Source organism: Pseudomonas fluorescens (assembly GCF_000802965.1).
Lineage (GTDB): Bacteria > Pseudomonadota > Gammaproteobacteria > Pseudomonadales > Pseudomonadaceae > Aquipseudomonas > Aquipseudomonas fluorescens_A.
Genome location: NZ_JSAK01000008.1, coordinates 449,692 through 497,501 on the forward strand (window position 1 = coordinate 449,692; position 47,810 = coordinate 497,501).

Consider the following 47,810-nt stretch of genomic DNA (forward strand, 5'->3'; position numbering starts at 1 on the left):
CCGCCGGACGACCTGGCCTGGGAAGGCAACGACGACACCCCGACCGAAGTCAAAGCCGTTCGCGGCAATAGCGCATTGGCGGATATACGCGCGATGTTAAAGCGTTAGAATTGAGCACTTTTTAATCAAAGCATTTTCAAACAAACAACTTTTGACAAGCTAGGCGTATTTCGCGCCAGTAGAGGAAAGCTTCATGGAAGCACTGCACCAGAAAATCCGCGAACAAGGCATCGTGCTTTCCGACCAGGTCCTGAAGGTCGACGCCTTTCTGAACCACCAGATCGACCCGGCCCTGATGAAGCTGATCGGTGACGAATTCGCCGCGCTGTTCAAGGACTCGGGCATCACCAAGATCGTCACCATCGAAGCCTCGGGCATCGCCCCGGCGATCATGACCGGTCTGAACCTCGGCGTTCCGGTGATCTTCGCCCGCAAGCAACAGTCCCTGACCCTGACTGAAAACCTGCTGTCGGCGACCGTTTACTCGTTCACCAAGAAGACCGAAAGCACCGTGGCGATCTCCCCACGCCACCTGACCAGCAGCGACCGCGTGCTGATCATTGATGACTTTTTGGCCAACGGTAAGGCGTCCCAGGCGCTGATTTCGATCATCAAGCAGGCCGGCGCGACCGTGGCCGGTTTGGGGATCGTGATCGAGAAGTCGTTCCAGGGTGGTCGTGCGGAACTGGATTCGCAGGGGTATCGCGTTGAATCGCTGGCGCGTGTGCAGTCGCTGAAGGATGGCGTTGTAACCTTCATCGAATAACGCTGTGATCCCTGTAGGAGCTGGCTTGCCAGCGATGACGGTGTAACTGCCAACATACATGTTGAATGTTATGGCCTCATCGCTGGCAAGCCAGCTCCTACAGGGGATCATCGTTCCTGGTTATTGCGCAGTGGCCTTGAGGCCGGTGAGCAGCAAACGCTGATACAGATCTTCTTTCAGCCCTTGAGGGCTCGTCAGCCGCACGCGCTCCAGATGCTCAGGAAAGGCCGAAGGTTCCGGCGCATCCAGCGCAGCCTTCCCCAGTTCCAGCACTTCACTCAGCTTGAACTTGCTCTTGAGCCAGTTCAGCGCCCGTAACACATCCCGCTCCACTTCAGTGAAATCACAGCCTAACGGATACTCTGCAAACAACTGCGCATGCCGTGCCTGAATCGCCTGCAAACGCTCAGGATGGTTATCGGTGAAACGCGGATCGAGGCGGAATTCCTTCGGTAACTTGCCAACCTTCTGTGCTTGCTCAATCAGCCCCGCCTGGAAGCGCGAATCACTGATATTCAGCAACGCCTCGATCACCGCCGCATCGGTCTTGCCGCGCAAATCGGCGATGCCGTATTCGGTGACCACGATGTCCCGCAGGTGTCGCGGGATCGTGCAGTGCCCGTACTCCCAGACGATGTTGGAACTGACCTCTCCGCCCGATTCCCGCCAACTGCGCAGCAGCAACACTGACCGCGCACCTTGCAGCGCATGACCCTGGGCAACGAAGTTGTATTGCCCGCCCACACCGCTAAGCACGCGCCCGTCTTCCAGCTGATCGGCCACGCCAGCGCCGAGCAACGTCATGGTGAACGCGGTATTGATGAACCGCGCATCAATCCGCTGCAAGCGTTTCAGCTCTTCCTGCCCGTAAAGCTCGTTGATGTAGCTGATGCGAGTCATGTTGAATTCGAGCCGCTTGCTTTGCGGCAACTCGCGCAAGCGTTCGTAGAAGCTGCGCGGCCCGAGGAAAAAGCCGCCATGCACCGAAATGCCGTCGGTTTGCGCGGCTTCGTCGAGGATGCCGGCATTGGCCTGCTGTTGAGTCGGTACATCCGGGTAGACCTTGCGCCGCACGATCCCGGCATCGGCCAGTACCAGCAAGCCGTTGACGAACATTTCGCTGCAACCGTACAGGCCTTTGGCGAACGGTTCGATGCCGCCTTCGCGCTCGATCAGTTGCGCCCATTGGCTGAGATCCACGTCAGCCAGCAAGGCCTTGTAAGCGTCACTGTCGGCCTGACGCGCCAACAACGCAGCAGTCAACGCATCGCCCATGGCACCGATGCCGATCTGCAAGGTGCCGCCATCGCGCACCAGCGTACTGGCGTGCAAACCGATGAAGTGATCCTGGAAACCCACCGGCATGTTAGGCGTGGAAAACAGCGTGGCGCTGTCCTTCTCGTCGATCAGCAGGTCGAAGGTGTCGATCCCGACTTCGGCATCACCAGGCATGTAGGGCAAATCGTCATGCACCTGGCCGAGCATCAGGATCGTCTCCCCGGCAGCCCGACGCTTGGCGATCATCGGCAACAGGTCGAGGGTGATGTCCGGGTTGCAGCTCAGGCTCAAGCGGTCTGGATGCTCGGGATGACTGGCCACCAATTGCGCCACCAGGTTCAACCCGGCGGCATTGATGTCCCGAGCGGCGTGGCTGTAGTTGCTGCTGACGTAGTCCTGCTGAGCCGATGCGCTGTCAAGCAGGCTGCCCGGCAGCATGAAAAACTGCTGGATGTGAATGTTGGCTGGCAGGTTGTCACGCTGCAGGCCGGCGAGGAAATCCAGCTCCGGATAATCACCAAAAACCCGTTCTACAAAGGGCTCGAGAAAGCGCTTTTGCAGCCCGTCACCCAACGCAGGACGGCCGAGGCAAAGGGCGGTGTAGATCGTCAGCTGACGGTCGGGCAATTGCGCGATGCGTTGATACAACGCGTTGACGAAGTGGTTGGGTTTGCCCAAGCCCAGGGGCAGGCCCATGTGAATATGCGCCGGCAATCGCGCCAACACATCATCAACCGCTTGCTCGATAGAACACAACTGCACCATCCGAACCTCCCTTCCATTCCATGACGTGGGGTTGGACCGAGCTTGCCGGGTCTTTGCTGCATTGAACAGCCTCTGAAGATCACCCTGACCTGTAGGCGCTGCCGAAGGCTGCGATCTTTTGATCTTGTTTTTATCAATCAAGATCAAAAGATCGCAGCCTGCGGCAGCTCCTACAGGGAACCACCAGGCACAAAAAAGCCGCTCGAAAGCGGCTTTTTCGCGAAAGAGACGGGCGTGTTACAGGCCGGACATCTCTTTGATGGCGCCCTTCAGCTCGTCATCGGAGCAGTCAGCGCAGGTGCCTTTAGGCGGCATCGCGTTGATACCGGTAATGGCTTTGGCCAGGATGCCGTCGAGACCGCCCTGGTGATCGGCACGTTCTTTCCAGGCGGCCTTGTCGCCGATTTTCGGCGCGCCGAGCAGGCCCGTACCATGGCAAGCGTTGCAATGTTTTGCAATAACGTCTTTAGGTGCTTTGGCACCGCCACCGCCGCCAGTAGCAGCGGCGACTTCCATGCCCTTGCACTCTTGACCCGTCACACAGACCTGGCCAACTGGCTCCAGGCGCTTGGCAATTTCGTCGTTCGTCGCAGCTTGAGCGCTGACAGCCCACAGGGCCAATACGGTTGCTGGTACGGCCAGCATTTTCATAATTAGGTTCACGCGTTCACCCTCAATGGTGGCTAGTCACGCCTACGGCCACGGTTCGCAGGCGGGCGCAAGTATAGCGGTTAGCCCGCGACACTGAAACAACCCCAAAGTCGAAGGGGTCTTGTTGCGCAACGGTAAAACAGCTCGGGTTCCTCGGCCATGCTGGCAGGGCGCCTCTTTTGTTAAAAGTTTGCCGGTGTTGCTGCGCTGATTAGTCGCGCCGGCGCATCGAACGGATTACGGAAACGATGCGGCTTGGTACTTTCAAAGTAGTAGCTATCGCCGGCTTCGAGCACAAATGTTTCAAGCCCGACCACCAGTTCCAGCCGCCCTTCCACCAAAATGCCGGTTTCCTCGCCCTCATGGGTGAGCATCTCGTCACCGGTGTCGGCGCCTGGCGGATAGATTTCATTGAGGAATGCGATAGCCCGGCTCGGGTGTGCCCGGCCGACCAGTTTCATGGTCACTGCGCCATCGGAAATATCGATCAGTTCGTTAGCCTTGTAGACGATCTGAGTCGGTTTTTCCTGCAGGATTTCTTCGGAAAAGAACTCGACCATGGACATGGGAATCCCGCCCAACACCTTCCTCAGCGAACTGATCGAGGGGCTGACGCTATTTTTCTCGATCATCGAAATCGTGCTGTTGGTGACGCCCGCCCGTTTGGCGAGTTCACGCTGGGAAAGACCTTTGAGCTTGCGGATCGATTGCAGTCGTTCACCGACGTCCAATGCAGGAGCCTCCAGGGATTCAGGTTGTTGGAATATTGAGCGTTATCATGGCGACAGCGTTCAGTATTTACAACACTTTGACCTGAATCCCGCTTGGCGAGGCGACTTCGGGCGCGGGTGGTTTGGCGTCAGCTCCCGGAATAGAGCATTGGCACCCGGCGCAGGTTGCAGAAGATCTGGTAAGGAATTGTGCCGGCGGCGATGGCCACGTCGCTGGCGAGGATGTTTTTACCCCACAACTCGACGGTCGAACCGAGGCCGGCTTGCGGCACATCGGTCAGGTCGATGCAAAGCATGTCCATCGACACTCGGCCGATCAACTGGCTGCGCTGTCCGGCGACCATTACTGGCGTGCCGGTCGGTGCCAGACGCGGGTAACCATCGGCGTACCCCATGGCCACCACGCCAACACGCATCGGCTTCGGGGTGATGAATTTCGCGCCGTAGCCGATCGGCTCGCCGGCCGGCAGCTCGCGCACACTGATCACTTTTGATTCTAGGGTCATCACCGGTTGCAGGCGCGAGGCCACGGCGTTGGCCTCTTCGAAAGGCGTGGCGCCATAGAGCATGATGCCCGGACGTACCCAATCGCTCGGCACCTGTGGCCAACCGAGCACCGCCGGCGAGTTGCGCAAGCTGACCTCGGCGGACAAACCTTGACGCGCCGCTTCGAACACCGCGACCTGTTCGGCACTGGCTTGACTGTGCAGTTCATCGGCGCGGGCGAAGTGGCTCATCAGCACGATTTTCGCCACGTTGCCGCTGGCCAGCAGCCGTTGATAACCCGCCTGATAATCCTTCGGATGCAGACCGACCCGGTGCATGCCCGAGTCGAGCTTGAGCCAGACCACAATCGGTTTGCTCAATGCAGCTTTCTCGATCGCTTCGAGTTGCCACAGCGAATGCACCACGCACCAGAAATCATGCTCGACGATCAGCGACAGCTCATCGGCTTCGAAAAAGCCTTCCAGCAGCAATACCGGCGCACGAATGCCCGCCGCTCGCAGCTCCAGGGCCTCTTCAATGCAAGCGACGGCAAACCCGTCCGCCTCGGCTTCCAGCGCCTGGGCGCAACGCACCGCACCATGGCCATAGGCATCAGCCTTGATCACCGCGAGGGCTTTGGCCCCCGTGACTTCACGGGCAATCCGGTAGTTGTGACGCAGGGCTTGAAGGTCGATCAGGGCACGGGCAGGACGCATGGCGGCAGACTTCTGGTCGTCGATGGGAAGAAAAACCGGCGCTGGTTGTCGGCGTGAACCGCCAGCAGCACCGGAAGAGGGATCTTGCAGAATTGCTTATGGAAGAGCGGCTACAACCGACAGCTCGACCAGGATTTGCGGTTCGCACAACTTCGCTTCAACGGTGGCACGGGCCGGTGCGACGCCTTTTGGCAACCACTGGTCCCACACAGCGTTCATACCTTCGAAGTGCGCATCGATGTCTTTCAGGTAAATCGTCACCGACAGCAGACGGCTTTTGTCGGTCCCGGCCAGGTCGAGCAAGCGCTCGATGTTGGCGAGGGTTTCACGGGTCTGCTGTTCAATCCCGGCGTTCATGTCGTCGCCAACCTGTCCGGCCAGATACACCGTGCCGTTATGGATGACGATCTGACTCATGCGCTCATTGGTGAGCTGGCGCTGGACTGACATGTTTTTCAGACTCCTGGGATTTGCTGCCATAACGGGAAATATCGAGGCCTTCGGCGCTGATCTGCGGCTTTCTCTTGGCCATCAGGTCAGCCAGCAAACGGCCGGAACCGCAGGCCATGGTCCAGCCGAGTGTGCCGTGACCGGTGTTCAGGAACAGGTTCTTGAATGGCGTGGCCCCCACAATCGGGGTGCCGTCCGGCGTGGTCGGACGCAGGCCGGTCCAGAAGCTGGCCTCAGCCAGATTGCCGCCCTGAGGATAAAGGTCGTTGACGATCATCTCCAGGGTTTCGCGCCGACGCGGGTTCAGCGACAGGTCAAAACCGGCGATCTCGGCCATGCCGCCAACGCGGATGCGGTTGTCGAAACGGGTGATTGCGACTTTGTAAGTCTCGTCGAGAATGGTCGAAGTCGGGGCCATTGCCGGGTTGGTGATCGGCACAGTCAGGGAGTAACCCTTGAGCGGATACACCGGCGCCTTGATCCCCAGCGGCTTGAGCAGTTGCGGCGAATAGCTGCCGAGCGCCAGCACGTAGCGATCGGCGGTTTCGAGCTTGCCGTCGATCCATACGCCGTTGATGCGATCACCGGCGAAGTCGAGGCGCTGGATGTCCTGGCCAAAACGGAATTGCACCCCGAGGTTCGCGGCCATTTCTGCAAGCTTGGTGGTGAACATCTGGCAGTCGCCAGTCTGGTCGTTCGGCAGTCGCAAGGCACCGGCGAGGATGTCGGTGACGCTGGCGAGTGCCGGCTCAACGCGGGCAATGCCTTCGCGGTCGAGCAGTTCGAACGGTACGCCGGACTCTTTCAGCACCGCGATGTCTTTCGCGGCGCCATCGAGCTGAGCCTGGGTGCGGAACAGCTGTGTAGTACCGAGGCTGCGGCCTTCGTAGGCAATACCGGTTTCGGCGCGCAGTTCGTCGAGGCAGTCACGGCTGTACTCGGACAAACGGACCATGCGCTCCTTGTTCACCGCATAACGGCTGGCGGTGCAGTTGCGCAGCATCTGCGCCATCCACAGGTATTGGTTGATGTCGCCGGTGGCTTTGATCGCAAGCGGTGCGTGACGCTCCAGCAGCCACTTGATGGCCTTGAGCGGCACGCCCGGCGCGGCCCACGGCGAGGCATAACCCGGCGACACCTGGCCGGCGTTGGCGAAACTGGTCTCCATAGCGGCAGCCGGCTGCCGGTCCACCACCACTACTTCAAACCCGGCACGCGCCAGATAATAAGCACTGGTGGTACCGATGACGCCGCTACCCAAGACCATAACGCGCATTTTCATATCCCTCATCGCGGCTAACCGCTGACGTTTGTTGTTCAGAGCTTCAGATGTGCGCAGTGTAAAAAAGATTAGCCAGTGATTTTCACTATATAAGCGCCTATATTTGGCGACAATTCTCGGCAAAAACCCTTTTCACGGAGGCGCATCCCCTATGCGTACCAACACTCAAACCAAACGGGAACTGGACAAGATCGACCGCAACATCCTGCGGATCCTGCAAGCGGACGGACGAATTTCCTTCACTGAACTGGGGGAAAAGGTCGGGCTCTCGACCACGCCTTGCACTGAGCGGGTCCGGCGCCTGGAGCGTGAAGGGATCATCATGGGCTACAACGCACGGCTCAATCCGCAGCACCTCAAGGGCAGTCTTCTGGTGTTCGTCGAGATCAGCCTCGACTACAAATCCGGCGACACTTTCGAAGAGTTCCGACGTGCGGTGCTAAAGCTGCCCCACGTGCTCGAGTGCCATTTGGTGTCAGGGGATTTCGACTATCTGGTGAAGGCGCGGATTTCCGAGATGGCCTCGTACCGCAAATTGCTGGGCGACATCCTGCTCAAGCTGCCGCATGTGCGGGAATCCAAGAGCTATATCGTGATGGAAGAGGTGAAAGAGAGCTTAAGCCTGCCGATTCCAGATTGAAGATCAAAAGATCGCAGCCTTCGGCAGCTCCTACAGGGAAACGCGATCCCATGTAGGAGCTGCCGAAGGCTGCGATCTTTTAAACCAGCACCTGCCGGGTGCTGGCCATGTATTCGTGAATCTGCTTCTCAACCCGCGGATGAATCAACTCAACCGGACGCCTGCCATTAGGGCACGGTAGGGTTTTGGTCGTGCCGAATAGCCGGCAAATCAGCGGCCGCTCGTCATACACCGTGCAGCCGTTTGGCCCGAGATGCACACAGTTGAGCTCATCCATGGCCGCATCCTGCTCGGCGCGGGTCTTGCGCGGCAGGCGCGACATTTCTTCCGGCGAGGTGGTCACCGGGCCACAGCAGTCATGGCAGCCGGGCACGCACTCGAACGAGGGAATCTGCTGGCGCAGTGTGCGAATTTTCTGACTGTTGCAACTCATCGAAACGGTGACCGATAGCGGATAGAGCGCGATTCTGACGCAAAAGCCCGGATCCAGACAGCAGCAACCGACCAATGTTGCCCGCCCGGGAACGTCCGGCTTATGCTCCGTCAAATTTTCTAAACACACGAACCAGGATCACGCACATGACCGTCCGTGCCCAACAGCCTGCCCCGAACCATCAGCACACCGCCTCTTACTACGCGGCCAGCAGCCTGCCGCAGCCGGAATACCCTGCGCTGCAAGGCGAAGTGATGGCCGACGTGTGCGTGGTCGGCGGCGGGTTTTCGGGACTGAACACGGCGCTGGAACTGGCGGAACGTGGTTTGAGTGTGGTGCTGCTCGAAGCCCACAAGATCGGTTGGGGCGCCAGCGGCCGCAATGGCGGGCAGTTGATTCGCGGCGTAGGCCACGGCCTTGATCAGTTTGCCAACGTCATCGGTGTGGACGGCGTGCGTCAGATGAAACTCATGGGCCTGGAAGCGGTGGAAATCGTCCGACAGCGAGTCGAGCGTTTTCAGATCCCCTGCGACCTGACCTGGGGCTATTGCGACCTGGCCAACAAGCCCCGCGATCTGCAAGGTTTCGCCGAAGACGCCGAAGAACTACGCAGCCTCGGCTACCGCTACGAAACCCGATTGTTGCAACCCGATGAAATGCGCAGCGTGGTCGGCTCCGACCGCTACGTCGGTGGCCTGATCGACATGGGCTCCGGGCATCTGCACCCGCTGAACCTGGCGCTGGGCGAAGCCGCCGCCGCGCAACAACTGGGCGTGAAGCTGTACGAGCAGTCTGCCGTCACACGCATCGATTACGGTCCCGAGGTCAAGGTGCATACCGCCCAAGGCTCGGTCCGTGCCAAGACGCTGGTGCTGGGCTGCAACGCCTACCTCAATGAGCTCAACCCCGAACTCAGCGGCAAAGTGTTGCCCGCCGGCAGTTACATCATCGCCACAGTGCCTTTGAGCGAAGAGCTGGCCCACGCCCTACTGCCGCAGAACATGGCGGTTTGCGATCAACGGGTGGCGCTGGATTACTACCGGCTCTCGGCAGATCGGCGTCTGCTGTTCGGCGGCGCATGCCACTATTCGGGGCGCGATCCGAAAGACATCGCCGCCTACATGCGACCGAAGATGCTGGATGTCTTCCCGCAGCTGGATAGTGTGAAGATCGATTATCAGTGGGGCGGCATGATCGGCATCGGCGCTAATCGCTTGCCGCAGATCGGCCGGCTCAAGGACCAACCAAATGTGTATTACGCCCAGGCCTATTCCGGACACGGGGTGAATGCCACGCATCTGGCCGGCAAGCTGCTGGCCGAAGCAATCAGCGGACAACACAGTGGTGGCTTCGATCTGTTCGCCCAGGTGCCACACATCACCTTCCCCGGCGGCAAGCATTTGCGCTCGCCGTTGTTGGCATTGGGGATGTTGTGGCATCGACTTAAAGAGCTGATCTGATCATAAATCCCTGTAGGAGCTGCCGAAGGCTGCGATCTTTTGACTTTGATTTTTAAAAAACAAAATCAAAAGATCGCAGCCTGCGGCAGCTCCTACAGGGGAAAGTGTTTCGTCTTACAGATGCCAGAAAGGCTTGAGCCCCTCCTCCCGCGCCTGTTCACGCGTCAGTCCGATGTCCTTGAGCTGGTCCGGTGTCAGCTCCAGCAACGCCTTGCGTGTGTGCAGACGACGCCAGAACAGATCCCAGCGATTCAGGCCGGACGATGCAGGGCGCATGTCCGCAGCGCGTGCGCCGTTTTGTTGCCCTGCCGCCAGTTCCTGACTGTGTAACGTCAACCGCACATCGCTCAAGCCGTTCATTTTGATCGCTCCTGTTTACTTGGGTAGCCAGAGATTCCATGATGCGCGGGCAAGAAAAAGCATTACAGATTCAACGCGACTGTATTATTTCCATACAGATTTGCCGTTCGAGGCTCTGAATTGTCATTTTTTGTCACATCTGTACTGGTCAACCCAATCACCCGCGCCGAGGCAGTGCCATGACCCTTTATGTGAACCTTGCCGAATTACTCGGCACACGTATCGAACAGGGCTTCTATCGCCCGGGTGATAGGCTACCGTCGGTGCGGGCGCTGAGCGTCGAACACGGCGTCAGTCTGAGCACGGTGCAGCAGGCCTACCGCATGCTTGAAGACAACGGACTGGCCATGCCAAAACCCAAGTCCGGCTATTTCGTACCGGTCAGTCGCGACCTGCCGGATTTGCCGGCCATCAGCCGCCCGGCCCAGCGTCCGGTGGAGATTTCGCAATGGGAGCAGGTGCTTGAGCTCATTCGCGCCGTGCCGCGCAAGGATGTGGTGCAACTGGGCCGCGGCATGCCGGACATCACCACCCCGACCCTCAAACCGCTGCTGCGCGGTCTGGCGCAATTGAGCCGACGGCAAGACATGCCCGGCCTGTATTACGACAACATCCACGGCAACCTCGGACTGCGCGAACAAATCGCCCGCCTCATGCTCGATTCCGGCTGCCAACTGAGCCCCGGCGATCTGGTGGTGACGACCGGCTGCCATGAAGCGCTGTCCACCAGCATCCGTTCAATCTGCGAGCCGGGAGACATCGTCGCGGTGGACTCGCCAAGCTTTCACGGCGCCATGCAGACGCTCAAGGGCCTGGGCATGAAAGCCCTGGAAATCCCCACCGACCCACTCACCGGGATCAGTCTGGATGCATTGGAAATGGCTTTGGAACAGTGGCCAATCAAGGCCATACAGTTGACGCCGAACTGCAACAACCCGCTGGGCTACATCATGCCGGAGTCGCGCAAACGCGCGTTGTTGACGCTCGCACAGCGCTTCGACGTGGCGATCATTGAGGACGATGTGTATGGCGAACTGTCCTACAGCTATCCACGCCCGCGCACGATCAAGTCCTTCGACGAAGACGGCCGCGTCCTGCTCTGCAGTTCATTTTCCAAGACCCTGGCCCCCGGCCTGCGCATCGGCTGGGTCGCACCGGGCCGCTATCTTGAACGCGTGCTGCACATGAAATACATCAGCACCGGCTCTACTGCGCCGCAACCGCAGATTGCCATCGCGGAATTCCTCAAGGGCGGCCACTTCGAACCCCATTTGCGGCGGATGCGCACCCAATACCAGCGTAATCGCGACTTGATGATCGATTGGGTCAGCCGCTACTTCCCGGCGGGCACCCGCGCCAGCCGCCCGCAAGGCAGCTTCATGTTGTGGGTTGAACTGCCGGAAAGTTTCGACACCCTGAAACTGAATCGTGCCCTGCACGACCAGGGCGTACAGATTGCCGTCGGCAGCATCTTTTCCCCCTCGGGCAAATACCGCAATTGCCTGCGCATGAACTACGCTGCCAAACCGACAGCACAGATCGAAGACGCTGTGCGCAAGGTCGGTGCCGAAGCCATCAGACTGTTGGCGGAAAACGATCAACTTAGTGACTGACCTTTCTCGGGATCCCAGCGTCCATATGCCAACGCCTGCCGCCAATCGGAACGATCCTACGTGAGAGTCAGACAGCCCCTGCTTGCTCTTGTGATACTTGCCTCGCTCCTGAGTGGATGCGCCAATTTCGATTTGCAGCGCGGATCGAGCCAGGCCTTGCCAGCGAGTGATTCGGCGTTCGGCCGCTCGGTACAAGCCCAGGCTGCACCGCACCAGGGGCAATCCGGTTTTCGCCTGCTGTCCGACAGCACCGAAGCGTTCACCGCACGCGCCGAGCTGATCCGCAACGCCCAAAGCAGCCTCGACTTGCAGTACTACATCGTGCATGACGGCGTCAGCACGCGGATGCTGGTGCAGGAGCTGCTCAAGGCCGCCGACCGTGGCGTACGCGTACGCATTTTGCTCGATGACACCACCAGCGACGGCCTGGACCAAACCATCGCCACCCTGGCGGCGCATCCGCAGATCCAGATTCGCGTGTTCAACCCCTTGAACCTGGGCCGTAGCACTGGCGTGACGCGCACCCTGGGGCGCTTATTCAACTTGTCGCAGCAACATCGGCGCATGCACAACAAGCTGTGGCTGGCCGACAGCAGCATGGCCATCGTCGGTGGGCGCAATCTGGGGGATGAGTATTTCGATGCCAAGCCCAACCTCAATTTCACCGACATCGACATGCTCGGCGTCGGCCCGGTCGCCGAGCAGTTGGGCCACAGTTTCGATCAGTATTGGAACAGCGCCCTGAGCAAGCCGATCGATGAATTCGTATCCAGCAAACCGACGGCCGAGGATCTGCAAAACACCCGAACCCGGCTGGAACAATCCCTGGAAGAATCCCGCAAACAGAACCACGCGCTCTATCAGCAGCTGATGACTTTCGCCACGCAACCGCGCCTGGATATCTGGCGCAGTGAGCTGATCTGGGCCTGGAGCCAGGCGCTGTGGGACGCGCCGAGCAAGGTGTTGGCCGACGGTGAGCCTGACCCACAGTTGCTGCTGACGACTCAGTTGGCGCCCGCACTCAATGGCGTCAACAAAGAGCTGGTGTTGATCTCGGCCTATTTCATTCCCGGCCCGCCGGGGCTGGTGTACCTGACCGGGCGCGCTGACGCCGGTGTGTCTGTCCGGTTGCTGACCAATGCCCTGGAAGCCACAGACGTACCAGCGGTGCATGGTGGCTATGCACCGTATCGCAAGGCGCTGCTGGAGCACGGCGTGCAACTCTTCGAGCTGCGCCGTCAGCCCGGCGACAGCAGCGGTAGCGGACCTCGGCTGTTTTCCAGCAAGTCGTATGGGGATTCCGATTCCAGCCTGCACAGCAAGGCCATCGTTTTCGACCAACAGAAATCCTTCATCGGCTCATTCAACTTCGACCCGCGCTCAGTGCTGTGGAACACCGAAGTCGGGGTGCTGGTCGACAGCCCGGAACTCGCCGCCCGCGTCCGCGAACTGGCGCTGCAGGGCATGGCGCCGCCCCTGAGTTATCAGGTGAAACTGGAAAATGAACAGATCGTCTGGGTCACCGAGGACGACGGCAAGATGCACACCCTGACCAAGGAGCCGGGCAGTTGGTGGCGGCGCTTCAATGCGTGGCTGAGCAATACCGTCGGATTGGAGCGGATGCTTTAAAAGATCGCAGCCTACGATCCCTGTAGGAGCTGCCGAAGGCTGCGATCTTTTGATCTTTGGACGGCCTATGCCGGCTGAACGCTGCCAAACGCCCCCTGCCGCGAAACAACGATCAGCACCCCCAACGCCCCCGCCGCCATCAACCACGGCAACGCATGCCCGCTCACCCACTGACTCCCGGCACCGGCAAGCAACGGCCCGACGAGACACCCAATCCCCCACAATTGCGCGATATGCGCATTGGCCCGGACCAGCGCGTCATCGCGATACCGCTCGCCGATCAGAATCAGCGACAAGGTAAACAATCCGCCAGCACTGGCGCCGAACAATACCCACAACGGCCAGATCAGCAGCGTGTCGATCAAAATCGGAATCGCCAGGCTCGACACCAGCAGCACCACCGCACAACCGGTGAACAACGATCGCCGCGACAGGCGATCCGCCAGCGCACCGATCGGCAATTGCAGCACTGCATCTCCGACCACCACCGTACTGACCATGGCCAGGGCGATTTCCGTGGTGAAGCCCTGGCGCAGGCAGTACACCGGCAGCAATGTCAGGATCATCGCTTCAAACGCAGCAAACAGCGACACCGCCCAGGCAATCGCAGGCAGGCCACGGCAGAACTCGAGCAGATCCCTGAAGGTCACGCTGCTGGCCTCGCTGCTCGGCGCACCGCTGCGGCCCAGCAACAGGAACGGCGCAGCCATCAGCAAGCCGACGCCGACCCAAAAGCCGTAATCGTGCTCGGTGCCAATGAAACCCAGCAACACCGGCCCGGCCAGTTGACTCAGGGCATAGCTGCTGCCGTACAGCGCCACCAGGCGTCCGCGCCATTCCTCGACCACCAGTTGATTGATCCAGCTTTCACCAATGATGAAGACGAGGGTCAGGATCACCCCGATCATCAAGCGCAGCACCAGCCAGATCGGATAACTCGGCAACAGCGCCAGCAATCCGATGGACACCGCCCCGGCCCACAGGCACAGGCGCATCAGATTGGCCGTGCCGAGACGCGCCGCCAGATGACTGGAAATCTTCGCCCCCAGCAGCACGCCAATGGCCGGCATCGCCGCCATCACACCGATGGCAAACGAGCCGTAGCCCCAACTCTCCAGGCGAAACGACACCAGCGGCATGCTGACGCCCAGGGCCAGGCCAACACTCAAGACAGACGCCAACACGGCGAAATACGTCGCCCAACGCATGTTCCACGCTCCTGTGGATTGTTATTTTTTCAGGACACTCAAAACAATGTGGGAGCAAGCTTGCTCGCGATAGCGGTGCAACATTCAACATTGAAGTCGACTGTTACACCGCTATCGCGAGCAAGCTCGCTCCCACAGGGATCGGTGTCGTTCGGGAGGCCTGCTACTCCTCCCTTACTGACTTACAACTTGATCCAGGTCGCCTTCAGCTCGGTGTATTTGTCGAACGCGTGCAGCGACTTGTCGCGACCGTTGCCGGATTGCTTGAAGCCACCGAACGGTGCGGTCATGTCGCCACCGTCATACTGGTTGACCCACACGCTACCGGCACGCAGGGCGCGGGCAGTGAGGTGAGCCTTGGAGATGTCGGCAGTCCACACCGCAGCGGCCAGGCCGTAAGGCGTGTCGTTGGCAATTGCGACGGCTTCTTCGGCGCTGTCGAAGGTGATAACCGACAGCACTGGCCCGAAGATTTCTTCCTGGGCAATTTTCATCGCGTTGCTCACACCGTCGAAAATCGTCGGCTCAACGTAAGTGCCACCGGTTTCCTGCAGGATGCGCTTGCCGCCCGCGACCAGTTTGGCGCCGTCGCTGTGACCCGACTCTATGTAGGACAGCACGGTGTTCATCTGCTGGGTATCCACCAGCGCGCCGACGTTGGTCGCCGGATCCAGCGGGTTGCCCGGCTTCCAGGTTTTCAGCGCCTCGATCACCAGCGGCAGGAATTTGTCCTTGATCGAACGCTCCACCAGCAGGCGCGAACCGGCGGTGCAGACTTCGCCCTGGTTGAAAGCGATGGCACCGGCAGCGGCTTCGGCAGCCTCTTGCAGGTTCGGTGCATCGGCGAACACGATGTTCGGGCTCTTGCCGCCGGCTTCAAGCCAGACGCGTTTCATGTTCGATTCGCCGGAGTAGATCAGCAGTTGCTTGGCGATCTTGGTCGAACCGGTGAACACCAGGGTGTCGACATCGTTATGCAGGGCCAGGGCCTTGCCAACGGTGTGACCGTAACCCGGCAGCACGTTCAACACGCCTTTCGGGATGCCGGCTTCAACGGCCAGGGCCGCGATGCGGATGGCGGTCAGTGGCGATTTTTCCGACGGCTTGAGGATCACCGAGTTACCGGTGGACAGCGCCGGGCCGAGTTTCCAGCACGCCATCATCAGCGGGAAGTTCCACGGCACGATGGCGCCAACCACACCTACCGGCTCGCGAGTGACCAGGCCCAGTTGATCGTGCGGGGTAGCGGCCACTTCGTCGTAGATCTTGTCGATGGCTTCGCCGCTCCAGCTCAGGGCTTGCGCCGCGCCGGGAACGTCGATGTACAGGGAATCGCTGATCGGCTTACCCATGTCCAGGGTTTCAAGCAGGGCCAGCTCTTCGGCGTGCTGTTTGAGCAGGCCGGCGAAACGGATCATGGTGGCTTTGCGCTTGGTCGGCGCCAGGCGCGACCAGACGCCGGAATTGAAGGTGGCGCGAGCGTTTTCAACAGCGCGCTGGGCGTCGGCGGCGTCACAGCTGGCGATCTTGCCCAGCAGACGGCCATCGACCGGGCTGATGCACTCGAAGGTCTCGGCGGAGACTGCGTCGGTGTATTCGCCATTGATGTAGGCGCGGCCTTCGACCTTCAGGTCCTTGGCGCGTTGTTCCCAGTCGGCACGGGTCAGGGTGGTCATGCGAGTGTCCTCCTCTTATTGAATACGACACCCGCGATCTTCGCGGGCGCTGTCAGGAATTCTGCCCGGCCAGCCTGCTTTTCGGCCCAAGGCATCCGCCACCCTAAACCAGCCGCCCCTCATGTTTCAATATATTTGACATAAGGCCGGCAAACGGCCTTGCGATGTTCAATTTAATAAACATAGACTTCGCTCAAATCAACCACTCGTACCGCAATGACGGGGGAATACAACAATGAGCATCCAGAACATCGTCGACTTCAGCCAGGCCACCACCGCCGCCGAGCGTTATCGACCAGACCCGGCCAAAGTCCTCAAGGGCGACCCCGAGCAAGTGGTGTACAACCACTTCAACAGCCCATGCGGCCAGTTGAATGCGGGCGTGTGGGAAGGCGCCATCGGCCAGTGGCTGGTGAACTTCACCGAGCATGAATACTGCGAAATCGTTCAGGGTGTTTCCGTACTGCGCGACAACGACGGCAACAGCAAAACCGTGCGCGCAGGTGATCGCTTCGTGATTCCGGCCGGTTTCCGCGGCACTTGGGAAGTGCTAGAGCCGTGCCGCAAGATTTACGTGGCATTCGAACAAAAGGCCTGACCACGATAAATAATTACCGCACTGCGTAGCCTGCGCTGGCAGATCATTGGCGGGCGCTTCGATCGAAGAAGCGCCTCGTCAAGAACTCATCGCAAGGAAGCAACATGGCTAACGCAACCACCTATACCGACGAACAGGTCCTCGAACTGATCAAATCTGTTGTCGGCTCGCCGTACTCCGAAGCACTGCGCCAACAGGTCGAAGACACGACCGGCCGCCCTACTCGCCCGTGGGGCAACTACGTCGCCACCTACGACTCACGCGCAGAACGCATTAACCTGAACGTCAACGAAAGCGACATCATCATTTCCGTCTACTTCGGTTGATTTGACACGTTTGCAATCCCTTCACAAGGAAGTGAAACCATGAAGACATTACTCGGCACTGGCCTACTGGCTGGTCTCATCTTTGCGTTGCCAGCGTACGCTGAAGAGCCGCCACCGCGATGTTATGCGCAGCGGGCAGACTTCCTCATCGGCCAGCGCCTGACACGGGAAGTCAGGGAGCAAGCTCGCGTGGAGGCGCGTGCGACCACGGTTACCGTCAACTCGCTCAGCCAGGAATATGAACCCGAGCGCCTCCGAATCACTACCGATTGGGATAACGTGATCACTCGAATGAACTGCGGTTGACGACCAGGCATACTCAATCATCTGGCAACAAAAAAGGCCCGTATCTCGCGATACGGGCCTTTTTCGTAAGAGGGAAAAATCAATTACTTGATTTTGCCTTCTTTGTAGATCACGTGCTTGCGAACAACCGGATCAAATTTCTTGATCTCGATTTTGTCCGGAGTAGTACGCTTGTTCTTGTCGGTAGTGTAGAAGTGACCAGTACCGGCGCTCGAAATCAAACGAATCAATTCACGCATGATTAGCTCCCTTAGATCTTGCCGGCTTTGCGGATTTCGGCCAGCACGGCAGTGATGCCACGCTTGTCGATGATACGCATGCCTTTGGCAGATACGCGCAGACGCACGAAACGTTTCTCTTCTTCAACCCAGAAGCGGTGATGCTGCAGGTTCGGCAGGAAACGACGACGGGTTTTGTTGTTTGCGTGGGAAATGTTATTCCCAGTTACCGGACCCTTACCGGTAACTTGACATACTCTAGACATGCCTCAGCCCTCTAAAACCACATGCCCAACCCGGCATGGGTTGGCCGCTTAATCTCTCAGTCATTTGGCGCCAGGCGCCGCGTTTCTTTAGAGGTCTTACCGGCTACACCTACAGTGAAGGAACCGGGCCCCTAGAAAAGAGCGCTGCTTTATACCAGAAAGACTGGAGAGCAACAACATTCGCTGTGCCTTGAATGGATAAAAACCCCACTTTTCGCGCGCCAGGCGCTTTGGATAAAGGCTGTCGTCGATTCCGACCGCTCGTCGCAGAGAAACGTCCGACACGCTAATCCCAAGGTTTTCTCAGCCAAGGCTCACTCAAATCAGGCGCCTATAGTCCCCTCAAAATGAAAAAGGGGATAGTCATTTGCAAAAGAGCCCACTAGGGTAGGCCTTTTCCAGACTGCACTTGCAGATGGGCCTTCGATCTGTAAAGGAATCCGACCATGCGCCTCGCTGCCCTACCGCTGTTGCTTGCCCCTCTGTTGCTGAGCCCACTGGCCCAGGCCGCCGCCCTGAGCGTCTGCACCGAGGCCAGCCCCGAAGGGTTCGACGTGGTGCAATACAATTCGCTGACCACCACCAACGCCTCGGCCGATGTGCTGATGAACCGCCTGGTAGAATTCGACACCGCCAGCGGCAAAGTGGTCGCCAGCCTCGCGGACAGTTGGGAAGTCAGCCCCGATGGCCTGATTTACGTCTTCAAGCTGCACCCGCAGGTGAAATTCCACCGCACCGATTATTTCAGCCCGACCCGGGAGTTGACCGCCGAAGACGTCAAATTCAGCTTCGACCGCATGCTCGATCCGGCCAACCCGTGGCACAAAGTCGCCCAGAGCGGCTTCCCGCATGCGCAATCGATGCAATTGCCGGCGCTGATTAAGAAGATCGACGCCCTCGACCCGCTGACCGTGCGCTTCAGCCTGGACCACCCGGATTCGACCTTCCTCGCGACCCTGAGCATGGGGTTCGCTTCGGTTTATTCGGCTGAATACGCCGATAAATTGCTCAAGGCGGGCACCCCGGAGAAGCTCAACAGCCAGCCAATCGGTACGGGGCCGTTCGTTTTCACCCGATTCCAGAAAGACGCCTCGGTTCGCTACAAGGCCAACCCGGATTACTTCGGGGGCAAGCCATCGGTGGACCCACTGATCTTCGCCATCACCCCGGACGCCAACGTGCGCCTGCAGAAGTTGCGCCGCAACGAATGCCAGATTGCCCTGTCGCCAAAGCCCCTGGACGTACAGGCCGCGCTGAAAGAGCCGACCCTGAAAGTGGAAAAGACTGACGCCTTCATGACCGCGTTCGTGGGCATCAACAGTCAGCATCCACCTCTGGACAAGCCAGAAGTGCGACAGGCGATCAACCTCGCCTTCGACAAGGCCAACTACGTCAAAGCCGTGTTCGAGGACACCGCCGAAGCGGCCAACGGTCCTTATCCGCCTAACACCTGGAGCTACGCGAAAAACCTGCCGGGCTATCCGCATGACATCGAGAAGGCCAAGGCTTTGATGGCCAAGGCTGGGCTCAAGGACGGTTTCCAGACCACCATCTGGACCCGTCCGTCAGGTAGCTTGCTGAACCCGAACCCAAGCCTCGGCGCGCAACTGCTGCAATCCGATCTCGCGGAAATCGGCATTCAGGCCGAAATTCGCGTAATCGAGTGGGGTGAATTGATTCGCCGCGCCAAGGCTGGTGAACACGACCTGCTGTTCATGGGCTGGGCTGGCGATAACGGCGACCCGGACAACTTCCTCACGCCGCAGTTTTCCTGCGCCGCGGTCAAATCCGGCACCAACTTCGCCCGCTACTGCAATCAGGATCTGGACAAGCTGATCAGCGCCGGCAAAACCACCGGCGAACAAGGTGTGCGCACCAAGCTTTATGAGCAGGCACAAGCGCAGATTCAGCAGCAAGCGTTGTGGCTGCCGCTTGCTCATCCGACCGCTTTCGCCCTGACACGCAAAGACGTTGAAGGTTATTCGGTCAGCCCGTTTGGCCGGCAGGACTACTCGAAGGTCAACCTCAAATAAACCACTGCAGGAATGCTTTTCTGTGGCGAGGGAGCTTGCTCCCGCTGGGCTGCGCAGCGGCCCTTAAGATCTTGTGAGCGCTGCGCACTCAAGCGGGAGCAAGCTTCCTCGCCACTGAAGCCTGCTCCCAGCCCTACATCCACCCATACTCGGCCATCGACAACGGATCGCCGTCGCCGATGATGAAATGGTCGAGCACCCGCACATCGATCAGCTCCAGTGCCTTTTGCAGACGCTTGGTCAGCACCCTGTCAGCTTGACTGGGATCGGTGTTGCCCGACGGGTGGTTATGGCAGAGGATCAGCGCCGCCGCGTTATGCGCCAGCGCACGCTTGACCACCTCCCGTGGATGCACGCTGGTGTTGTCGATAGAGCCACGAAACAGCGCCTCGAAAGTCAGCACCTGATGCCTGGAGTCCAGAAACAGGCAGCCGAACACCTCATGAGGCTCGTGGCGCAGCATCGATTTCAGGTACTCACGAACCGCGTGCGGGTTTTCCAATGTCGGTTTTTGGCGAGCCCGCTCCGCCAAATGCCGACGACTCATTTCCTGCGCCGCCTGCAATTGCGCGAATTTCGCGGGCCCAAGCCCCAAATGCCCGCTGAAGGTGGCCTGATCAGCCTCGAGTAATGAGCGCAGGCTGCCAAACTGGCTCAGCAGATGACGCGCCAGATCCACTGCGCTTTTGCCGGATACGCCGGTTCGTAAAAAAATCGCCAGTAACTCGGCGTCCGAAAGACTCGCCGCCCCCAGCGTCAGTAACCTCTCCCGCGGCCGCTCCGCCGCCGGCCAATCGCGAATACTCATAGCACCTCCCTGTCTGTGGGCGCCGCTGTTCCGTAGCGGTCGCTGTGATATCGTAGCCCATCTTTTTTGCGAGCGATTTCACTCCTGGGGAGGGGGTTTCGCACGCAGTCATCAACGAATTGAAAGGCAGGCCTATGCAGCGGCTGTATCGGAAACGCATTGTTCTGGGCGTCGGCGGCGGCATTGCTGCCTACAAGAGCGCCGACCTGGTTCGCCGCCTGATGGACCAGGGCGCCGAAGTACGCGTGGTCATGACCCGTGGCGGCGCCGAGTTCATCACCCCGCTGACCATGCAGGCCCTGTCCGGGCACCCTGTGCACCTGGATTTGCTGGACCCGGCGGCCGAAGCCGCGATGGGCCACATCGAACTGGCGAAATGGGCCGATCTGGTACTGATCGCCCCCGCCACCGCGGACCTGATCGCCCGCCTGGCCCAAGGCATCGCCGATGACCTGCTGACCACGCTGGTGCTGGCCACTGATGCGGTGGTCGCTGTCGCCCCGGCAATGAACCAGGCCATGTGGCGCGACCCTGCGACCCAGGCCAACCTGCAGACCCTCGAAAGCCGTGAGATCAAGGTCTTCGGCCCGGCCTCCGGCAGCCAGGCCTGCGGCGATGTGGGCCTTGGGCGCATGCTCGAAGCCACGGACCTCGCACTGCTCGCCGCCGACTGCTTCCAGCGTCAGGCGCTGACCGGCAAACACGTGGTGATTACCGCAGGCCCAACCCAGGAAAACATCGACCCGGTGCGCTACATCACCAACCACAGCTCCGGCAAAATGGGCTTCGCCCTGGCCGAGGCCGCGGTAGAAGCCGGCGCCCGGGTCACCCTGATCAGTGGCCCCGTGCACCTGCCGACGCCGGATCGGGTCACGCGCATCGACGTGGTCAGCGCCCGCGACATGCTCGCCGCTTGTGAAGCCGCGATTCCGTGTGACATTTTCATCGCCTCGGCTGCGGTCGCGGATTACCGCCCGGAAGTTGTCGCCCCACAAAAACTCAAGAAAGACCCTACAAGCGGCGACGGTTTTGTCCTGCAAATGGTGCGCAACCCGGACATTCTGGCCAGCATCGCCACCCGTCCCGACCGTCCGTTCAGTGTCGGCTTCGCCGCCGAAACCGAACACCTGCTCGATTACGCTGCCCGCAAATTGAAAGACAAGAACCTCGATTTGATCGTCGCCAACGACGTCGCCAACCCGACCATTGGCTTCAACAGCGAAGAAAACGCCTGCAGCGTGATCGACCGTGAGCTTCACGCCACACTTTTCGCCCAGACCAGCAAGAGCAAGATTGCTCGCCAGCTGATCACTTTTATCGCCGAACGTCTGAACCAGGTTTAATTTACATGCACGCTTTGCAAGCCAAGATCCTCGACCCCCGCATCGGTACCGAATTTCCGCTGCCGCAATACGCCACGCCAGGCTCCGCCGGCCTCGACCTGCGCGCCATGCTGGAGCAGGACACCGTGATCAAGCCGGGTGAAACCGTGCTGATCCCTACCGGCCTGTCGGTCTACATTGGCGACCCGAACCTCGCTGCGCTGATCCTGCCGCGCTCGGGCATGGGCCATAAGCACGGCATCGTTCTCGGCAACCTCGTTGGCCTGATCGACTCCGATTACCAGGGGCCATTGATGGTCTCCTGCTGGAACCGCGGCCAGACCGAATTCACCATGCCGGTCGGCGAGCGCCTGGCGCAACTGGTGCTGGTGCCAGTGGTGCAGGCTCACTTCGAAATGGTTGAAGAGTTTGTGGAAACCGAGCGCGGCACGGGCGGTTTCGGCCATACCGGTACTCGATGATCCGATGGAGATTCAATGTGGCGAGGGAGCTTGCTCCCGCTGGGCTGTGAAGCGGCCCCAATAATTTTGTGAGCGCTTCGCGCTCAAGCGGGAGCAAGCTCCCTCGCCACAAAATCGAGGCATTGACCGGTGAGAATGCCGCTGACATTGCTGGGATGGCCTTTTCGCACCACGAACTCTCTGCGGAAAACGCCGTCATACCCTTCAGTTTGAGCCTGCCGAGTCACTCGCAGGCAGGTCCAGCCACATTCGAGATGGAGTATTCCCCCAGATGAGCACCCCGGCCAAAATTGCCCCCAAGTTCCCCGACAGCATTTTCCGCGCCTACGACATTCGCGGCACCGTCCCGGAATTTCTGAACGCAGAAACGGCCTACTGGCTCGGTCGCGCCATTGGTGCCCAAAGTCTGGCCCAGGATGAGCCGAACGTCTCCGTTGGCCGTGACGGGCGCCTGTCCGGCCCGGAGCTGGTGGAACAACTGATTCAGGGCCTGGCCGACAGCGGCTGCCACGTCAGCGACGTTGGCCTGGTGCCGACTCCTGCGCTGTATTACGCCGCCAACATCCTGGCCGGCAAATCCGGCGTGATGCTGACCGGCAGCCACAACCCGTCGAACTACAACGGTTTCAAAATTGTGATCGCCGGCGACACCCTGGCCAACGAACAGATCCAGGCCCTGCATGACCGCCTCAAGACCAACAACCTGAGCCGCGGCGAAGGCAGCATCACCAAAGTCGAAATCCTCGACCGCTACAGCACCGAAATCGTCCAGGACATCAAGCTGGCCCGACGCCTGAAAGTGGTCGTGGACTGCGGCAACGGCGCGGCCGGCGTCATCGCCCCGCAACTGATCGAAGCGCTGAACTGCGAAGTCATCCCGCTGTTCTGCGAAGTCGACGGCAATTTCCCGAACCACCACCCGGATCCGGGCAAGCCTGAAAACCTTGTAGACCTGATCGCCAAGGTCAAGGAAACCAACGCGGATATCGGCCTGGCCTTCGACGGCGACGGCGATCGCGTGGGCGTGGTGACCAACACCGGCAGCATCGTCTTCCCGGACCGTCTGCTGATGCTGTTCGCCCGCGATGTCGTGGCGCGCAACCCGAATGCGGAAATCATCTTCGACGTCAAATGCACCCGCCGCCTGATCCCGCTGATCAAGGAATACGGTGGTCGTCCGCTAATGTGGAAGACTGGTCATTCGTTGATCAAAAAGAAGATGAAACAATCCGGCGCCCTGTTGGCCGGCGAAATGAGCGGGCACATCTTCTTCAAGGAACGCTGGTTCGGTTTCGACGACGGCATTTACAGCGCCGCGCGGTTACTGGAGATCCTCAGCAAGGAAAAATCCTCGGCCGAAGAGCTGTTCGCGACCTTCCCGAACGATATTTCTACGCCGGAAATCAATATCCATGTGACCGAAGAGAGCAAATTCAGCATCATTGATGCACTGCACGACGCGAAATGGGGCGAAGGCGCTGACCTGACCACCATCGACGGCGTGCGAGTCGACTATGCCAAAGGCTGGGGCCTGGTTCGCGCCTCCAACACCACACCGGTGCTGGTACTGCGTTTCGAGGCCGATGACGAGGCTGAATTGCAGCGCATCAAGGACGTTTTCCACGCCCAGTTGAAGCGTGTTGCACCTGATCTCCAACTACCGTTTTGATTCATTGAAGCACCGGAGCCCTGAATGACCCTCGAACGCGAAGCCGCCGCCAACACCGCCAAGGTCCTGTCCGAAGCGCTGCCTTACATTCGCCGCTATGTCGGCAAGACGCTGGTGATCAAATACGGCGGCAACGCGATGGAAAGCGAGGAGCTGAAAACCGGCTTCGCCCGCGACATCGTGCTAATGAAAGCCGTGGGCATCAACCCGGTGGTCGTTCACGGCGGCGGCCCGCAGATCGGTGACCTGCTCAAGCGCCTGTCGATCGAGAGCCATTTTGTCGACGGCATGCGCGTTACTGACGCCGCGACCATGGACGTGGTGGAAATGGTCCTCGGTGGCCAGGTCAACAAGGACATCGTCAACCTGATCAACCGTCACGGTGGCAGCGCCATCGGCCTGACCGGTAAAGACGCCGAGTTGATTCGTGCGAAGAAGCTCACCGTTACCCGTCAGACCCCGGAGATGACGCAACCGGAAATCATCGACATCGGTCACGTCGGCGAAGTGGTCGGCATTAACACCGACCTGCTGAACCTGCTGGTCAAAGGCGATTTCATTCCGGTAATCGCACCCATCGGCGTCGGCGCCAACGGCGAGTCGTACAACATCAACGCTGACCTGGTGGCCGGTAAAGTCGCCGAAGCGCTGAAAGCCGAAAAGCTGATGCTGCTGACCAACATCGCCGGCCTGATGGACAAGTCGGGCACAGTCCTGACCGGGTTGACCACCCAACAGGTAGACGATCTGATCGCTGACGGCACCATCTACGGCGGCATGCTGCCGAAGATCCGCTGCGCGCTGGAAGCGGTCCAGGGCGGTGTTGGCAGCTCGTTGATCATCGATGGTCGCGTTCCGAACGCGATCCTGCTGGAGATCTTCACCGATACCGGCGTGGGCACCTTGATCAGCAATCGCAAGCGTCACTAAGCGATAGCGCAAACAAAAAAGACCCCGCTCGGCCAGGCTGAGCGGGGTCTTTTTTTGCCTGCAATCCCTGTAGGAGCTGCCGCAAGCTGCAATCTTTTGACTTTGGTTTTTCAAGAACAAGATCAAAAGATCGCAGCCTCCGGCAGCTCCTACAACAGCAGAATTTCGGATGTGAGAAAGATCTGTAGGAGCTGACGAAGCCGGCGATCTTTTTTATGCGCGCAGGAAATGTCTGACTTGTTGTAGCGAAACGTCCGACATCCCGCCAGCATAAGTCCGCATAGGATCTTCCCCTGTATCCACAGGAGAATGACCTCATGCAAAAAAACTACGTTCCTTACGGCAGCGATGTTTCCTCAGGTACCTTTGAATGCGTGGACTGCGGACATCAGTATTCGAACCAGGCAAAAACCTCGATCCCGCCGTGCCCTCAGTTTCAAAATTCGACCCACACACGTAAAGGCTGGAAGGTTCTGACCGGTCAGGGCGACGCGGTGATTGATCCATATCCGGAAAAAAACGCCCCCGCAGGGATCAAGCAAGTCGAAACCTCCAGTCATGCGATCAAAAAATAGCCACGGAGGCACTGAGCCATGCAGATCTCGTTCACGATCGACGCCCAGGCTTTCGAGCAGGAACAGAAAGAACCGGTCAAAAAGACCCTGAAGATTTCCGACATGGAAATTGCTCATGCCTTACAGCGAATCGCCAAGGCGAGCCTGACCGAATATTTGAAAATGCTGGTTGAAGGCGGCATGCCGAGCCGAGCGGATGAAGCGAAACAGGACCGCTTGCTGTACCTGATTCAAAGCTACTTCGGGCAGACGCTGCCGACCGAATCGCAGATATCGACGATTTTCCAACTGACCCAGAGCCAAAGCAAAACCCTGCTGAAAAACACGGTTTCACGCTTTCGCAATCAATTGGACGAGATCCTGCAGCACAGCATGCGAACCGTGATCGAGTCTGCGGAACACGCGCAGACCGTGTACCTGGTGGTGATCAGTTCGGATGTCATCCGCGATGAACTGAACATGCTGATCACCCAGAACCAGCCGACGTTCAAACCCATTACCAAACGCAAAGGCAGTGCCGGGCAGTTCGAAATCAGCGAGGATTCCCACGCGCTGCTGTGCCAGACACTGGGTCTGAATGCCGTTCAGTGACATTGTCGCGGTCAGTGGCTTGCTGCTGACCCTGACCACCTTCATGTTCAACCTGGCATGGCCCAAGCTGGTTGAAGCGCTGGCGCTGGATGAAAAACAACCCGGTCCATTGGCCAGAAAACGTAGCCGAGAGCTGGTTTCAGGCACTTTTTTCGGTTGCGCCCTACCCCTGACATGCGCCTTCGCAGTACTTTTTTACGTCAACCTGCCGTCCGCCGTTCGAATCATGCGTAGCAGCAGCCTCGATCTGTGGGAATTCGATGTGGATCAGACGCTGTACGTGTGCGTCGTCCTGGCATTGCTGGTGTTCGCGCTGTTCAATCTGCGATTGGCGCTAAAACTGATCGGAAAATGGCGGAGACTGCACTGAAGGCAAACCACGCCCCCCCTGTAGGAGCTGCCGCAGGCTGCGATCTTTTGATCTTGATCTTCAAAAACCAAAGTCAAAAGATCGCAGCCTTCGGCAGCTCCTACAGGGGGGCTGTGTTTAGACGCCGAACTGGGCGCGGTAGGCTTCTACGGCCGGCAGGTGTTGCTTGAGCTGCGGGTCATCCGCCAGGAATTCCAGCACCTGGTTCAGCGAAACAATGCTGATCACCGGAATGCCGAAATCGCGCTCCACTTCCTGGATCGCTGACAACTCGCCATTGCCGCGTTCCTGGCGGTTCAGGGCGATCAGCACGCCGGCGGCCTTGGCGCCGTCCTGGGAAGCGATGATCTGCATCACTTCGCGGATTGCGGTGCCGGCGGTGATCACGTCGTCGATAATCAGCACTTCCCCGGTCAGCGGTGCGCCAACCAGACTCCCGCCTTCGCCGTGGGCCTTGGCTTCCTTGCGGTTGAAACACCATGGCAGGTCACGGTTGTGGTGCTCGGCCAATGCCACGGCAGTGGTTGCCGCCAAAGGGATGCCCTTGTAGGCCGGACCGAACAAAACGTCGAAGGAAATCCCGCTTTCGGCAATGGCAGCGGCGTAGAAACGACCCAGCTGCGCCAGGGCGGAACCCGAGTTGAACAGGCCCGCATTGAAGAAGTAAGGACTGGTGCGCCCGGACTTCAGGGTGAACTCACCGAAGCGCAAAACGCCGCGATCGATGGCAAAACGAATGAAATCGCGCTGATACGCTTGCATGAAAAAAACCCCAAATACCACGGATTTAGCTAATTAGCTTGACGCCGTGTATCATACACGCACGCGATTTTTGGGGCCATTTATGCGGATCATCAGTGTGAACGTCAATGGTATTCAGGCTGCAGTCGAGCGAGGTTTGCTTAGTTGGCTGCAGGCACAGAATGCCGACGTCATCTGCCTGCAGGACACCCGTGCCTCCGCCTTTGAACTGGACGATCCAGCCTTCCAACTGGATGGATACTTCCTTTATGCCTGCGACGCCGAAGTCCCCGCCCAAGGTGGTGTGGCTTTGTATTCGCGGTTGCAACCGAAGGCTGTCATCAGCGGTCTCGGTTTCGAGACGGCCGACCGCTACGGGCGCTACCTGCAAGCCGATTTCGACAAAGTCAGTATTGCAACCTTGTTGCTTCCATCCGGAATGAACGGCGATGAAGACTTGAACCAGAAATTCAAGCTCATGGACGACTTCGCCAAGTACCTGGACAAGCAACGGCGCAAACGCCGCGAGTACATTTATTGTGGCTCGCTGTACGTGGCGCAACAGAAGCTGGACATCAAGAACTGGCGCGACAGCCAGCAATCCCCGGGCTTCCTGGCGCCTGAACGCGCCTGGATGGACGAGATTGTCGGCAACATGGGCTATGTAGACGCCCTGCGTGAAGTCAGCCGTGAAGGCGACCAGTACAGCTGGTGGCCGGATAACGAACAGGCCGAAATGCTTAATCTCGGCTGGCGCTTCGATTACCAGATCCTGACACCGGGCCTACGCCGCTTTGTACGCAGCGCACGCCTGCCACGACAGCCGCGGTTCTCGCAGCATGCACCGCTGATCGTGGACTACGATTGGACGCTGACGATCTAAGCGTTGTTTCGCAGATACAAAAAAGCCGACTTCAGGGTCGGCTTTTTTGTGCGCGATGATCTGCTTTCTGCAGGAGCCGGCTTGCTGGCGATGGGTGTCAGCCGAAATTGATGTCAACTGTCACACCTTCGCCAGCAAGCCGGCCCCTACAAGGGACTTGTGTTGATCGTTATTTGATCAACCGCCAGGTAAACGGATACCGATAAGGCAACCCGTCATTGGCCTTGAGCCCGGCAATAATGGACAGCACTATCGCCCCGATCAGCACCAGCGGCAGCAACGCAAACCCGATCAAGATCAGCATCAACAGGTAACAGATGCCCGAGACCAGAGCCACGGTAATCTGAAAGTTCAGCGCTTCTTTGCCTTGAGCATCGATGAACGGATCGGTGTCACGCTTCCATTGCCAGAGTATCAGCGGCCCAATCAAGTGACCGAACGGCAACCAGACACCGAGAAACGCCGAGAGGTGACAAAACATCGCCCACTGGCGAGCCTCGGGGCTCGGGGTGGGAAGCAGCATCTGCTCGTCACTCATGGCGCTCTCCTTGCCAGACGTCGAAACAATCAGTCAGCCAGTGCGGCTTTTTGCAGATCGAAGATTTCGTTCATGCCTTTCTTCGCCAGCTCCAGCATGGCGTTCAGCTCTTCCGGCTGGAACGGCGCGCCTTCAGCCGTGCCCTGGACTTCGATGAAGCCGCCAGTGCTGGTCATCACCACGTTCAGGTCGGTCTCGGCGGCCGAGTCTTCCAGGTAGTCGAGGTCGAGCACAGGCTCGCCTTGGTACATACCCACCGAAACGGCAGCGATCATTTGCTTGAGCGGGTCGCCGCCTTTCAGGCCGCCGCGCTTCTTGATCACTTTCAGGGCATCGACCAGAGCAACCATGGCACCTGTGATGGATGCGGTGCGGGTGCCGCCGTCGGCCTGGATCACGTCGCAATCGACATACAGGGTAACGTCACCCAGTTTCGACATGTCCAGCGAGGCACGCAGGGAACGACCGATCAGACGCTGGATTTCCAGGGTGCGGCCGCCTTGCTTGCCACGACTCGCTTCACGCTGGTTACGCTCACCGGTGGCGCGCGGCAGCATGCCGTATTCGGCGGTCAACCAGCCTTGACCCTGGCCTTTGAGGAAACGTGGCACGCCATTTTCAACGCTGACGGTGCAGATGACTTTGGTATCACCGAATTCGACCAGTACAGATCCCTCGGCGTGTTTGGTGTAGTTGCGGGTAATGCGGATCGAGCGGAGCTGATCGGCAGCGCGACCACTTGGACGTTTCATAAGGGATACCTGTACGGGGACGGAAAACTGCGGAGCATTATAGAGCCGCCAGCCACGGCTGGGCACTTCTAAAAAAATCCTCCGACGACCGAAGGCTCTGAACAGCCCGTCGCCGAGGACCTGCAGCCGTTTGTCACACCGTGTGTTTGGGCGCATTGGCGCCACTGCGCTACAATCCTGCGCCTTTGCTGCCAGTCGGCTTAAATTCATTGATATCGGATTGCCGGAATGCCAGTTCCGCGCCGATCTGCATTGCGAGGTACCTCCATGGTGCACAGCATGACCGCCTTCGCCCGCGTCGAAAGCGCCGGAGTACAGGGCACCCTGAGCTGGGAACTGCGCTCGGTCAACAGCCGCTACCTGGAACCCCACTTGCGCCTGCCGGAGTCCTTTCGCGACCTCGAAGGCGCCGTCCGCGAAGCCCTGCGCCAGGGCGTGTCGCGCGGCAAGCTCGAATGCACCCTGCGCTTCACCGAAGAAAACACCGGCAAATCGCTGCAAGTGGATCAGGAGCGCGCCGCGCAATTGGTTGCTGCCGCCGAGACGATCGCCAGCCTGATCAAAAATCCTGCGGCATTAAACCCGCTCGAAGTCCTGGCCTGGCCCGGCGTACTGGTGGGCGACGCTACCGATCCGCAAGCCTTGAACGCCGAAGCGCTGGCGCTGTTCAATCAGGGCCTGAAAGAACTCAAGGCCGGCCGCGAGCGCGAAGGCGCGGAGCTGGCGCGGCTGATCAATGATCGCCTGACCTCCATTGAAGAAGACGTGGTGACCCTGCGTGAACTCGTTCCGCAAATGCTCGCCACCCAGCGCCAGAAAGTCCTCGACCGCTTCGCCGACATGAAGGCCGAGATGGACCCGCAGCGCCTGGAGCAGGAAATGGTCATGCTCGCGCAAAAAAGCGACGTCGCCGAAGAACTGGATCGCCTGAGCACTCACATCATCGAAGTTCGCCGGGTGCTCAAGTCCGGCGGCGCTGCGGGTCGGCGCCTGGACTTCCTGATGCAGGAGCTCAACCGCGAAGCCAACACACTGGGCTCCAAAGCCTTCGACCCGCGCAGCACTCAGGCTGCGGTCAACCTCAAGGTGTTGATCGAGCAGATGCGCGAACAAGTGCAGAATATTGAGTAAGGCAAACCCGACATGACTCACATCACCGGCACCCTGTACATCATTTCCGCCCCTTCGGGCGCGGGCAAAAGCAGCCTGGTCAAGGCTCTGACCGACGCCGATCCGGAGATTCGCGTCTCGGTCTCCCACACCACCCGCGCCATGCGCCCCGGTGAAGTGAACGGCGTGAACTACCACTTCGTCGAACGCAACGAGTTCGTGAAGATGATCGAGCACGGCGATTTCCTCGAGCGCGCCGAAGTCTTCGGCAATCTCTACGGCACCTCGCAAAGCCACCTGCAGCAGACTCTCGACGAAGGCCACGACCTAATTCTGGAAATCGACTGGCAAGGCGCCGAGCAAGTGCGCAAGCTGATGCCTCAGGCCCGCTCGATCTTCATCCTGCCGCCGTCGCTTGAAGCCTTGCACCAACGCCTGACCAACCGCGGCCAGGACAGCGACGAAATCATCGACGGCCGGATGCGCGAAGCGGTCAGCGAAATGAGCCACTACGTCGACTACGATTACCTGATCATCAACGACGATTTCGCCCACGCTTTGCGCGACCTGCAGGCGATTTTCCGCGCCAATCAGCTGCAACAAAAACGCCAACAGCAACGTTTTGGCAAATTGCTGGCTGAATTGCTCGATTGATTTGCACTTCCCAAAACCGCTGCAAGGGCTTTACATTGGTGCTTGCAGCGCGTTGAAGGGCTTGATCAAAAAATCAGCGCTTCCCTAATCGCTGGTGATTTTTTAAACTGTTGAGTCCGCTCGCCCATCCGGGCAGCGCGCATATTGCATTTGCTACGAGGAAGACCATGGCCCGCGTAACCGTTGAAGACTGCCTAGAACACGTGGATAACCGCTTTGAGCTGGTCATGCTCTCTACCAAGCGTGCCCGTCAACTGGCCACCGGCGGCAAAGAGCCGAAAGTAGCATGGGAAAACGACAAGCCTACCGTCGTCGCCCTGCGTGAAATCGCTGAAGGCCTGATCGACTACGCAGCTATCGCCGAAGCCGAAATCGTTGAAGATGAACCGCTTTTTGCTGCATTCGAGGACGAGTCCAACGAGGCCGTCTAAGCCTATGCCTGGTCGACGTAGCACGGCGCGGGATAAAAGCTTACGGCAGGAGTCATCATGCCGAGCATAGACGCCCTCGCCGATCGCTTATCGACCTACCTCGGCAAAGACCAGGTCAACCTGGTCCGCCGAGCGTATTTCTACGCCGAACAAGCCCACGACGGCCAACGCCGCCGTAGCGGTGAGGCGTACGTCACGCACCCACTCGCGGTTGCGAATATTCTTGCCGACATGCATATGGACCATCAGAGCTTGATGGCCGCCATGCTGCATGACGTGATCGAAGACACCGGGATTGCCAAGGAAGCGCTACAAGCGCAGTTCGGCGAAACCGTGGCCGAACTGGTCGACGGGGTCAGCAAACTGACCCAGATGAACTTCGAGACCAAGGCCGAAGCCCAGGCCGAAAACTTCCAGAAAATGGCCATGGCCATGGCGCGCGACATTCGCGTGATCCTGGTCAAGCTGGCCGACCGCCTGCACAACATGCGCACGCTGGAAGTGCTGTCCGGCGAGAAACGCCGACGCATCGCCAAGGAAACCCTGGAAATCTATGCACCCATCGCCAACCGGCTGGGCATGCACGCCATCCGCATAGAATTCGAAGACCTCGGCTTCAAGGCCATGCACCCGATGCGTTCCGCGCGGATCTACCAGGCGGTCAAACGCGCCCGGGGCAACCGCAAGGAAATCGTCAACAAGATCGAAGAATCCCTCAGCCACTGCCTGGCCGTCGACGGCATTCAGGGCGAGGTCAGCGGTCGCCAGAAACACCTCTACGGCATCTACAAGAAAATGCGCGGCAAGCGTCGGGCCTTCAACGAAATCATGGACGTCTATGCGTTCCGGATCATCGTCGACAAGGTCGATACCTGCTACCGCGTGCTGGGTGCTGTGCATAATTTGTACAAACCGTTGCCGGGGCGCTTCAAGGATTACATCGCGATCCCCAAGGCCAACGGCTATCAGTCGCTGCACACCACGTTGTTCGGCATGCACGGCGTTCCGATCGAGATCCAGATTCGCACCCGTGAAATGGAGGAGATGGCCAACAACGGCATCGCCGCCCATTGGCTGTACAAATCCAGCGGCGACGAGCAGCCAAAAGGCACTCACGCCCGCGCCCGCCAATGGGTCAAAGGCGTGCTGGAAATGCAGCAACGCGCCGGCAACTCGCTGGAATTCATCGAGAGCGTGAAGATCGACCTGTTCCCGGACGAGGTCTACGTGTTCACGCCCAAAGGCCGGATCATGGAGCTGCCCAAGGGCTCCACGGCGGTCGACTTCGCTTACGCGGTGCACACCGACGTGGGCAACAGCTGCATTGCCTGTCGGATCAATCGCCGTCTCGCACCGCTGTCCGAACCGTTGCAAAGCGGCTCCACGGTCGAGATCGTTAGCGCTCCAGGCGCCCGGCCGAACCCGGCATGGCTCAACTTCGTGGTCACCGGCAAGGCGCGTACGCACATCCGCCATGCGCTGAAACTGCAGCGCCGCTCCGAATCCATCAGCCTCGGCGAACGCCTGCTGAACAAGGTCCTCAACGGCTTCGACAGCTCGCTGGAAAAAATCCCGCAAGAGCGCGTCAAGGCCATGCTCACCGAGTATCGCCTCGAACTCATCGAAGACCTGCTGGAAGACATCGGCCTGGGCAATCGCATGGCCTACGTTGTCGCCCGCCGTCTGCTCGGCGAAGGCGAACAGTTGCCGAGCCCGGAAGGTCCGCTGGCGATTCGCGGTACCGAAGGCCTGGTACTCAGCTACGCCAAGTGCTGCACGCCGATCCCGGGCGACCCGATCGTCGGTCACTTGTCCGCGGGCAAAGGCATGGTTGTGCACCTGGACAACTGTCGCAACATCAGCGAAATCCGCCACAACCCGGAAAAATGCATCCAGCTCTCGTGGGCCAAGGATGTCACCGGCGAATTCAACGTCGAGCTACGCGTCGAGCTGGAACACCAGCGCGGCCTGATCGCCCTGCTGGCCAGCAGCGTCAACGCAGCCGACGGCAATATCGAAAAAATCAGCATGGATGAACGCGATGGTCGCATCAGCGTGGTCCAACTGGTGGTCAGCGTACACGACCGTGTGCACCTGGCCCGCGTGATCAAGAAACTGCGCGCCTTGACCGGAGTAATTCGCATCACCCGCATGCGCGCTTAAGCCAGCCCCTTACAAGGAGTCATTCATGACCAAGACTGTTATCACCAGCGACAAGGCCCCGGCCGCCATCGGTACTTACTCCCAGGCGATCAAGGCTGGCAACACCGTTTACATGTCGGGTCAAATCCCCCTGGACCCAAAAACCATGGAACTGGTTGAAGGCTTCGAAGCCCAGACCGTCCAGGTGTTCGAGAACCTCAAGGCCGTGGCTGAAGCTGCCGGCGGTTCGTTCAAGGACATCGTCAAGCTGAACATCTTCCTCACCGACCTGAGCCACTTCGCCAAGGTCAACGAGATCATGGGCAAGTACTTCGACCAGCCTTACCCAGCGCGCGCCGCCATCGGCGTTGCCGCCCTGCCAAAGGGTTCGCAGGTTGAAATGGATGCCATCCTGGTCATCGAGTAATGCGTCCGGCGCAGCTCAGGCTGCGCCGACTGCTCTGCTGTAAAGAAAGCTTGAAAGGATTCCACCATGCGCAAAGCGCTTGCTCTCTCGCTGCTCGCCCTGCTTTTGGGCGGATGTGCCAGCGACCCTGCCAGCCGTGATATCAGCGGCACCTGGATCAACCAGGCGGCGATTGATGCTGCATCCAAAGGCGCTCCCCTGCGTGAAGCGCTCCAGGCCTATGGTCCGAACCTGGAATGGGACGTCAACACCAAGGCCGGTCAGGCCCGCTACACCAATGGTTTTGAAAATGTCGACGGCAAGCTGCTGGGTGAACAGTCCGGCGCCTGGAAAGTCGACTTTTATGGCAGTTCCGGCAGCGAACTGAAGCGCGACGGCAAGCAACTGAGCCAGGCCGCGCTCGATAACGAACCCGCCCAGGTCTTCGACCGTGCATCGGTTCAGGTGCCGGACGGCGCGCCACTCGGCGCCAGCTTCGAACGTGCGCTGTATTCGGCCTACATGGGCGGCAACTGGAAAGTCATCAGCGGCCCCGGCGAAGGCAATACCGTGCAGTTTCAGGCTGACGGCCAGGTGACCGGTTTGCCGGGCAGCGACCGCTACGCCCTGTGTTTGGCGGGTGATTGCGCATCGATGAGCGGCGGCAACGACAACATGTGGCTGCAACTCAACGGGCAAGGAAACGCCTGGATCTTTATGCGCAAAGGCAAGGAACTGGAGATTCTCCAAGCTGTAAATACGGCGCAAGCAGACGAAATGCCTCAGTTCACGCCGGGTGATCGCAAGTGGTTGCTGGAAAAACAGTAACCCGCTGAAAAGATCGCAGCCTTCGGCAGCTCCTACAGGTGTACGCATTCCCTGAAGGAGCTGCGGAACGCTGCGATCTTTTGCTTTCAGCGCCCCTCAATAATCGCGGCATAACCTTCGCGGAAACTCGGATACCTTGGCGTCCAGCCCAACGCTTTCGCCCGCGCATTGCTGCAACGCTTGCTCCCGGTGCGACGCACGCTGGCGTCTTCCGCCCATTCCGTGACACCCAGATACTCGCGCAACCAGCCCACCACATCCGCCAACGCTGCCGGCGCGTCATCAACGCCGATATAGACGTCATCCAGCGCCACACCCTGGCGATCCGCCTCAAGCAGACAGGCCATCAGCCCTGCGGCGTCATCGGCATGAATCCGGTTGGCGTACAACGGTGGATCGACTACCACGCGATAACCCCGACGGACTTGGGTCAGCAACCACTCACGGCCCGGGCCGTAGATGCCGGTCAAGCGCACGATACTGGCCGGGATGCCACTATTGAGGGCAATCTGCTCGGCTTCGAGCATCACACGCCCGGAATAACCTGCCGCCACGGCGGGTGAAGTCTCGTCGACCCACTCGCCCTCCTGCTGGCCGTAAACACTGCTGCTGGAAACGAACAAAATGCGATTCGGCACCTGCCCATAGTCGTTCAGCCACTCCAGCACATGCTGCAAACCTTCCACGTAAGCCGCGCGGTAACCGGCTTCATCGTGATCGGTGGCGGCAGCGCAATACACCAGGTAATCCACCGCACCGATTGGCCAGGTCTGCGGACAGTCTTTGTTGAACAAGTCGCCAGCAACGCCAATCACACCCTCGGGCAAGCGTGAAACGTCGCGCCGCAGGCCATGAACTTCCCAACCCAAAGCCAGCAGTTGCGTCGCCAGACGACTACCGACATCACCGCAACCGGCGATCAAAACAGAAGGCGCGGACATCAGAAAACTCTCCTCGGAAACGAACAGACTAGCGCTGGCAATGGACGAGCGGCTAGCAATGCAGGAAAAAAAGAGACTCTATTACTTCTGTTAACAAGAATTACTTGCAATAATACGCGCCACTTTTGTTCTCGGCCCTTCGAGGCCTGGAAGAACATAACCCGTTTTTTTCTCTCAGGTCCGGCCAGCATGACACGCAATCAACTCTCCGCTTCGCCAACCAAACGACCTCGCGCCTGGAGCGCAGTGGCCGCCCTGCTGCTCAGTCTGATGCTGGCCCCAACCGCCGCATTCGCTGACGCACAAGCGCCAGCCACCCCGGCCGCTGCTGCAACTGCCCCAGCCGATCACGCAGCCTCGGCTGCCGCTCCTGCGGCGACCGACCCGGCTCAGGCAGCACCGGCTCCAGAAGCCCTCGGTGAGGACGTTCCGCAAGTCCTCGAAGCCGACAACAGCCTGGGCATGGCCCACGACCTGTCGCCATGGGGCATGTACCAGAACGCCGATATCATCGTGAAAATCGTGATGATCGGCCTGGCCATCGCGTCGATCATCACCTGGACCATCTGGATCGCCAAGGGCTTTGAGCTGATGGGCGCCAAGCGTCGTCTGCGTAACGAAATCGTCCACCTGAAAAAAGCTGCCACGCTCAAAGAAGCCAGCGCTACGGCGGCCAAGCCAGGCACCCTCGCCAACCTGTTGGTTCATGACGCCCTGGAAGAAATGCATCTGTCGGCAAGCAGCCGTGAAAAAGAAGGCATCAAGGAGCGTGTCAGCTTCCGCCTTGAGCGCCTGGTGGCTGCCTGCGGTCGCAACATGAGCAGCGGCACCGGCGTCCTCGCCACCATCGGTTCCACCGCGCCGTTCGTCGGCCTGTTCGGTACCGTATGGGGCATCATGAACAGCTTCATCGGCATCGCCAAAACCCAGACCACCAACCTCGCCGTCGTCGCTCCCGGCATCGCCGAAGCCTTGCTGGCGACCGCGTTGGGTCTGGTAGCAGCGATCCCTGCAGTAGTGATCTACAACGTGTTTGCCCGCTCCATCGCCGGTTACAAGGCGCAGGTGTCCGACGCGTCGGCAGAAGTCCTGCTGCTGGTCAGCCGCGACCTCGACCACCAGCCTGAGCGCAGCTCGCAACCGCACATGGTGAAAGTGGGGTAATCGGCCATGGGCCTGCATTTGAAAGAAGGCGCAGACGACGATCTGGCCGAGAACCACGAAATCAACGTCACGCCGTTCATCGACGTGATGCTGGTGCTGTTGATCATCTTCATGGTGGCTGCTCCGCTGGCTACCGTGGACATCAAGGTCGACCTGCCCGCGTCTACCGCCAAACCGGCGCCGCGGCCAGAAAAACCGGTGTTCCTCAGCGTCAAGGCTGACCAACGCCTGTTCCTCGGCGAAGACGAAGTGAAGGCCGAAGCACTCGGCGCCACGCTCGACGCCAAGACCCAGGGCAAGAAAGACACGACGATCTTCTTCCAGGCCGACAAAGGCGTGGATTACGGTGACCTGATGAGCGTAATGGACAATCTGCGCTCCGCTGGCTACCTGAAGGTCGGCCTGGTCGGACTCGAGACGGCAGTCAAGAAATGATCAAGACGCGCCATAAGCTGACGCGTTACGGCGGTAGCCTGGCCGTGGTGCTGGGCGTTCACGCGCTGGCCATTGCGCTGGCACTGAACTGGACGGCTCGCCCGCCCATCGAATTGCCGCCTCAGGCAATGATGGTCGAGCTGGCGCCGATTCCTGCCCCGCCACCGCCCGCACCGCCGAAGGTCGTCACACCGCCGCAGCCACCGGCTCCGGTAGAAGAACTGCCGATTCCGAAGCTCGCCGAAGCGCCGAAGGCCGAGATCGCAGTACCGAAACCGGTCAAACCCAAGCCCAAGCCTCAACCGCCCAAGCCTGTGGAGAAAAAGCCCGAGCCGCCGAAGGAAAAACCGTCCGAGGCTAAACCGAGCGAAGCACCACCGACGCCGGCACCGACGGAGAAATCCGCCCAGCCCGCCCCTGGTCCGTCGGCCGCCCAAGTCGCTGCCAAGGCCAGCTGGGAAGGCACGCTGCTCGCGCATTTGGCCAAGTACAAAAAGTACCCGGCCAGTGCACAGTCGCGGGGCAAGGAAGGTTTGAACCGTCTGCGCTTTGTCGTGGATGGTGAAGGCAACGTGCTTTCGTTTGAATTGGTGAGCCCCTCCGGCACTGCCGATCTGGACCGGGCTACCCTGGACATGATCCGCCGCGCACAACCGCTGCCCAAGCCACCGTCCGACATGTTGACCAACGGCTCGATCGAAATCGTTGCGCCGTTTGTTTACTCGCTGGAAAAACGCCGGCGGTAAAAGCGGAAGGTCAAATGATCGCGGCCTTCGGCAGCTCCTACAGGGTGTACATCGAGCCTATGTAGGCGCTGCCGCAGGCTGCGATCTTTTTTGCCTTTCGCATTGCCCGGTGTCACTCGACACGCTCACTCTGATAACGTGCGTCTATCGATTGCAGGCGTTATGCTTGGCCCGCAACTTCATGGACGCTTGCTATGACCCTCACAGAATTGCGCTACATCGTTACCCTCGCCCAAGAGCAGCACTTCGGCCACGCGGCCGAGCGTTGCCACGTCAGCCAGCCGACCCTGTCGGTAGGCGTGAAAAAGCTTGAAGACGAACTCGGTGTGCTGATTTTCGAGCGCAGCAAAAGCGCCGTGCGCCTGACCCCGGTCGGCGAAGGCATTGTGGCTCAGGCGCAAAAGGTCCTGGAACAGGCCCAAGGCATTCGCGAACTGGCCCAGGCCGGCAAGAACCAACTGACCGCACCGCTGAAAGTCGGCGCGATCTACACCGTTGGCCCGTATCTGTTCCCACACCTGATTCCGCAACTGCACCGGGTCGCCCCGCAGATGCCGTTGTACATCGAAGAAAACTTCACCCACGTGTTGCGCGACAAACTGCGCAACGGTGAACTCGACGCGATCATCATCGCCCTGCCGTTCAACGAAGCCGATGTACTGACCCTGCAACTCTACGACGAGCCGTTCTACGTCCTGATGCCGGCCCAGCACCCGTGGACGCAAAAAGAATCCATCGACGCCAGCCTGCTCAACGACAAGAGCTTGCTGCTGCTCGGCGAGGGCCACTGCTTCCGTGATCAAGTGCTGGAAGCCTGCCCGACCCTGACCAAAGGCAACGACGGCGCCAAGCACACCACGGTGGAATCCAGCTCGCTGGAAACCATTCGCCACATGGTGGCGTCCGGCCTGGGCATTTCGATCCTGCCGCTGTCGGCGGTTGACAGCCATCACTACGCCCCCGGCATTATCGAAGTTCGGCCACTGTCGGCACCGGTGCCGTTTCGCACTGTGGCCATCGCCTGGCGTGCGAGCTTCCCGCGTCCGAAGGCGATTGAAATCCTCGCTGACTCCATTCGCCTGTGCTCGGTGGCCAAGCCATCGGCGCCGGTGGTGGCGGGCTAAGCAAGCGTCATGACCGAGTTGTCGCAAGTGTCGGTGACGGCACTCAAGGGTGTCGGCGAAGCCATGGCCGAGAAACTGGCCAAGGTCGGCCTGGAAAATCTCCAGGACGTGCTGTTTCACCTGCCCCTGCGTTATCAGGACCGCACGCGCGTGGTGCCGATCGGCGCGCTGCGCCCGGGCCAGGACGCCGTAATCGAAGGCACCGTCAGCGGCGCCGATGTGGTCATGGGCCGACGCCGCAGCCTGGTGGTGCGCCTGCAGGACGGCACCGGCGGGCTCAGTCTGCGCTTCTACCATTTCAGCAATGCACAGAAGGAAGGCCTCAAGCGTGGCACGCGGATTCGCTGCTACGGCGAAGCGCGGCCCGGTGCCTCGGGGCTGGAAATCTACCACCCGGAATACCGCGCCATCACCGGCGACGAACCACCTCCCGTGGATGAAACCCTGACCCCGGTGTACCCGCTCACCGAAGGCCTGACGCAACAGCGCTTGCGCCAACTGTGCATGCAAACCCTGACCTTGCTCGGCCCGAGCAGCCTGCCCGATTGGCTGCCGAACGAACTGGCGCGGGACTATCAACTGGCACCGCTGGCCGATGCAATTCGCTATCTCCATAACCCGCCCGCCGATGCCGACGTCGATGAACTCGCCCTCGGTCATCACTGGGCGCAGCACCGCTTGGCCTTTGAAGAACTGCTGACCCATCAACTGTCCCAGCAACGCCTGCGCGAAAGCATGCGTTCCTTGCGCGCACCGGCGATGCCGAAAGCCACGAAGCTGCCAGCCAAATACCTCGCCAACCTCGGCTTCTCGCCGACTGGCGCACAGCAGCGGGTCGGCAACGAAATCGCCTACGACCTGAGTCAGCACGAACCCATGCTGCGGCTGATTCAGGGCGACGTTGGCGCGGGTAAAACCGTGGTCGCCGCCCTCGCTGCGTTGCAGGCGCTGGAGGCCGGTTACCAAGTGGCGTTGATGGCGCCCACAGAGATTCTCGCCGAACAACACTTCATCACCTTCAAGCGCTGGCTCGAACCGCTGGGCATCGAAGTCGCGTGGCTGGCCGGCAAACTCAAGGGCAAAAACCGCGTAGCTGCGCTGGAACAAATCGCCAGTGGCACGCCGATGGTGGTCGGCACCCACGCGCTATTCCAGGACGAAGTACAGTTCAAGAACCTGGCGCTGGTGATCATCGACGAACAGCACCGTTTCGGCGTGCAACAGCGGTTGGCGCTGCGGCAGAAAGGCGTCGGCGGGCGGATGTGCCCGCATCAGTTGATCATGACCGCCACGCCGATCCCCCGCACGCTGGCCATGAGCGCCTACGCCGACCTCGACACCTCGATCCTCGACGAATTGCCACCCGGCCGAACCCCGGTGAACACCGTGCTGATCACCGACACCCGGCGCGTCGAAGTCATCGAACGGGTGCGCGGCGCCTGTGCCGAAGGGCGTCAGGCCTATTGGGTGTGCACGCTGATCGAAGAGTCGGAAGAGCTGACCTGCCAGGCCGCGGAAACCACCTTTGAGGACCTCACCGCCGCCCTCGGCGAGTTGAAAGTCGGGTTGATTCACGGCCGCATGAAGCCAGTTGAGAAAGCCGCAGTGATGGCCGAATTCAAGGCTGGCAACTTGCAACTGCTGGTCGCCACCACCGTGATCGAAGTTGGCGTGGACGTGCCCAACGCCAGCCTGATGATCATCGAAAACCCCGAACGCCTTGGGCTCGCGCAACTGCACCAGTTGCGCGGTCGTGTGGGTCGGGGCAGCGCCGCCAGCCATTGCGTGCTGCTCTACCATCCGCCGCTGTCGCAGATCGGCCGTCAGCGCCTGGGTATCATGCGCGAAACAAACGACGGCTTTGTCATCGCCGAAAAAGACCTCGAACTGCGCGGCCCCGGTGAAATGCTCGGCACGCGGCAGACGGGTCTGCTTCAATTCAAGGTCGCCGACCTGATGCGCGACGCCGACCTGCTACCCGCCGTGCGCGACGCCGCTCAAGCCTTGCTCGAACGCTGGCCCGACCATGTCAGCCCATTGCTAGATCGTTGGTTGCGCCATGGGCAGCAATACGGCCAAGTGTGAGCACCGTCGCAGTTTGTGGGCGATGGCTTTGAGCAAGCTGGTTATACTCCTGCAATTGTTTTAGAACGGATACAGAACATGACCGAAGTTGCCCTCGCACCCGCTACCCCGCACGCGCCGTCGGTCATTCGGCTGTTACTGAACAAAATGGGCATTGCCTACGAAGAGGTTCTCGACCATCACGGCTTGAATCCGGCGCGCAAGGTCCAGGCCGTTCTGCTCGATGATGCTGTCGGCGCGCTGATGGTGTTGTTCCCGCAAAGCCAATTGCTGGACCTCAATCGCCTCACCGAACTCACTGGTCGCCGCCTCACCGCCGTACCCACCGAGCGCCTGGAAAAGATGCTCGGCAAGCACAACCTGAGCCTGTTGCCCGGCCTGCCGTCACTCACCAGCTCGCCGTGCCTGTACGAAGAAAGCCTGCTGCGCGAACCGATGGTGCTGGTCAACTCGGGCGAGCCGGGCGTGCTGCTGGAAATCACCAGCGAAGCCTTCAAATCGATGCTGAACAAAGCCAGTGCCGCCAACTTCGGCGAAGCACTGACCAGCATCCGCCCGAACCTCGACCGCCCCGACGATGACCGCGAGGAAATTACCCAGGCTGTTCAGGCGTTCACCGCGCGGCGTATCCAGCAACGCCTGGAAGCGACCATCGAAATTCCGCCACTGGCCGAAACCGCGCAGAAGATCATCAAACTGCGCGTCGACCCCAACGCCACCATCGACGACATCACCAGCGTGGTCGAAACCGACCCGGCACTGGCGGCACAAGTGGTGAGCTGGGCGGCGTCGCCGTACTACGCGTCGCCGGGCAAGATTCGTTCAGTGGAAGACGCCATCGTGCGCGTGCTGGGTTTCGACCTGGTGATCAACCTGGCACTCGGCCTGGCCCTGGGCAAAACCCTGAGCCTGCCCAAAGACCACCCGCAACACGCCACGCCGTACTGGCAGCAATCGATCTACACCGCCGCCGTCATCGAAGGCCTGACCCGCGCCATGCCGCGCGCCCAACGCCCGGAAGCCGGCCTGACCTACCTCGCCGGCCTGCTGCACAACTTCGGCTACTTGCTGCTGGCCCACGTGTTCCCGCCGCACTTCTCGCTGATCTGCCGCCACCTGGAGGTCAACCCGCACCTGTGCCACAGCTACATCGAGCAACACCTGCTGGGCATCAGCCGCGAACAGATCGGCGCCTGGCTGATGCGCTACTGGGACATGCCCGAAGAACTGTCCACCGCGCTGCGCTTCCAGCACGACCCCACCTACGACGGCGCCTACGCCGAGTACCCGAACCTGGTGTGCCTGTCCGTACGCCTGCTGCGCAGCCGTGGCATCGGTTCGGGCCCGGATGAAGACATCCCCGACGCCCTGCTCGAACGCGTTGGCCTGACCCGCGCCAAGGCTGAAGATGTGGTCAGCAAAGTGCTGGAAGCTGAAGTGCTGCTACGCGAACTGGCTTCGCAGTTCAGCCAGGCCTAAACGCAAACAGGCCCGCTCCCTCAGGATCACAATCTCTGTGGGAGCTTGCTCGCGATGAAACCAGCCCGGTTTCAGGTCAGGTAGCGCACCGCATAGCGATGATAAGAGTGGCCCAGAATGACAATCTTGTTATCCGATGTGAGTTCGCTCCCAAGGTGCCGCGTATTCGCTTCTGCCTTACTGGGGAAGAGGACCCAGCCCTTGCCTCCAAACGCAGGGTCAAGAGCGCCATCAAGCTGGTAACGCGAAACCATCAAGTAACCGTCGCTAGTCCAACCGGTCACCACGATTCTTCCATCCGGCTGCGCGACACATTTCGCGAAATTCAATCCTTCACGGAAATCGTCATACAGCGGTCTTCCCTTGTTGAAAATCAGATTGAAGCTGCCGCTAGCGTTAAGGACGGTAATCAGGCCTTCTCCCTTGTTTGAGAACCCCGTCACCAAAATCGCACCATCTGCGCGTAACACCGTGGAGGACAGAAAGGACATCCGCCCCTCTTCACCGTTGGGGATGATGACTTTCCCACCGTTACCGAACGAAGTATCGATAGCTCCATTTTGGTTATAGCGAGTTACGAAAGCGTCCCCCATAGTGCCGACAGGCGCGAAAAGTGTACCTCCGACCAACACACCATCCCTGTCGGCTGCCAACCCTCCGAGGGCAATTCCGGCGACTGGCGACTCAATAAATACATGGCCGCCATTGAAACTCGTGCTCCTTGAACCATCTGGATTAAGGCAGTACACAACACCCTTGAAGACGCCGCTGGAAGTATAAAAGGAGTGGCTCAAATAGATCTTTGCATCAAGCTGGGATACAACCATCCAACCGGAGCTGAAGAACAGCGCATCGATAGTCGAGTCCTTATCAACAAACCTGGCGTCGGCCCCGAGTTCGGAAGCTAAAAGCGTAACCATGCCCTCATCACCGAAAGATTCATCTAATCGACCGTCTTCCAGCAAACCAAAGACATACAGTTTGTCGGCCCTTACTAGTTGTATGCCACTGATAAGGTATCCGCCAGTTGAACGGGGAATCACAGCGCTTGGCGACATTGCAACTGCGCCTCTATCCGGTATCACAACTGTGCCGTCCTTTCCAAAGGACTGGTCAAACGCTCCTTTGTCGGTAAATCGTGAAACGGTATGCCCTGAACCGGCTAGCCACCCAGTAGCGACCAGTAATTTTTTATCTTGCAGAGCAGCCACTGCAGTCGTACTGGTCGGCATTTCCATCATGCCATCGCCATGAAAGGCTGGGTCGAGAGTGCCTGCGTTTTTTAACCCGGATTCTTGCTTCATGATTGTGGTCTCTGAATGATCCTAATGAGTCCTACAAGACATATCGATCCCAGTTGAGCACGCTCCCATCGGAGCTCTGCTCTACTTCTCACGTCTGGTATCGCAACAAACTCGCCGGCCCGACAAGAGCAAGCTTCTTATCATTTGTTACCTGCATATCTCGATAGCTATTTCTTAACCAATATCACCAAACGACGAGTCAAGAGTTCCTGCCGCAACTTCGTTCACCTTGTTCATTTGCGCACTCCATTGAAGTAAAAAGGGCACGTTCAGTGACACCCAACGCTATGGAGCACGCGAAATCGACTTTTGTGACCTGTCACAAATGACATTCAAATAGATTATTTCGGCCTAGAGATCGATCCAGAAATTCAAAAATTGGAATAGTTTGTTATTTCTTCAACTAACAGATGGCTCAATCAAGAGGCTGTAGAGGCAAAGTTGTTCCGGCGGCGATCCGTCCAAATATCTGCCCAAGTAGCAAAAGCGCCCTCAAGCCTTAGGCTTGGCCTTTTTCGACTTCAAATACTTGGTCACCCCCTGGAACCAGATCACCAGCGCCGGGTTGCCCTTGATCTGAATCGAGTCGTCCTGAATCCCCGTCATGCATGCATTGGCCGACGAGCCAGCAACGACAGAAAGCAAGCGCACTGCTATGATTTGAGCGCAAATAGAGGGCTTTCCGATGACCCAAACAGCGGCTAGCAGTGTTGCAAGTCAAGTCCGCAAGCTTGCCAAGGAACACAAAATCACTGCCGAGCCTGACGGCATGAGCCGTATGGCCGTGACCATTACCTGTCTGGCGGGTGATATCGTCGTGCTGGATGGCGTTGAACAGTTGCTCGTCAATCTGAAGAAAAAAGGCGCATTGAGCAAATCAGAAGCCTTGGTGCTCCAAGGGCGTTACCTTCAGGAGAGGCGCTCGAAGAAACGTAGCGCATGACTTTTGACCCGTTCGGCGATTTCGAAACGGCTGGCTACCTTCAAAACTCGCTGTGCCTGAAAGATCCCACTGAAGTTAAAGAATCAGAGCATTTTTCGTTCGAATTGAGCATCGAAGACGCTCTTGCCTATTTGGCCAAGACCAAGCCAATCGATTACAAGTCAGTCCTCAAAGTTCACGAGATCCTTTTCTCCGGCTTCTATCCTTGGGCAGGAAAAGATCGGTGCGAGCTTGTCCCGCACTTGGCTGTCTTCAAGGGCTTGCACGGCGATCCGCGAAGCACCGTCTTTGAGCATCCGAACTCCATCAAGATGTCTGTCGACTATGCGCTTGAGCTAGCAGCCAACCAGAAACGTTTCAGAGATCGCCCTGGCGAAGTAATGGGCCAACTAGCGTTCGCACACCCCTTTCTCGACGGCAACGGCCGCACGATCCTGTTGGTCTTCATGGAGCTCTGCTATCGGGCCCGGTTCGCCATCGACTGGTCAAAGACCACCAAGGACGACTACCTGCGGGCGCTCAGTGATGAAATTCGAGAACCTCGCGGGAGGCATCTCGATCACTACCTGCAACCGTTCGTAGTCGATATCGCCAGTCGAGACGAGTGGCCAGCGACCATCAGCAGCATCCGCGGCCTGGATGGCCTGGACAAGGAAGGCATCACCTACGAGAACCTGGATAATCCGGAAGTCCAGCAGATATACAAGACTTACAGGGCACGATCACTCGACACATCAGACCCGCAGGAGTCGTAAGGCTAAAGGCCGGAGACGAATCCTTGTGGTCAGCCGGAAAAAACCTCAAACCTTTGGCTTGGCCTTCTTCGGCTTCAAATACTTGGTCAACCCCTGGAACCAGATCACCAGCGCCGGGTTGCCCTTGATCTGAATCGACTTGTCCTGAATCCCCGTCATGAACGCCAATTGCTTGTTCTTCGCCTGCATCGTGGCAAAGCCATACGCGGCGTCTTTAAAGACAATGGCAAACGCAGGCTCGGCGTACACACCCGCCTTGCTGGTTATACGCTGATCCTTCACGCGGAAATGTCGCGCCACTTTTCCGTCCAGCGTTTGCAGTTGAAACACCAACTCCTTGTCGCCCAACTGCTGCTGAAACGCAGGATTGGTCCGACTGGCCTTACCCATCAACAAACCCAGCATCCACAACAGAAAACGAAATTTCATGCGCAAGCCTCAAAGGAAGAATGAACGGCCGGCGCAGTGTAGCGACTTCGAACAGGAACGCCACTATCGAGTTGCGTTAGAAGAAGATGACGCACTTTTTGACGCTGATGACTACCAAGTCATTGACGAAGCATGACTTTCAGAGCGTCGATGAAACCATTGGCTCCACCAAGAGGAAGAGCCTCCCAAGATGTCACGCAAGTGCGACGCCGTAAGATGTCTGGTTGCAGGATCGAAAGCCAATGCCGTTCGCAAGGCTTGCCAGCAGTGTTTAGGCATGTTCGTGGGCATTTGCAGGTCAAGACTCAGGTGTTCATTACTGGACAGAGTCGAAAACAAACCGCGCATAGGATTCGTTCCACTGGCCAGCTCATAGATCACACAGGCAGCCGCGAAGACGTCGGCTCTTGTTGTCAGCGGCGCACCGTTCAGCAATTCCGGCGCAGCGTAGCCCGGAGTCCACGCCTTGAAGCGACTCCGGCTCAGTTGCGCAAGTCCCGGCAGGACGCCCTTCTCGGCCTGGCCCAGACCAAAATCGAACAGCCGCAGGCCATCTTCGCCAATCATCACGTTGCTCGGTTTCAGATCGCCGTGGAGTACGCCGCGGCTGTGGGAATAGGCCAGCGCATCAAGCAACGCATGCGCGATATCACGCAGGTCCGGCCACGGTAATCCCAAAGGGTGTTCGCAGAGCAATTTATCCAGCGTCAGACCATGCATTAATTCCATGGTGAAGAAGGCTCGCTGACACTGAGTGTCCACCTCAAAGTTGTGCAAGCGCAGCACGTTGGGGTGATGCAGTCGCCGGGTCAGGGCAAACTCGCTATAGAGCAATGCGCTGGCGTCCGGAGAATCGGCAAAGTCTTCACTGAGGAGTTTCAGCGCGACATACGGTTCGGGATCTCCGAACTGCTCGTATAGCAGATCCCGAGCGCGGTAAACCACACCCATACCGCCAGCGCCTAGCAAACGCTCGATGCAGTAACGCCCGCCCAATACCTGCGGCAAATCGCCAATGCGAATGCATGTCGCTGGTACTTCACGCGATGGTTCGGCAGGGTTGGCGAAAGCGAAATAGGTCAGGTCAACTACCTCATCTTCGCTGATCGCTAACGGGTCAGGCATTAACGCAGGCTCAATCATTAGCGGATCACTACGGCGGTCAGATTGTCCCGGGCGGGACCGTTCAACGCACCATCGAACAAACGCGCCAGCGCCATACTCGGTACAGCCAGGCTCAATGCGCTCCCTAATGCATTGCTGTTGCCGCTGACCGAAAACT

At 59.2% G+C, this 47,810-nt stretch carries 51 protein-coding genes and 3 pseudogenes (1 of these 54 running past the window's edge); 32 read left to right on the forward strand and 22 right to left on the reverse strand.

All coding sequences use genetic code 11. The features are described from left to right. Window positions 1-108: the 3' end of a DNA helicase Rep gene (gene rep, locus NL64_RS08575; protein WP_034147700.1), read on the forward strand. The gene continues 1,902 nt to the left of window position 1, outside the view; only the last 108 of its 2,010 coding nucleotides appear in the window; its start codon lies beyond the left edge, outside the window; it ends in the stop codon at window positions 106-108. Between the two features lie 85 nt (window positions 109-193). After that, window positions 194-766: a xanthine phosphoribosyltransferase gene (locus NL64_RS08580; protein ID WP_034147701.1), complete on the forward strand. Its 573-nt coding sequence runs from the start codon at window positions 194-196 to the stop codon at window positions 764-766. A 120-nt stretch (window positions 767-886) separates the two neighbouring features. On the opposite strand, the gene NL64_RS08585 is transcribed toward NL64_RS08580, so the two are convergent. The 6 genes from NL64_RS08585 to dadA all read right to left on the reverse strand — a co-directional run bounded on the left by NL64_RS08585 (window position 887) and on the right by dadA (window position 7,119). Further along, window positions 887-2,809 (reverse strand): acetyl-CoA hydrolase/transferase C-terminal domain-containing protein, encoded by a 1,923-nt coding sequence (locus NL64_RS08585; RefSeq protein ID WP_034147702.1) that lies wholly within the window; start codon window positions 2,807-2,809, stop codon window positions 887-889. Window positions 2,810-3,046: 237 nt separating this feature from the next. Further along, the gene (locus NL64_RS08590) at window positions 3,047-3,460 is read right to left on the reverse strand and encodes a c-type cytochrome (protein ID WP_034147703.1); all 414 of its coding nucleotides are present in this window, start codon (window positions 3,458-3,460) and stop codon (window positions 3,047-3,049) included. A 182-nt stretch (window positions 3,461-3,642) separates the two neighbouring features. Next, window positions 3,643-4,191 carry a cupin domain-containing protein gene (locus NL64_RS08595; protein ID WP_007947433.1) on the reverse strand — a complete coding sequence of 183 codons (549 nt, stop codon included), beginning with the start codon at window positions 4,189-4,191 and terminating at the stop codon, window positions 3,643-3,645. A gap of 128 nt (window positions 4,192-4,319) precedes the next feature. Further along, on the reverse strand, window positions 4,320-5,393 hold the full coding sequence (alr, locus tag NL64_RS08600; protein WP_034147704.1) for an alanine racemase: 1,074 nt from the start codon (window positions 5,391-5,393) through the stop codon (window positions 4,320-4,322). Window positions 5,394-5,489: 96 nt separating this feature from the next. Continuing rightward, a complete protein-coding gene (locus NL64_RS08605) occupies window positions 5,490-5,843 on the reverse strand; it encodes a RidA family protein (RefSeq protein ID WP_034147705.1) in 354 nt (117 codons plus the stop codon). Next, window positions 5,815-7,119, reverse strand: coding sequence for a D-amino acid dehydrogenase (gene dadA / locus NL64_RS08610; RefSeq protein WP_034147758.1), 1,305 nt, complete (start codon window positions 7,117-7,119; stop codon window positions 5,815-5,817). The genes NL64_RS08605 and dadA overlap by 29 nt, the downstream gene beginning before the upstream one ends. Window positions 7,120-7,276: 157 nt before the next feature. Between dadA and NL64_RS08615 the strand changes: the two genes are divergently transcribed. Next, the gene (locus NL64_RS08615) at window positions 7,277-7,765 is read left to right on the forward strand and encodes an Lrp/AsnC ligand binding domain-containing protein (RefSeq protein ID WP_003177284.1); all 489 of its coding nucleotides are present in this window, start codon (window positions 7,277-7,279) and stop codon (window positions 7,763-7,765) included. Between the two features lie 79 nt (window positions 7,766-7,844). On the opposite strand, the gene NL64_RS08620 is transcribed toward NL64_RS08615, so the two are convergent. Next, on the reverse strand, window positions 7,845-8,198 hold the full coding sequence (locus tag NL64_RS08620) for a YkgJ family cysteine cluster protein (RefSeq protein ID WP_007894729.1): 354 nt from the start codon (window positions 8,196-8,198) through the stop codon (window positions 7,845-7,847). A gap of 146 nt (window positions 8,199-8,344) precedes the next feature. Here NL64_RS08620 and NL64_RS08625 point away from each other — a divergent pair, with 146 nt between their 5' ends. Beyond that, complete coding sequence (locus NL64_RS08625) at window positions 8,345-9,658, forward strand: NAD(P)/FAD-dependent oxidoreductase (RefSeq protein WP_034147706.1); 1,314 nt, start codon at window positions 8,345-8,347, stop codon at window positions 9,656-9,658. A 114-nt stretch (window positions 9,659-9,772) separates the two neighbouring features. Here the strand turns inward: NL64_RS08625 and NL64_RS08630 are convergent, their stop codons facing one another. Next, a complete protein-coding gene (locus NL64_RS08630; RefSeq protein WP_034147707.1) occupies window positions 9,773-10,018 on the reverse strand; it encodes a DUF1127 domain-containing protein in 246 nt (81 codons plus the stop codon). A 179-nt stretch (window positions 10,019-10,197) separates the two neighbouring features. Between NL64_RS08630 and NL64_RS08635 the strand changes: the two genes are divergently transcribed. Next, entirely contained in the window at window positions 10,198-11,631 is a 1,434-nt protein-coding gene (locus NL64_RS08635; RefSeq protein WP_034147708.1) for a PLP-dependent aminotransferase family protein, read from the forward strand. A gap of 60 nt (window positions 11,632-11,691) precedes the next feature. After that, window positions 11,692-13,260: a phospholipase D family protein gene (locus tag NL64_RS08640; RefSeq protein ID WP_034147709.1), complete on the forward strand. Its 1,569-nt coding sequence runs from the start codon at window positions 11,692-11,694 to the stop codon at window positions 13,258-13,260. A 65-nt stretch (window positions 13,261-13,325) separates the two neighbouring features. Here the strand turns inward: NL64_RS08640 and NL64_RS08645 are convergent, their stop codons facing one another. Together NL64_RS08645 and NL64_RS08650 are read right to left on the reverse strand one after the other, a co-directional pair. Beyond that, complete coding sequence (locus tag NL64_RS08645; protein WP_034147710.1) at window positions 13,326-14,468, reverse strand: MFS transporter; 1,143 nt, start codon at window positions 14,466-14,468, stop codon at window positions 13,326-13,328. Between the two features lie 182 nt (window positions 14,469-14,650). Next, on the reverse strand, window positions 14,651-16,144 hold the full coding sequence (locus NL64_RS08650; protein WP_034147711.1) for an aldehyde dehydrogenase: 1,494 nt from the start codon (window positions 16,142-16,144) through the stop codon (window positions 14,651-14,653). 235 nt (window positions 16,145-16,379) lie between these two features. Here NL64_RS08650 and NL64_RS08655 point away from each other — a divergent pair, with 235 nt between their 5' ends. The 3 genes from NL64_RS08655 to NL64_RS08665 all read left to right on the forward strand — a co-directional run bounded on the left by NL64_RS08655 (window position 16,380) and on the right by NL64_RS08665 (window position 17,374). Beyond that, window positions 16,380-16,742 carry a cupin domain-containing protein gene (locus NL64_RS08655; protein WP_034147712.1) on the forward strand — a complete coding sequence of 121 codons (363 nt, stop codon included), beginning with the start codon at window positions 16,380-16,382 and terminating at the stop codon, window positions 16,740-16,742. Window positions 16,743-16,846: 104 nt separating this feature from the next. After that, a complete protein-coding gene (locus NL64_RS08660; RefSeq protein ID WP_034147713.1) occupies window positions 16,847-17,068 on the forward strand; it encodes a hypothetical protein in 222 nt (73 codons plus the stop codon). 39 nt (window positions 17,069-17,107) lie between these two features. Beyond that, entirely contained in the window at window positions 17,108-17,374 is a 267-nt protein-coding gene (locus NL64_RS08665) for a hypothetical protein (protein WP_034147714.1), read from the forward strand. Between the two features lie 83 nt (window positions 17,375-17,457). Here the strand turns inward: NL64_RS08665 and rpmG are convergent, their stop codons facing one another. Then, window positions 17,458-17,613, reverse strand: a complete 156-nt coding sequence (gene rpmG, locus NL64_RS08670; RefSeq protein ID WP_007894709.1) for a 50S ribosomal protein L33 — start codon at window positions 17,611-17,613, stop codon at window positions 17,458-17,460. Between the two features lie 11 nt (window positions 17,614-17,624). Next, window positions 17,625-17,858, reverse strand: a complete 234-nt coding sequence (gene rpmB, locus NL64_RS08675) for a 50S ribosomal protein L28 (protein ID WP_034147715.1) — start codon at window positions 17,856-17,858, stop codon at window positions 17,625-17,627. A 446-nt stretch (window positions 17,859-18,304) separates the two neighbouring features. Between rpmB and NL64_RS08680 the strand changes: the two genes are divergently transcribed. Continuing rightward, the gene (locus tag NL64_RS08680; RefSeq protein ID WP_034147716.1) at window positions 18,305-19,891 is read left to right on the forward strand and encodes an ABC transporter substrate-binding protein; all 1,587 of its coding nucleotides are present in this window, start codon (window positions 18,305-18,307) and stop codon (window positions 19,889-19,891) included. A gap of 133 nt (window positions 19,892-20,024) precedes the next feature. Here NL64_RS08680 and radC read toward each other — a convergent pair whose 3' ends face one another. Then, window positions 20,025-20,699: a RadC family protein gene (gene radC / locus NL64_RS08685; protein ID WP_034147717.1), complete on the reverse strand. Its 675-nt coding sequence runs from the start codon at window positions 20,697-20,699 to the stop codon at window positions 20,025-20,027. A 134-nt stretch (window positions 20,700-20,833) separates the two neighbouring features. Here radC and coaBC point away from each other — a divergent pair, with 134 nt between their 5' ends. The 7 genes and pseudogenes from coaBC (at window position 20,834) to NL64_RS08720 (ending at window position 26,638) form a co-directional block, all read left to right on the forward strand. Then, window positions 20,834-22,042, forward strand: coding sequence for a bifunctional phosphopantothenoylcysteine decarboxylase/phosphopantothenate--cysteine ligase CoaBC (gene coaBC, locus NL64_RS08690; RefSeq protein ID WP_034147718.1), 1,209 nt, complete (start codon window positions 20,834-20,836; stop codon window positions 22,040-22,042). A gap of 5 nt (window positions 22,043-22,047) precedes the next feature. Continuing rightward, entirely contained in the window at window positions 22,048-22,503 is a 456-nt protein-coding gene (gene dut / locus NL64_RS08695; RefSeq protein ID WP_007975171.1) for a dUTP diphosphatase, read from the forward strand. A gap of 265 nt (window positions 22,504-22,768) precedes the next feature. Beyond that, window positions 22,769-24,172: pseudogene (locus NL64_RS08700) on the forward strand (phosphomannomutase/phosphoglucomutase); the annotation flags it as partial. A gap of 24 nt (window positions 24,173-24,196) precedes the next feature. Beyond that, window positions 24,197-25,102, forward strand: coding sequence for an acetylglutamate kinase (gene argB, locus NL64_RS08705; protein WP_034147720.1), 906 nt, complete (start codon window positions 24,197-24,199; stop codon window positions 25,100-25,102). Window positions 25,103-25,419: 317 nt separating this feature from the next. Then, window positions 25,420-25,677 carry a hypothetical protein gene (locus tag NL64_RS08710; RefSeq protein WP_034147721.1) on the forward strand — a complete coding sequence of 86 codons (258 nt, stop codon included), beginning with the start codon at window positions 25,420-25,422 and terminating at the stop codon, window positions 25,675-25,677. An 18-nt stretch (window positions 25,678-25,695) separates the two neighbouring features. Further along, window positions 25,696-26,268 (forward strand): hypothetical protein, encoded by a 573-nt coding sequence (locus NL64_RS08715; protein WP_034147722.1) that lies wholly within the window; start codon window positions 25,696-25,698, stop codon window positions 26,266-26,268. Then, a complete protein-coding gene (locus tag NL64_RS08720; protein WP_034147723.1) occupies window positions 26,255-26,638 on the forward strand; it encodes a hypothetical protein in 384 nt (127 codons plus the stop codon). The genes NL64_RS08715 and NL64_RS08720 overlap by 14 nt, the downstream gene beginning before the upstream one ends. Window positions 26,639-26,755: 117 nt before the next feature. Here the strand turns inward: NL64_RS08720 and pyrE are convergent, their stop codons facing one another. Beyond that, window positions 26,756-27,400: an orotate phosphoribosyltransferase gene (gene pyrE, locus NL64_RS08725; protein ID WP_034147724.1), complete on the reverse strand. Its 645-nt coding sequence runs from the start codon at window positions 27,398-27,400 to the stop codon at window positions 26,756-26,758. A gap of 82 nt (window positions 27,401-27,482) precedes the next feature. Here pyrE and NL64_RS08730 point away from each other — a divergent pair, with 82 nt between their 5' ends. Then, window positions 27,483-28,262 carry an exodeoxyribonuclease III gene (locus NL64_RS08730; RefSeq protein ID WP_008062840.1) on the forward strand — a complete coding sequence of 260 codons (780 nt, stop codon included), beginning with the start codon at window positions 27,483-27,485 and terminating at the stop codon, window positions 28,260-28,262. Between the two features lie 169 nt (window positions 28,263-28,431). On the opposite strand, the gene NL64_RS08735 is transcribed toward NL64_RS08730, so the two are convergent. Further along, window positions 28,432-28,800: a DUF4870 domain-containing protein gene (locus tag NL64_RS08735; protein ID WP_034147725.1), complete on the reverse strand. Its 369-nt coding sequence runs from the start codon at window positions 28,798-28,800 to the stop codon at window positions 28,432-28,434. 29 nt (window positions 28,801-28,829) lie between these two features. Beyond that, window positions 28,830-29,552, reverse strand: a complete 723-nt coding sequence (gene rph / locus NL64_RS08740; RefSeq protein WP_034147726.1) for a ribonuclease PH — start codon at window positions 29,550-29,552, stop codon at window positions 28,830-28,832. 267 nt (window positions 29,553-29,819) lie between these two features. Between rph and NL64_RS08745 the strand changes: the two genes are divergently transcribed. The 6 genes from NL64_RS08745 to NL64_RS08770 all read left to right on the forward strand — a co-directional run bounded on the left by NL64_RS08745 (window position 29,820) and on the right by NL64_RS08770 (window position 35,123). Further along, entirely contained in the window at window positions 29,820-30,683 is an 864-nt protein-coding gene (locus NL64_RS08745) for a YicC/YloC family endoribonuclease (protein ID WP_034147727.1), read from the forward strand. Window positions 30,684-30,695: 12 nt separating this feature from the next. Further along, window positions 30,696-31,316 carry a guanylate kinase gene (gmk, locus tag NL64_RS08750; RefSeq protein WP_034147728.1) on the forward strand — a complete coding sequence of 207 codons (621 nt, stop codon included), beginning with the start codon at window positions 30,696-30,698 and terminating at the stop codon, window positions 31,314-31,316. A gap of 167 nt (window positions 31,317-31,483) precedes the next feature. Beyond that, window positions 31,484-31,747 (forward strand): DNA-directed RNA polymerase subunit omega, encoded by a 264-nt coding sequence (gene rpoZ, locus NL64_RS08755; RefSeq protein WP_007921129.1) that lies wholly within the window; start codon window positions 31,484-31,486, stop codon window positions 31,745-31,747. 57 nt (window positions 31,748-31,804) lie between these two features. Next, window positions 31,805-33,910, forward strand: coding sequence for a bifunctional GTP diphosphokinase/guanosine-3',5'-bis pyrophosphate 3'-pyrophosphohydrolase (gene spoT / locus NL64_RS08760; protein ID WP_034147729.1), 2,106 nt, complete (start codon window positions 31,805-31,807; stop codon window positions 33,908-33,910). A gap of 25 nt (window positions 33,911-33,935) precedes the next feature. Beyond that, on the forward strand, window positions 33,936-34,316 hold the full coding sequence (locus NL64_RS08765) for a RidA family protein (protein WP_003229509.1): 381 nt from the start codon (window positions 33,936-33,938) through the stop codon (window positions 34,314-34,316). 66 nt (window positions 34,317-34,382) lie between these two features. After that, on the forward strand, window positions 34,383-35,123 hold the full coding sequence (locus NL64_RS08770; protein WP_034147730.1) for a hypothetical protein: 741 nt from the start codon (window positions 34,383-34,385) through the stop codon (window positions 35,121-35,123). Between the two features lie 86 nt (window positions 35,124-35,209). On the opposite strand, the gene NL64_RS08775 is transcribed toward NL64_RS08770, so the two are convergent. Beyond that, on the reverse strand, window positions 35,210-36,064 hold the full coding sequence (locus tag NL64_RS08775) for an SDR family oxidoreductase (protein WP_034147731.1): 855 nt from the start codon (window positions 36,062-36,064) through the stop codon (window positions 35,210-35,212). A gap of 189 nt (window positions 36,065-36,253) precedes the next feature. Between NL64_RS08775 and exbB the strand changes: the two genes are divergently transcribed. From exbB to NL64_RS08805, 6 genes are all read left to right on the forward strand, one after another. Further along, the gene (gene exbB / locus NL64_RS08780; RefSeq protein ID WP_034147732.1) at window positions 36,254-37,228 is read left to right on the forward strand and encodes a tonB-system energizer ExbB; all 975 of its coding nucleotides are present in this window, start codon (window positions 36,254-36,256) and stop codon (window positions 37,226-37,228) included. 6 nt (window positions 37,229-37,234) lie between these two features. Continuing rightward, the gene (gene exbD, locus NL64_RS08785; protein WP_034147733.1) at window positions 37,235-37,663 is read left to right on the forward strand and encodes a TonB system transport protein ExbD; all 429 of its coding nucleotides are present in this window, start codon (window positions 37,235-37,237) and stop codon (window positions 37,661-37,663) included. Continuing rightward, window positions 37,660-38,409 carry an energy transducer TonB family protein gene (locus NL64_RS08790; protein WP_034147734.1) on the forward strand — a complete coding sequence of 250 codons (750 nt, stop codon included), beginning with the start codon at window positions 37,660-37,662 and terminating at the stop codon, window positions 38,407-38,409. The genes exbD and NL64_RS08790 overlap by 4 nt, the downstream gene beginning before the upstream one ends. A gap of 194 nt (window positions 38,410-38,603) precedes the next feature. Continuing rightward, window positions 38,604-39,533 (forward strand): hydrogen peroxide-inducible genes activator, encoded by a 930-nt coding sequence (locus NL64_RS08795; RefSeq protein WP_034147735.1) that lies wholly within the window; start codon window positions 38,604-38,606, stop codon window positions 39,531-39,533. 9 nt (window positions 39,534-39,542) lie between these two features. Continuing rightward, entirely contained in the window at window positions 39,543-41,618 is a 2,076-nt protein-coding gene (gene recG, locus NL64_RS08800) for an ATP-dependent DNA helicase RecG (RefSeq protein WP_034147736.1), read from the forward strand. A gap of 78 nt (window positions 41,619-41,696) precedes the next feature. Beyond that, window positions 41,697-43,097, forward strand: a complete 1,401-nt coding sequence (locus tag NL64_RS08805) for an aminoacyl-tRNA deacylase and HDOD domain-containing protein (protein ID WP_034147737.1) — start codon at window positions 41,697-41,699, stop codon at window positions 43,095-43,097. A 71-nt stretch (window positions 43,098-43,168) separates the two neighbouring features. On the opposite strand, the gene NL64_RS08810 is transcribed toward NL64_RS08805, so the two are convergent. Together NL64_RS08810 and NL64_RS30055 are read right to left on the reverse strand one after the other, a co-directional pair. Continuing rightward, the gene (locus NL64_RS08810; RefSeq protein ID WP_034147738.1) at window positions 43,169-44,401 is read right to left on the reverse strand and encodes a hypothetical protein; all 1,233 of its coding nucleotides are present in this window, start codon (window positions 44,399-44,401) and stop codon (window positions 43,169-43,171) included. Window positions 44,402-44,893: 492 nt separating this feature from the next. Further along, window positions 44,894-45,013, reverse strand: a pseudogene (locus NL64_RS30055) (helicase); the annotation flags it as partial. Window positions 45,014-45,086: 73 nt separating this feature from the next. Here NL64_RS30055 and NL64_RS08815 point away from each other — a divergent pair. Together NL64_RS08815 and NL64_RS08820 are read left to right on the forward strand one after the other, a co-directional pair. Then, window positions 45,087-45,344, forward strand: coding sequence for a hypothetical protein (locus tag NL64_RS08815; protein ID WP_034147739.1), 258 nt, complete (start codon window positions 45,087-45,089; stop codon window positions 45,342-45,344). Then, window positions 45,341-46,099, forward strand: a complete 759-nt coding sequence (locus tag NL64_RS08820) for a Fic/DOC family protein (protein ID WP_034147740.1) — start codon at window positions 45,341-45,343, stop codon at window positions 46,097-46,099. Before NL64_RS08815 ends, NL64_RS08820 begins: the two co-directional genes overlap by 4 nt. A 45-nt stretch (window positions 46,100-46,144) precedes the next feature. Here the strand turns inward: NL64_RS08820 and NL64_RS08825 are convergent, their stop codons facing one another. From NL64_RS08825 to NL64_RS30360, 3 genes and pseudogenes are all read right to left on the reverse strand, one after another. Continuing rightward, window positions 46,145-46,528: a hypothetical protein gene (locus NL64_RS08825; protein WP_034147741.1), complete on the reverse strand. Its 384-nt coding sequence runs from the start codon at window positions 46,526-46,528 to the stop codon at window positions 46,145-46,147. 111 nt (window positions 46,529-46,639) lie between these two features. Continuing rightward, entirely contained in the window at window positions 46,640-47,671 is a 1,032-nt protein-coding gene (locus tag NL64_RS08830; protein ID WP_034147742.1) for a serine/threonine-protein kinase, read from the reverse strand. Continuing rightward, window positions 47,671-47,810 (reverse strand): annotated as a pseudogene (locus tag NL64_RS30360) (serine/threonine-protein phosphatase); the annotation flags it as partial. The pseudogene NL64_RS30360 and the gene NL64_RS08830, both read right to left, overlap by 1 nt.

Coding starts and splice junctions, on each gene's coding strand:
- argB (WP_034147720.1), top strand. CDS start 24,197: ATGACCCTCGAACGCGAAGCCGCCGCCAACACCGCCAAGGTCCTGTCC.
- NL64_RS08625 (WP_034147706.1), top strand. CDS start 8,345: ATGACCGTCCGTGCCCAACAGCCTGCCCCGAACCATCAGCACACCGCC.
- NL64_RS08710 (WP_034147721.1), top strand. CDS start 25,420: ATGCAAAAAAACTACGTTCCTTACGGCAGCGATGTTTCCTCAGGTACC.
- NL64_RS08765 (WP_003229509.1), top strand. CDS start 33,936: ATGACCAAGACTGTTATCACCAGCGACAAGGCCCCGGCCGCCATCGGT.
- NL64_RS08825 (WP_034147741.1), bottom strand. CDS start 46,528: ATGAAATTTCGTTTTCTGTTGTGGATGCTGGGTTTGTTGATGGGTAAG.
- NL64_RS08745 (WP_034147727.1), top strand. CDS start 29,820: ATGGTGCACAGCATGACCGCCTTCGCCCGCGTCGAAAGCGCCGGAGTA.
- NL64_RS08775 (WP_034147731.1), bottom strand. CDS start 36,064: ATGTCCGCGCCTTCTGTTTTGATCGCCGGTTGCGGTGATGTCGGTAGT.
- coaBC (WP_034147718.1), top strand. CDS start 20,834: ATGCAGCGGCTGTATCGGAAACGCATTGTTCTGGGCGTCGGCGGCGGC.
- NL64_RS08630 (WP_034147707.1), bottom strand. CDS start 10,018: ATGAACGGCTTGAGCGATGTGCGGTTGACGTTACACAGTCAGGAACTG.
- NL64_RS08655 (WP_034147712.1), top strand. CDS start 16,380: ATGAGCATCCAGAACATCGTCGACTTCAGCCAGGCCACCACCGCCGCC.
- NL64_RS08620 (WP_007894729.1), bottom strand. CDS start 8,198: ATGAGTTGCAACAGTCAGAAAATTCGCACACTGCGCCAGCAGATTCCC.
- NL64_RS08605 (WP_034147705.1), bottom strand. CDS start 5,843: ATGTCAGTCCAGCGCCAGCTCACCAATGAGCGCATGAGTCAGATCGTC.
- dut (WP_007975171.1), top strand. CDS start 22,048: ATGCACGCTTTGCAAGCCAAGATCCTCGACCCCCGCATCGGTACCGAA.
- NL64_RS08580 (WP_034147701.1), top strand. CDS start 194: ATGGAAGCACTGCACCAGAAAATCCGCGAACAAGGCATCGTGCTTTCC.
- NL64_RS08680 (WP_034147716.1), top strand. CDS start 18,305: ATGCGCCTCGCTGCCCTACCGCTGTTGCTTGCCCCTCTGTTGCTGAGC.
- NL64_RS08635 (WP_034147708.1), top strand. CDS start 10,198: ATGACCCTTTATGTGAACCTTGCCGAATTACTCGGCACACGTATCGAA.
- rph (WP_034147726.1), bottom strand. CDS start 29,552: ATGAAACGTCCAAGTGGTCGCGCTGCCGATCAGCTCCGCTCGATCCGC.
- NL64_RS08810 (WP_034147738.1), bottom strand. CDS start 44,401: ATGAAGCAAGAATCCGGGTTAAAAAACGCAGGCACTCTCGACCCAGCC.
- NL64_RS08715 (WP_034147722.1), top strand. CDS start 25,696: ATGCAGATCTCGTTCACGATCGACGCCCAGGCTTTCGAGCAGGAACAG.
- NL64_RS08815 (WP_034147739.1), top strand. CDS start 45,087: ATGACCCAAACAGCGGCTAGCAGTGTTGCAAGTCAAGTCCGCAAGCTT.
- rpoZ (WP_007921129.1), top strand. CDS start 31,484: ATGGCCCGCGTAACCGTTGAAGACTGCCTAGAACACGTGGATAACCGC.
- NL64_RS08790 (WP_034147734.1), top strand. CDS start 37,660: ATGATCAAGACGCGCCATAAGCTGACGCGTTACGGCGGTAGCCTGGCC.
- gmk (WP_034147728.1), top strand. CDS start 30,696: ATGACTCACATCACCGGCACCCTGTACATCATTTCCGCCCCTTCGGGC.
- NL64_RS08665 (WP_034147714.1), top strand. CDS start 17,108: ATGAAGACATTACTCGGCACTGGCCTACTGGCTGGTCTCATCTTTGCG.
- exbD (WP_034147733.1), top strand. CDS start 37,235: ATGGGCCTGCATTTGAAAGAAGGCGCAGACGACGATCTGGCCGAGAAC.
- NL64_RS08805 (WP_034147737.1), top strand. CDS start 41,697: ATGACCGAAGTTGCCCTCGCACCCGCTACCCCGCACGCGCCGTCGGTC.
- NL64_RS08770 (WP_034147730.1), top strand. CDS start 34,383: ATGCGCAAAGCGCTTGCTCTCTCGCTGCTCGCCCTGCTTTTGGGCGGA.
- NL64_RS08615 (WP_003177284.1), top strand. CDS start 7,277: ATGCGTACCAACACTCAAACCAAACGGGAACTGGACAAGATCGACCGC.
- dadA (WP_034147758.1), bottom strand. CDS start 7,119: ATGCGCGTTATGGTCTTGGGTAGCGGCGTCATCGGTACCACCAGTGCT.
- alr (WP_034147704.1), bottom strand. CDS start 5,393: ATGCGTCCTGCCCGTGCCCTGATCGACCTTCAAGCCCTGCGTCACAAC.
- pyrE (WP_034147724.1), bottom strand. CDS start 27,400: ATGCAAGCGTATCAGCGCGATTTCATTCGTTTTGCCATCGATCGCGGC.
- NL64_RS08820 (WP_034147740.1), top strand. CDS start 45,341: ATGACTTTTGACCCGTTCGGCGATTTCGAAACGGCTGGCTACCTTCAA.
- NL64_RS08720 (WP_034147723.1), top strand. CDS start 26,255: ATGCCGTTCAGTGACATTGTCGCGGTCAGTGGCTTGCTGCTGACCCTG.
- NL64_RS08730 (WP_008062840.1), top strand. CDS start 27,483: ATGCGGATCATCAGTGTGAACGTCAATGGTATTCAGGCTGCAGTCGAG.
- radC (WP_034147717.1), bottom strand. CDS start 20,699: ATGAGTATTCGCGATTGGCCGGCGGCGGAGCGGCCGCGGGAGAGGTTA.
- recG (WP_034147736.1), top strand. CDS start 39,543: ATGACCGAGTTGTCGCAAGTGTCGGTGACGGCACTCAAGGGTGTCGGC.
- rpmB (WP_034147715.1), bottom strand. CDS start 17,858: ATGTCTAGAGTATGTCAAGTTACCGGTAAGGGTCCGGTAACTGGGAAT.
- rpmG (WP_007894709.1), bottom strand. CDS start 17,613: ATGCGTGAATTGATTCGTTTGATTTCGAGCGCCGGTACTGGTCACTTC.
- NL64_RS08650 (WP_034147711.1), bottom strand. CDS start 16,144: ATGACCACCCTGACCCGTGCCGACTGGGAACAACGCGCCAAGGACCTG.
- NL64_RS08795 (WP_034147735.1), top strand. CDS start 38,604: ATGACCCTCACAGAATTGCGCTACATCGTTACCCTCGCCCAAGAGCAG.
- NL64_RS08735 (WP_034147725.1), bottom strand. CDS start 28,800: ATGAGTGACGAGCAGATGCTGCTTCCCACCCCGAGCCCCGAGGCTCGC.
- NL64_RS08830 (WP_034147742.1), bottom strand. CDS start 47,671: ATGATTGAGCCTGCGTTAATGCCTGACCCGTTAGCGATCAGCGAAGAT.
- NL64_RS08590 (WP_034147703.1), bottom strand. CDS start 3,460: ATGAAAATGCTGGCCGTACCAGCAACCGTATTGGCCCTGTGGGCTGTC.
- NL64_RS08645 (WP_034147710.1), bottom strand. CDS start 14,468: ATGCGTTGGGCGACGTATTTCGCCGTGTTGGCGTCTGTCTTGAGTGTT.
- NL64_RS08585 (WP_034147702.1), bottom strand. CDS start 2,809: ATGGTGCAGTTGTGTTCTATCGAGCAAGCGGTTGATGATGTGTTGGCG.
- spoT (WP_034147729.1), top strand. CDS start 31,805: ATGCCGAGCATAGACGCCCTCGCCGATCGCTTATCGACCTACCTCGGC.
- exbB (WP_034147732.1), top strand. CDS start 36,254: ATGACACGCAATCAACTCTCCGCTTCGCCAACCAAACGACCTCGCGCC.
- NL64_RS08660 (WP_034147713.1), top strand. CDS start 16,847: ATGGCTAACGCAACCACCTATACCGACGAACAGGTCCTCGAACTGATC.